The organism is Shewanella sp. KX20019, assembly GCF_016757755.1.
Taxonomy (GTDB): domain Bacteria; phylum Pseudomonadota; class Gammaproteobacteria; order Enterobacterales; family Shewanellaceae; genus Shewanella.
Map to the genome: position 1 here is coordinate 2,537,543 of NZ_CP068437.1, position 57,671 is coordinate 2,595,213.

53 protein-coding genes (2 of these 53 running past the window's edge) are annotated in these 57,671 nt (G+C 42.9%); 26 read left to right on the forward strand and 27 right to left on the reverse strand.

Annotation, left to right across the window (positions count from 1 at the left end; all coding sequences use genetic code 11):
* From JK628_RS11100 to JK628_RS11155, 12 genes are all read left to right on the forward strand, one after another.
* Positions 1–802: the 3' portion of an AAA family ATPase gene (locus JK628_RS11100; protein WP_202289521.1), read on the forward strand. The gene continues 521 nt to the left of window position 1, outside the view; 802 of the gene's 1,323 nt are visible here — the last part of the coding sequence; its start codon lies off the left edge, out of view; its stop codon occupies positions 800–802.
* A gap of 42 nt (positions 803–844) precedes the next feature.
* Positions 845–1,648, forward strand: a complete 804-nt coding sequence (cpaB, locus tag JK628_RS11105) for a Flp pilus assembly protein CpaB (RefSeq protein ID WP_202289522.1) — start codon at positions 845–847, stop codon at positions 1,646–1,648.
* Between the two features lie 47 nt (positions 1,649–1,695).
* A complete protein-coding gene (locus JK628_RS11110; protein WP_202289523.1) occupies positions 1,696–3,132 on the forward strand; it encodes a type II and III secretion system protein family protein in 1,437 nt (478 codons plus the stop codon).
* 15 nt (positions 3,133–3,147) lie between these two features.
* Positions 3,148–3,459, forward strand: a complete 312-nt coding sequence (locus JK628_RS11115; RefSeq protein WP_237524192.1) for a hypothetical protein — start codon at positions 3,148–3,150, stop codon at positions 3,457–3,459.
* Between the two features lie 41 nt (positions 3,460–3,500).
* Positions 3,501–4,820, forward strand: a complete 1,320-nt coding sequence (locus JK628_RS11120; protein ID WP_237524193.1) for a pilus assembly protein TadG-related protein — start codon at positions 3,501–3,503, stop codon at positions 4,818–4,820.
* A 10-nt stretch (positions 4,821–4,830) separates the two neighbouring features.
* Entirely contained in the window at positions 4,831–5,310 is a 480-nt protein-coding gene (locus JK628_RS11125; RefSeq protein ID WP_202289524.1) for a TadE family protein, read from the forward strand.
* On the forward strand, positions 5,307–5,756 hold the full coding sequence (locus JK628_RS11130; RefSeq protein WP_202289525.1) for a TadE/TadG family type IV pilus assembly protein: 450 nt from the start codon (positions 5,307–5,309) through the stop codon (positions 5,754–5,756). The genes JK628_RS11125 and JK628_RS11130 overlap by 4 nt, the downstream gene beginning before the upstream one ends.
* A gap of 95 nt (positions 5,757–5,851) precedes the next feature.
* Entirely contained in the window at positions 5,852–7,084 is a 1,233-nt protein-coding gene (locus JK628_RS11135; protein WP_202289526.1) for an AAA family ATPase, read from the forward strand.
* 1 nt (position 7,085) lies between these two features.
* Positions 7,086–8,414, forward strand: coding sequence for a CpaF family protein (locus tag JK628_RS11140; RefSeq protein WP_202289527.1), 1,329 nt, complete (start codon positions 7,086–7,088; stop codon positions 8,412–8,414).
* A 9-nt stretch (positions 8,415–8,423) separates the two neighbouring features.
* Complete coding sequence (locus JK628_RS11145) at positions 8,424–9,401, forward strand: type II secretion system F family protein (RefSeq protein ID WP_202289528.1); 978 nt, start codon at positions 8,424–8,426, stop codon at positions 9,399–9,401.
* 2 nt (positions 9,402–9,403) lie between these two features.
* On the forward strand, positions 9,404–10,369 hold the full coding sequence (locus JK628_RS11150) for a type II secretion system F family protein (protein ID WP_202289529.1): 966 nt from the start codon (positions 9,404–9,406) through the stop codon (positions 10,367–10,369).
* A gap of 42 nt (positions 10,370–10,411) precedes the next feature.
* Positions 10,412–11,434 carry a tetratricopeptide repeat protein gene (locus JK628_RS11155; RefSeq protein ID WP_237524194.1) on the forward strand — a complete coding sequence of 341 codons (1,023 nt, stop codon included), beginning with the start codon at positions 10,412–10,414 and terminating at the stop codon, positions 11,432–11,434.
* Positions 11,435–11,513: 79 nt separating this feature from the next.
* Here JK628_RS11155 and JK628_RS11160 read toward each other — a convergent pair whose 3' ends face one another.
* The 11 genes from JK628_RS11160 to hyaA all read right to left on the reverse strand — a co-directional run bounded on the left by JK628_RS11160 (position 11,514) and on the right by hyaA (position 23,339).
* Positions 11,514–11,861: a hydrogenase maturation nickel metallochaperone HypA/HybF gene (locus tag JK628_RS11160; RefSeq protein WP_202289530.1), complete on the reverse strand. Its 348-nt coding sequence runs from the start codon at positions 11,859–11,861 to the stop codon at positions 11,514–11,516.
* A complete protein-coding gene (hypE, locus tag JK628_RS11165; protein ID WP_202289531.1) occupies positions 11,861–12,877 on the reverse strand; it encodes a hydrogenase expression/formation protein HypE in 1,017 nt (338 codons plus the stop codon). The genes JK628_RS11160 and hypE overlap by 1 nt, the downstream gene beginning before the upstream one ends.
* A complete protein-coding gene (gene hypD, locus JK628_RS11170; protein ID WP_202289532.1) occupies positions 12,874–13,995 on the reverse strand; it encodes a hydrogenase formation protein HypD in 1,122 nt (373 codons plus the stop codon). The genes hypE and hypD overlap by 4 nt, the downstream gene beginning before the upstream one ends.
* Positions 13,995–14,243, reverse strand: a complete 249-nt coding sequence (locus tag JK628_RS11175) for a HypC/HybG/HupF family hydrogenase formation chaperone (RefSeq protein WP_202289533.1) — start codon at positions 14,241–14,243, stop codon at positions 13,995–13,997. The genes hypD and JK628_RS11175 overlap by 1 nt, the downstream gene beginning before the upstream one ends.
* Entirely contained in the window at positions 14,243–15,004 is a 762-nt protein-coding gene (hypB, locus tag JK628_RS11180) for a hydrogenase nickel incorporation protein HypB (RefSeq protein ID WP_202289534.1), read from the reverse strand. Before hypB ends, JK628_RS11175 begins: the two co-directional genes overlap by 1 nt.
* Positions 15,005–15,109: 105 nt before the next feature.
* Positions 15,110–17,488 carry a carbamoyltransferase HypF gene (gene hypF / locus JK628_RS11185; RefSeq protein ID WP_202289535.1) on the reverse strand — a complete coding sequence of 793 codons (2,379 nt, stop codon included), beginning with the start codon at positions 17,486–17,488 and terminating at the stop codon, positions 15,110–15,112.
* On the reverse strand, positions 17,488–19,260 hold the full coding sequence (locus JK628_RS11190) for a Kae1-like domain-containing protein (RefSeq protein ID WP_202289536.1): 1,773 nt from the start codon (positions 19,258–19,260) through the stop codon (positions 17,488–17,490). The genes hypF and JK628_RS11190 overlap by 1 nt, the downstream gene beginning before the upstream one ends.
* Positions 19,247–19,804: a HyaD/HybD family hydrogenase maturation endopeptidase gene (locus tag JK628_RS11195; RefSeq protein WP_202289537.1), complete on the reverse strand. Its 558-nt coding sequence runs from the start codon at positions 19,802–19,804 to the stop codon at positions 19,247–19,249. The genes JK628_RS11190 and JK628_RS11195 overlap by 14 nt, the downstream gene beginning before the upstream one ends.
* A gap of 9 nt (positions 19,805–19,813) precedes the next feature.
* Entirely contained in the window at positions 19,814–20,482 is a 669-nt protein-coding gene (cybH, locus tag JK628_RS11200) for a Ni/Fe-hydrogenase, b-type cytochrome subunit (protein ID WP_202289538.1), read from the reverse strand.
* Between the two features lie 14 nt (positions 20,483–20,496).
* Positions 20,497–22,200, reverse strand: coding sequence for a nickel-dependent hydrogenase large subunit (gene hyaB, locus JK628_RS11205; RefSeq protein WP_202289539.1), 1,704 nt, complete (start codon positions 22,198–22,200; stop codon positions 20,497–20,499).
* A 2-nt stretch (positions 22,201–22,202) separates the two neighbouring features.
* A complete protein-coding gene (gene hyaA / locus JK628_RS11210) occupies positions 22,203–23,339 on the reverse strand; it encodes a nickel-dependent hydrogenase small subunit (protein WP_202289540.1) in 1,137 nt (378 codons plus the stop codon).
* 360 nt (positions 23,340–23,699) lie between these two features.
* On the opposite strand from hyaA, the gene JK628_RS11215 reads away from it, so the two are divergent.
* Entirely contained in the window at positions 23,700–23,999 is a 300-nt protein-coding gene (locus JK628_RS11215) for a hypothetical protein (protein ID WP_202289541.1), read from the forward strand.
* Positions 24,000–24,135: 136 nt separating this feature from the next.
* Here the strand turns inward: JK628_RS11215 and asnS are convergent, their stop codons facing one another.
* On the reverse strand, positions 24,136–25,536 hold the full coding sequence (gene asnS, locus JK628_RS11220; protein ID WP_202289542.1) for an asparagine--tRNA ligase: 1,401 nt from the start codon (positions 25,534–25,536) through the stop codon (positions 24,136–24,138).
* A gap of 150 nt (positions 25,537–25,686) precedes the next feature.
* Between asnS and JK628_RS11225 the strand changes: the two genes are divergently transcribed.
* On the forward strand, positions 25,687–26,022 hold the full coding sequence (locus JK628_RS11225; RefSeq protein ID WP_202289543.1) for a hypothetical protein: 336 nt from the start codon (positions 25,687–25,689) through the stop codon (positions 26,020–26,022).
* Between the two features lie 41 nt (positions 26,023–26,063).
* Here JK628_RS11225 and JK628_RS11230 read toward each other — a convergent pair whose 3' ends face one another.
* Together JK628_RS11230 and pabB are read right to left on the reverse strand one after the other, a co-directional pair.
* Positions 26,064–26,660, reverse strand: coding sequence for a CoA pyrophosphatase (locus tag JK628_RS11230; RefSeq protein WP_202289544.1), 597 nt, complete (start codon positions 26,658–26,660; stop codon positions 26,064–26,066).
* Positions 26,661–26,664: 4 nt separating this feature from the next.
* Complete coding sequence (gene pabB, locus JK628_RS11235; RefSeq protein WP_202289545.1) at positions 26,665–28,206, reverse strand: aminodeoxychorismate synthase component I; 1,542 nt, start codon at positions 28,204–28,206, stop codon at positions 26,665–26,667.
* 176 nt (positions 28,207–28,382) lie between these two features.
* On the opposite strand from pabB, the gene JK628_RS11240 reads away from it, so the two are divergent.
* The 3 genes from JK628_RS11240 (at position 28,383) to JK628_RS11250 (ending at position 32,696) form a co-directional block, all read left to right on the forward strand.
* Positions 28,383–29,900 carry a fumarate hydratase gene (locus tag JK628_RS11240; RefSeq protein ID WP_202289546.1) on the forward strand — a complete coding sequence of 506 codons (1,518 nt, stop codon included), beginning with the start codon at positions 28,383–28,385 and terminating at the stop codon, positions 29,898–29,900.
* A 222-nt stretch (positions 29,901–30,122) separates the two neighbouring features.
* Entirely contained in the window at positions 30,123–32,174 is a 2,052-nt protein-coding gene (locus JK628_RS11245; RefSeq protein WP_202289792.1) for a S9 family peptidase, read from the forward strand.
* 204 nt (positions 32,175–32,378) lie between these two features.
* On the forward strand, positions 32,379–32,696 hold the full coding sequence (locus JK628_RS11250) for an antibiotic biosynthesis monooxygenase family protein (RefSeq protein ID WP_202289547.1): 318 nt from the start codon (positions 32,379–32,381) through the stop codon (positions 32,694–32,696).
* Positions 32,697–32,737: 41 nt separating this feature from the next.
* Here JK628_RS11250 and JK628_RS11255 read toward each other — a convergent pair whose 3' ends face one another.
* Positions 32,738–33,304, reverse strand: coding sequence for a prepilin-type N-terminal cleavage/methylation domain-containing protein (locus JK628_RS11255; protein WP_202289548.1), 567 nt, complete (start codon positions 33,302–33,304; stop codon positions 32,738–32,740).
* A 715-nt stretch (positions 33,305–34,019) separates the two neighbouring features.
* Positions 34,020–35,600 carry an isocitrate lyase gene (locus tag JK628_RS11260; RefSeq protein ID WP_202289549.1) on the reverse strand — a complete coding sequence of 527 codons (1,581 nt, stop codon included), beginning with the start codon at positions 35,598–35,600 and terminating at the stop codon, positions 34,020–34,022.
* Positions 35,601–35,709: 109 nt separating this feature from the next.
* On the opposite strand from JK628_RS11260, the gene JK628_RS11265 reads away from it, so the two are divergent.
* Entirely contained in the window at positions 35,710–36,660 is a 951-nt protein-coding gene (locus JK628_RS11265) for a LysR family transcriptional regulator (RefSeq protein ID WP_202289550.1), read from the forward strand.
* A 225-nt stretch (positions 36,661–36,885) separates the two neighbouring features.
* Complete coding sequence (locus JK628_RS11270; RefSeq protein ID WP_202289551.1) at positions 36,886–39,057, forward strand: malate synthase G; 2,172 nt, start codon at positions 36,886–36,888, stop codon at positions 39,055–39,057.
* 78 nt (positions 39,058–39,135) lie between these two features.
* Here JK628_RS11270 and adhE read toward each other — a convergent pair whose 3' ends face one another.
* Positions 39,136–41,751 carry a bifunctional acetaldehyde-CoA/alcohol dehydrogenase gene (adhE, locus tag JK628_RS11275; protein ID WP_202289552.1) on the reverse strand — a complete coding sequence of 872 codons (2,616 nt, stop codon included), beginning with the start codon at positions 41,749–41,751 and terminating at the stop codon, positions 39,136–39,138.
* Positions 41,752–42,081: 330 nt separating this feature from the next.
* On the opposite strand from adhE, the gene JK628_RS11280 reads away from it, so the two are divergent.
* Positions 42,082–42,714 (forward strand): YchE family NAAT transporter, encoded by a 633-nt coding sequence (locus JK628_RS11280; protein WP_202289553.1) that lies wholly within the window; start codon positions 42,082–42,084, stop codon positions 42,712–42,714.
* 154 nt (positions 42,715–42,868) lie between these two features.
* Entirely contained in the window at positions 42,869–43,918 is a 1,050-nt protein-coding gene (locus tag JK628_RS11285; protein ID WP_202289554.1) for an MBL fold metallo-hydrolase, read from the forward strand.
* Between the two features lie 296 nt (positions 43,919–44,214).
* Here JK628_RS11285 and JK628_RS11290 read toward each other — a convergent pair whose 3' ends face one another.
* The 9 genes from JK628_RS11290 to JK628_RS11330 form a co-directional block, all read right to left on the reverse strand.
* Positions 44,215–45,549, reverse strand: coding sequence for an anti-phage deoxyguanosine triphosphatase (locus JK628_RS11290; RefSeq protein WP_202289555.1), 1,335 nt, complete (start codon positions 45,547–45,549; stop codon positions 44,215–44,217).
* Positions 45,550–45,568: 19 nt separating this feature from the next.
* On the reverse strand, positions 45,569–46,156 hold the full coding sequence (yfbR, locus tag JK628_RS11295; protein ID WP_202289556.1) for a 5'-deoxynucleotidase: 588 nt from the start codon (positions 46,154–46,156) through the stop codon (positions 45,569–45,571).
* Between the two features lie 168 nt (positions 46,157–46,324).
* On the reverse strand, positions 46,325–47,539 hold the full coding sequence (locus tag JK628_RS11300; protein WP_202289557.1) for a pyridoxal phosphate-dependent aminotransferase: 1,215 nt from the start codon (positions 47,537–47,539) through the stop codon (positions 46,325–46,327).
* Positions 47,540–47,932: 393 nt separating this feature from the next.
* Positions 47,933–48,493, reverse strand: a complete 561-nt coding sequence (efp, locus tag JK628_RS11305; protein WP_202289558.1) for an elongation factor P — start codon at positions 48,491–48,493, stop codon at positions 47,933–47,935.
* Between the two features lie 44 nt (positions 48,494–48,537).
* A complete protein-coding gene (gene earP, locus JK628_RS11310) occupies positions 48,538–49,746 on the reverse strand; it encodes an elongation factor P maturation arginine rhamnosyltransferase EarP (RefSeq protein WP_202289559.1) in 1,209 nt (402 codons plus the stop codon).
* Between the two features lie 91 nt (positions 49,747–49,837).
* Positions 49,838–50,365 (reverse strand): flavodoxin FldA, encoded by a 528-nt coding sequence (fldA, locus tag JK628_RS11315; RefSeq protein WP_202289560.1) that lies wholly within the window; start codon positions 50,363–50,365, stop codon positions 49,838–49,840.
* A gap of 53 nt (positions 50,366–50,418) precedes the next feature.
* Positions 50,419–50,691, reverse strand: coding sequence for a LexA regulated protein (gene ybfE, locus JK628_RS11320; RefSeq protein WP_202289561.1), 273 nt, complete (start codon positions 50,689–50,691; stop codon positions 50,419–50,421).
* A 10-nt stretch (positions 50,692–50,701) separates the two neighbouring features.
* Complete coding sequence (locus JK628_RS11325; protein WP_202289562.1) at positions 50,702–50,923, reverse strand: DUF2788 domain-containing protein; 222 nt, start codon at positions 50,921–50,923, stop codon at positions 50,702–50,704.
* Positions 50,924–51,018: 95 nt separating this feature from the next.
* The gene (locus tag JK628_RS11330) at positions 51,019–51,777 is read right to left on the reverse strand and encodes an alpha/beta fold hydrolase (RefSeq protein ID WP_202289563.1); all 759 of its coding nucleotides are present in this window, start codon (positions 51,775–51,777) and stop codon (positions 51,019–51,021) included.
* Between the two features lie 246 nt (positions 51,778–52,023).
* On the opposite strand from JK628_RS11330, the gene seqA reads away from it, so the two are divergent.
* On the forward strand, positions 52,024–52,581 hold the full coding sequence (gene seqA, locus JK628_RS11335) for a replication initiation negative regulator SeqA (protein WP_202289564.1): 558 nt from the start codon (positions 52,024–52,026) through the stop codon (positions 52,579–52,581).
* A gap of 33 nt (positions 52,582–52,614) precedes the next feature.
* Positions 52,615–54,261, forward strand: a complete 1,647-nt coding sequence (gene pgm, locus JK628_RS11340; RefSeq protein WP_202289565.1) for a phosphoglucomutase (alpha-D-glucose-1,6-bisphosphate-dependent) — start codon at positions 52,615–52,617, stop codon at positions 54,259–54,261.
* 56 nt (positions 54,262–54,317) lie between these two features.
* Here the strand turns inward: pgm and msrA are convergent, their stop codons facing one another.
* Positions 54,318–54,797 carry a peptide-methionine (S)-S-oxide reductase MsrA gene (msrA, locus tag JK628_RS11345; RefSeq protein ID WP_202289566.1) on the reverse strand — a complete coding sequence of 160 codons (480 nt, stop codon included), beginning with the start codon at positions 54,795–54,797 and terminating at the stop codon, positions 54,318–54,320.
* Between the two features lie 244 nt (positions 54,798–55,041).
* On the opposite strand from msrA, the gene astE reads away from it, so the two are divergent.
* The 3 genes from astE to JK628_RS11360 all read left to right on the forward strand — a co-directional run.
* On the forward strand, positions 55,042–56,079 hold the full coding sequence (gene astE, locus JK628_RS11350) for a succinylglutamate desuccinylase (RefSeq protein ID WP_202289567.1): 1,038 nt from the start codon (positions 55,042–55,044) through the stop codon (positions 56,077–56,079).
* 182 nt (positions 56,080–56,261) lie between these two features.
* On the forward strand, positions 56,262–57,440 hold the full coding sequence (locus JK628_RS11355) for a thiamine pyrophosphate-dependent dehydrogenase E1 component subunit alpha (RefSeq protein ID WP_202289568.1): 1,179 nt from the start codon (positions 56,262–56,264) through the stop codon (positions 57,438–57,440).
* 3 nt (positions 57,441–57,443) lie between these two features.
* On the forward strand, positions 57,444–57,671 hold the beginning of the coding sequence (locus tag JK628_RS11360; RefSeq protein ID WP_202289569.1) for an alpha-ketoacid dehydrogenase subunit beta. 750 nt of this gene lie beyond the right edge of the window; 228 of the gene's 978 nt are visible here — the first part of the coding sequence; the start codon lies at positions 57,444–57,446; its stop codon lies off the right edge, out of view.

The window sequence follows — 57,671 nt, forward strand, 5'->3', positions numbered from 1 at the left end:
AGTACTTATCTACGGGCCACCGGGCACGGGCAAAAGTTATTTGTGCCGCCACTTGAATTTGACCATAGGTGATAATGTCCTTATTCCATATGCATTAGCAATTGGCAACGAAGTCATACAGGTATTCGATCCTGAACTTCATCATCGTGTGGAAACCAAAGGGAATGTAAGTAGTTTAAATCTAGTCAAGGGGCATGATCCAAGATGGTTAAGGTGTAAGCGCCCGTTGAGAATTACTGGGGGAGAGCTAACCGCTGAGATGTTAGAGGTTCAGTTTGATAGCCACAGTAGAACCTATATGGCGCCACTTCAGTTGAAAGCAAACAATGGAATTTTACTGCTAGACGATCTTGGAAGACAGAAAATAAGCGCTAAGCAGCTGTTCAACCGTTGGATCATTCCTATGGAAGAGCGCAGAGATTTCTTAAGTTTACAGTCGGGTGAACATTTTGAAATACCTTTCGAACTTATTTTACTTTTTTCAACTAACCTTAATCCTAAGGAATTGGTAGACGAAGCCTTTCTTAGACGTCTGGGGTATAAAATTCATTTTGATGCACTAGATGAAGCATTATATAAAAAAATTTGGTTTAAGGTATGTGCTGATTTAAATTTAAGTTGTACAGAAGAGGTTTTTCAATATCTTTTAGATGAGTTTCACAAACGATATAAAAAACCTCTCATCCCTTGCTATCCCAGAGATTTATTGGGAATCATGTCTGACCAAATTAGCTTTATGGAATTTGAACGAGTTGTTACGCCGTCCTTAGTTGATTCAGCATGGTCAATTTATTTTGTATAAATGTATGACATTCAGATTTAATTTATTCTTTAGGAGCGACAAATGAATAACAAAACTCTCTTATTTGTCATTTTATCACTGGTGTTTGGCGTTACTGCCGTATATCTCGCTCAAAATTGGCTTAAGAGTAACAGCCAAGTTGAGGTTAGCGGGAAAACTGGCAGTGTCATCACCATGGCAGTGCAAGTCCCTTTAGGAGCGATATTGGAGCGTAAGCACTTGGCATTGACGGCAGTACCGGAAGCGTTTATTCCAGAGGGGGCATTACGAGATATTAAAGACGCTGAAGGTAAAGTCGTAAAGCAGCGCTTATATGCTGGAGAGGTATTGAGGACTGAAAGGTTAGCTGTGAAAGGGGAAGGGAGTACGTTAGCGAGTTTAATAACCCCTTCTATGCGAGCGGTAACTATTAGGGTGAATGATGTAGTTGGTGTAGCAGGATTTTTACTTCCTGGCAACCGAGTAGATATCATTAATATCTTCACAACTGACGGCTTGAAAACAGATATTGTGCTTTCAAATGTAAAAATACTTGCTATCGATCAGAGAGCTTCAAATGATGAAAACAAACCGGTAGTTGTTCGAGCGGTAACATTGGAGCTCAGCTTAGAGCAGGCTGAAATATTGATGATTGCTAAGAGTCGGGGGGCATTACAACTGGCGCTCAGAAACCCCAATGACACAGCAGTAATTGAACTTGCGGCAATCGATGAACCTGAACAAGTTAAAGTAGATGATGTTAAGCCCGTTGAGATTAAACATGTAGCGAGTGTCTCCAATAGAAGTAAACAAAAGGTAATTTTGCTTAAAGGAATGAAAGAGCAAGAGATTAAAGTAAATAACTAGCATTTAGTGGAAGCAAGCGTTAAGTATCGTGTTTTAAGGAGAGCAACATGCCATTCTTTCGTCATTGTTCAATAGTCTGTTTGTTAGCAATGTTAATCACATCAGTTGTCCAAGCTGGTGGTCCAACTGCTGGTGTTAGAAACGAAATTAAACTAATACCGATATATAAATCACGCATTTTAGAGCTTAATGAACCCGTTCACCGAGTCTCAGTGGGTAACCCGAGCATTGCTGATATTAAGTTATTACCTAATAACGAGCTTTATATCTTAGGCAAGCAGCTCGGTAGTACAAATATAATGATTTGGGACGAAAGTGAGCAATTATCAAGCGTAATGGATATTGAAGTCACTCACGATCTTAATGGCTTAAAAACGAGATTACATCAGTTTTTACCTTCCGAGAAGCTAGGTGTCCAGACCTCTCAAGGGCAGCTTTTATTGAGTGGGCAGGCCTCAAACTTACAGAAGATGAATACTGCCGTGGAGTTGGCTCAGGGATACGCTGAAGCAGCAGCCGGAGGGACCGCTCCGAGTCGGGTGCTCAATATGATGACTATAGGCGGGGATCATCAAGTGATGCTAGAGGTGGTCGTAGCCGAAGTGCAAAGAACCGTCGCTCGCCAGTTTGATTCAAAATTCTTTATTTTTAATCAGGGCTCTAATCTCTCTGGTGGTGTAATTGGTGGAGGTGGGGGCTTCGACCCTGGAAGTATCGGTGGTGTAGATGGCAAGGGGCTTTTTGCCCAATATATTAATGGCGACTTAATGATGAATTTTGCGCTTGATGTCGCGAAGCAAAATGGATTAGCAAAGGTTTTAGCTGAGCCGAATGTGACAGCCATGAGTGGCCAATCCGCAGAATTTCTATCAGGCGGTGAATTTCCCATACCTGTGCCGGGAGAAAATGGCAACACGACTATCGAGTATCGAGACTATGGTGTTGGGGTGAAGTTTGTTCCAACGGTTTTAGACTCTGGGCAAATTAATCTGAATCTGAATGTTGTAGTCAGCGAAATAAGCAGTGCAAATGGATTTTCAATTTCAGGCAATACTTCAACATCTCTAGTGGTACCTTCATTAGTGAAGAGAAGTACGGCAACAACAGTTGAACTGGCCGATGGCCAAACAATAGCAATTAGTGGGTTGATCAGTGACACCTTAAGAGAAAATTTGGACAAACTACCGGGTCTGGGAGATATACCTGTTTTAGGACAACTGTTTACCAGTAAGAGCTTTCAAAATGGACAGAGTGAGTTGGTCATCTTAGTCACTCCAAGACTTGTAAGGCCTTTTAATCGCAAGGATATATCGCTGCCAACCGATGGTTTTGTCTTACCATCTGACGTCGAGTTCTACCTATTAGGTAAACTATCTCATAAAGAAAAAAGTGCAGCAGCGAATGAGACCCCTTATGAGCCTGCTGAATCAGATGCAAAACTTGATGATACTGGGACTCAGCAAAAATACGGCCATTCATTATAATTTGGAGAAAAGGCAATGAAGAATAAGGAAAATAGGGTTTTTAGGGCTTATTTTGTTTCGCTTTTTGTTTGCTCACTGGCTGGGGTTGGCTGTGCTCAAGTCAATGACTTCCCAATGGGGGAGAGCCACGAACATATCAAACAAGTACAAATTCTAGATCCTGAAGCTGCAGAACGAAATAACGGGATTATACTTAGTCTTGATGGCAACTATGGACGTAAGGTGATGCAGTCATACAGGGAGAGTAGTGTGGTACCACAATCATCTAAGAATATGGGCTCAACCAAAGCGAGTAGTTCAGGTAGCTCTGGTTCGGGCAGTAATTAGACCTGACGTGTGAGGCTATGATGTCTAGAAATCATTATAATGTGAATAGAGGTTCAACTACATTGCATCGTCAATCAGGTGCGATTTTAGTGATGTTTACCATTGGTATATTTGCGATTATTGCTTTCGCTGCTTTGGCTTTAGATAGTGGTCACATGCTGCTGAGTAAAGGCCGCTTACAAAATGCGGTGGATGCCGCTGCCTTGAATGCAGCAAAAGAGTTGCAACAGGGAGCGACATTGTCTGAAGCTAGGCAGGCCGCCTACAGTATTTTGCTACAGAATCTTTCATTTACCGAAAACGGCGAGCTCAATAGCTCGGTGTCTTTAAATAGTCCAGATTACAATAGCACTCAAGTAACGACTCGTTTACAAGTCGAATTTTCAGAGCTTCCAGACCCTTTTACCCCAATACTTGCTGAAGGTAGTGAGTATGTACGAGTGAAGGTTGAGAATGTGCCATTATCAAATTTTCTGGCCGATATTCTTAATTTTGAAAAGAAGATAAGAGCATCAGCTGTTGCTGGGCGTAGTCAAGATCTTGCCTGTGTAAATAAAATTTTACCGCTTCTTGTCTGTGGGAAAGAGGGCTCGTCAGCAGCGGATAACTATGGATTAGCCGATGGGTTACATCTTATGAAGGTCGGAGCTGGTCAGCCGAGTGCAAATGGGTCGGGAAATTTTCAGTTAATTAGCCTAGATGGTGATCGCGGGGGCAGTGATCTCAGGGATGCCTTCTCTGGAAGTTATTCGCCAGATCAATGTGTTAGTACAGGTACTGTGGCGACTACAAAAGCAGGTGGGACGGTGGGGCCAGCGGCTCAGGGAATGAATACTCGATTTGCCGATTGGGGTCAGGCTGGAACAAACAGTGAAGAACATCCTCGGGATTTTAATATATGTGAAGGCACACCGGTCACTGTCGAAGAGGTTCATGCAGTTGATGATGAGGGAAACCTCATGTTTGATGATAATGGCAAAGCCATTATGCAAACAGCTATCGTTTCAGGTTCAATAGCGGGTGCGTATCGCTGGGCAGATTATGATGCCGCAAACCATGCTGAAACTCCGGATGCTTGCGCAACGACAGATGACCCCGATGCGATGGCATTACGCAGGGAGCTAGAGGTTGTTGTCGGAATTTGTGATCCTGATGAAAACGGGACATACGATATAAGCATATTGGGTACAGCATGCTTTTTCTTAACGCAAAAGGTGGGGGGAACCGGGCAGGATTCATATATTGTGGGTGAATTTCTGAAGACCTGTTCGAACTCTGGTCAGGCTTCTCTAGACCCTAATTATGTCGGCGATAGTTCAACTATTGTGCTGTATTGGGATCCCGACAGTCCTGACTCTTAGGTAAAAGACAATGAATAATCAATTGTATTTAACTAAACAAAGTGGGATCGCGGCTATCGAATTTACGATTGTCCTGCCGCTATTTTTGGTTTTAATATTTTTTACCGCTGAGCTGGGGCGTGGGATCTATCAATATAGTCAACTGACGAGAATGATTCGTGATGCAGGACGTCATTTGTCTCAAACCATAATCACTACAGGTAATGGTGTACCAACAGATTTAATTGATGAATATTGTGATGGCTGTATTTCCGATACCACAAGCCTATTAGTCTATGGAGCAAACACCGGAACCGCTCCGCTGTTGTCAGGCATAGATATAACCGATATTTCGATCTCAGAGTTTCCTGTCGATAGCGGTATCATCGTTATTTCAGTCGATTATGATTGGACTCCTATTTTCTTCGACAAATTGTCTGGTTTTGGCTCGGGAGAGGGAGTTGACCTGAGCTTTAGTTTGACCTCAACTTATGCTGTGAGGGCCATATGAAGCGTATTAGAGGAGTTTATGCTATTGAGTTTTCTATCGTTGCGAGTGCATTTTTCTTAGTGTTATTCTCAGCGATAGAAGTGGGTCGACTGCTATATACCTATAATGTCTTACACGAAGCGACTCGTCGGGCTGCAAGGATAGCCGTTGTTTGCCAATTGAGTACTGATATTCGCACGCTAGCGCTTTTTAACGGAGCAAACTTAGTACCCAACTTAACAAATAGCAATCTGTCTATCAGTTACCATCAGCTTAACGGTTCTGTTATCGAGGATCTCGTTAATGACCGTGGGTTGATTCGACTCGTTAGAGCCGAAATCACAAACTATAAACACCAGTTTCTGGTTCCTGGCCTATCAAAAACCCTAAATTCACCTACTTTTTCAGCAACTCTACCAAGAGAAAGTTTAGGTGTTTTTAAAGGCGGGACGTCAGTTTGTAGTTAGTTCTTCCTAAATTAATAGGTAAATACTTAAATGGCTTAGGGATTTATGACTATAGTCAATGTAGTAGTATTTAATTTGAGGTTATCGGGAGCGAAATGGACAAGCCGCTAGAGTTATATGCTTCAAATAATAACCAAGATCCTATGTCAAGTGCACATGTGACTTTGCCGTTTCCGCTGCAAGCGATAGTTGCGAGTAATGGATCTGAGGAACTTGATTGGTTGGCCGACAACTTAAACCAGTGTGAAAATTTAAAATGGCGCGAAACCTCTTACTTTGAGGCTTTTCTAGGTAAGGAGCAGGTAGAGTTTAACTTAGTCCTATTAGTCTTGCCAAATGATGAGGCCGAAGCGGTTAAAGCCTTAACCTATGCGTCAAATTTTAATACTGACATCATAATACTGGGTGATGACACGCCGCAGAAGATCCTACGATTAGCCTTTCAACATAAAGTTAGTGATTTCATACCGCTCGGCGCTAGCAGCGAAGAGTTTTTTTGCTCGCTAGAGAAAGTATCTTTAAGGCTGATTGAAAAGGCTGAGCTGGCATCGGTTATTGCCGTTGTAAATGGAAAGGCCGGTTCTGGTGCGAGTTTTATCGCTGCAAGTTTAGCAGACGTTGTTGCGCAAAGACAAAGGGAGAATGTTGCGTTAATAGATACTGATCTGCATCACGGTACATTAGCGCATATGTTTGGATTGGAGCCGAGGTATTCACTTTGTGATGTTTTAGATTCGTTAGAAGAGCTTGATGAAGTGGCGTTAAAAAGCACCATGGTCACTAAGGGAAATTTAAATCTATTGGCATCAAAGCCGTTTGAACTATTAAATATCAGTAAAGGCATAGAGCTATGCCGCAATAAAGAGTTGATCTGGAAATGCCGTCATTACTATCAACAGGTAGTATTAGATTTTTCTCGCGGCCCTGAGTATTGGAATAGCGACATGCTTAAAGATGCTGATGTGCTGGTCGTTACCCAGCAAAATATAATGCATCTACGGCAAACAAAGGATTTGATTCATCAGTTAACTTCAAACTTGGGCGTTTCACACGACAGAATTAGCATTATAGTTAATCGATATGATAAAAATTCAAGTATTAAGTTATCAGATATAAAGGAAGCTATTGGAGTTTCATCTATTTTGACCATTATTAATGATTATAAACTATCGAGTGAATGTGTAGAGCTAGGGAAACCGATTACAGAGATAGCTAGGAAGCAGCAAATGTTTTTAGACATAAAATTTATCGCCAATAAATTTATGCCTGAAATTAATAGCAAGGAGTCTAAGAAGGCTGGTTTTTGGAAAAGACTATTAGGGAAATAATATGGAAATAAACAAAGACACTCAAGGGATTAATGGTTATCAACCATTAACTCAGGAAGAACAGGATATCAAAGTTAAGCTGTATGATAAGTTATTGAGTGTTATGGATCTGTCCCTAATTGAAACCGTCTCAAAGGAGCAGGCACGAGAGCAGATTAGCGAAATAAGTGGCCAAATCCTTAATGACCTACATTTACCAATCAATTTATCGACCAGAAAACGTTTAATCAAACTCATTATTGATGAGGTGTTAGGGTTAGGTCCTTTGGAAACTCTATTAGCGGATCCCTCTATTTCAGATATTTTGGTGAACTCTTTTGACCGAGTTTATGTTGAGCGTAGTGGTAGGCTTGAAGCGGTAAATATCAAATTTCATAGTAATGTACACTTGCTGAATATCATCGATAGAATTGTTTCAAGCGTTGGAAGACGAATCGATGAATCTTCCCCTATGGTTGATGCTCGTTTAGCCGATGGTTCTCGAGTTAATGCCATTATCCCGCCACTTGCATTAGACGGCCCATCATTATCGATTAGACGATTTGCTGTAGATAAGCTCAATGCTAAGCAGCTTATTGATATTGGTTCGGTTACTGAATCAATGATTGAACTCCTAAAAGGTGGGGTTAAAGGAAAGCTCAATATTTTAGTTTCAGGTGGTACGGGCAGTGGTAAAACGACCTTGCTGAATATGCTCTCAGGCTTTATTCCTAAAGATGAACGTATTGTCACTATTGAGGATTCCGCTGAATTGCAATTGCAACAACCCCATACAGTGCGGCTGGAAACCCGCCCGCAAAATATAGAGGGGAAGGGTGAGGTTTCACAGCGTGACCTAGTTAAAAACTGTTTAAGAATGAGACCCGATAGAATTGTTATAGGTGAGGTTCGAGGTGGTGAAGCTTTGGATATGTTGACAGCGATGAATACCGGTCATGAGGGCTCCTTGACAACATTGCATGCTAACAGCCCTCGTGATGCGCTTGGGCGATTGGAGTATATGGTTTGCATGGCAGGATTTGACATGCCAGTGAGTAATATCCGTACTCAAGTGGCCTCTGCGATTGATTTAGTTGTTCAGCTGGAGCGTCAAGAAGACGGTAGAAGAAGGATCACCAGTATTCAAGAAATTAACGGCATGGAGGGAGATATTATCACTATGTCGGAAATTTTCCGCTTTTCTAGAAAAGGGTTAAACGACGAAGGTGAGATCCAAGGAGAGTTTGAAGCTACAGGAGTGATCCCTGGCTTCCACACCAAATTGAAACAGCATGGTATTGAGCTGCCCTATCATCTATTCAATTGTGGCGATCCATTTGCCGAGTTCTAAGGGGGATAAATGTTTTCCAATCAAATCATATTTCTAGGTCTTATTTTTGTTGCCGTAATCTTTCTTTCACAGGCGCTATTTCTGCCTGTCTATAGCCCCCAGCGTGCCAATGCAGCGCTGGTTCGTAAACGTTTAAAAAAATTATCGGAAGAGTCTGGTGATATAACATATGAAACGTCATTACTGCGCAAGAGTCGACTCGGAAGGTTAGGCCCGATCGGCCGATGGCTAGAGAAAATTGGGTTTATTGAAAGTTTAAGCTATCGATTGGAGCTTGCAGATTATAAAATGATGGGCCATCAATTTTTAATCTTAGCCTCTATTACGGCTTGTGTTACAGGTACGGCTGTATGGCTTTATTTGGCCGAACCTCTCGCCGCTTTATTTGTCTTTGCACTTACTCTCTTTTTGTTTAATTTTAAACTTAATCGCGATACATCGAAGCGAATGGAGAAAATTGAAGAAAGTTTTCCTGATGCCTTGGATGTATTGCGGCGAGCTCTGCAAGCGGGATATTCGTTTTCTGATGCGATAAAGCTTGTTACAGAGGAGATGGAAGGGCCACTGGCGAAAGAGTTTAGCCTGATGTTTGCCAATATCAATTACAGTAAAGACACGAAACGGGCCATCTTGGGATTTATTGAGCGAGTACCTAGTGTGTCCGCAATGGCCTTCGCAAGTGCGGTTATGGTGCAAAAAGAAACAGGGGGTAATTTGGCCGAAAACATTAATAACTTAGCTCGAGTTATTAGGCTGAGATTTACCTTTAGACGTAGAGTAAGAACCTTATCTGCTGAAGGTCGGTTATCAGCATGGATCCTCATTTTGCTTCCTTTTGTTTTATTCGCTGTGATCTATATTCAGACCCCTGGGTATGTCGGAGAGTTAACAGGCACAGAAGAGGGCCATAAATTGCTGATTTGGGGTGCTATCGGTATGTTTGTCGGTGGCATGTGGATAAGTAAAATAATAAGGATAGATATGTAATTATGGACTTCCTAATTGGTTTCTTTGGTCAGTTTTTTGAAGACCCTCAACATGTAGAGTGGGCAATTTACGCCATCGCCGGAATTGCAGGCGTGACACTTGCTATTTCAATCTCCTATTTAATCAGTGGTGTCTATTCACCGATCAGAAAAAGACTTAAATTACTGAATGATGGAGCAGAAACTCCCATTGGCACTAATGATGTAACTGGAACGCTTGAGCATGGTATTGGGGAGATGGCGAAGAGGCCATTTCTGAATTTTTCCAACCATGAAACAAGACGTCTACTGATACATGCAGGCTTTCATTCACAAAATGCATTGGCTGTATTCAACGCCTCTCGTCTATTACTCATTCTATTGGGTGCCATCACCGCCATAGTTGTGCTCAATCTGTTCCCAAAAATTTCAGGAATTTGGACCATCTATATACTCTGCTTATGTTTAGGCGGCGCATTTATAGCACCATCTATGGTTTTGCAATCGTTAGCAAATCGTCGTATGCGCCAACTACGAGTTGGTTTTCCTGATGCGTTAGACCTTTTGGTTGTATGTTGTGAAGCTGGTCTTGGGCTGATGGCTGCGATACAAAGGGTTGCGAGAGAACTGGCATTTAGCCATCCAAGCTTAGCCAGTGAATTAGAGTTGGTCTGTAGTAAAGTCCGAGCAGGGCTAACGATTAAAGTCGCTTTGCAGGAGTTTACCGATAGAACGGGTTTGGAAGATATTAAAGGCCTTAACTCTGCAATTTCTCAGAGTATGCGCTTAGGTACGGGGATCGCTGAGACACTTAGAGTGTTCTCGGATGAATATCGTGATAAGCGTTTGCAGGCTGCTGAAGAGCAAGCTGCAAAATTGGCTGTAAAAATGATATTTCCGATGATGTGCTGTATCTGGCCTTCGTTCTTTATTGTGGCTGTAGGGCCTGCAGTATTAAAAGTGATGAAAGTATGGGGACAAGCCTTTTAATGTATTGGCAACTACAATCAAAAACAAAAAAATAAGGAATGTATGATGCTGACTGTTAAACGTACGCTGAAGCTATTTTTAACAATATTTATTTTCGCGCTCTTGAGTGCGTGTTCCTCTACAATACCGGATGAGCCGTTAGCAATCAAAGCACCAGACAGGCAAGATCTTTTGGATGCTGGCGCCTTGTCGTCAATAACATCTGATTTTGAAGCACCGAAAACTGAAGAGGAAGCACTTCAGAAAGCGAGAAATGAGGAGCAATCGGGTAATCTTGAAAAAGCACTGTATGCTTATATTCAAGCTTTGGATTTTAATGCTGAAAATGCCAATACATTTTATCACATTGGCAGGATCCATACGATGCGAGGCAATCCAGACATCGCTTTTAAAGCCTATAACGAAGCCCTTGCATTAGATCCTAATTTGGTGATGGTACATGCCGATCTTGGTGTTGTTAGCATGGATAAGCGTCAGTATAGAGAAGCTAGAGTTCATTTGGAAAAAGCGATAGAGCTTGACCAACAAAGGCTTGCGTCAATTACAGCAAGTCGTTTAATAGGAAAGCTGTACGTCCCCGATAGAGAATCTCCTGCAAGAGTATACAATGCGATCGCGATTCTAGATGATGTACAAAATAATCACCAAAAAGCGCGAGAGTATTTCCGCTTATTAATAGAGCTGCAGCCACATTCCGCCATACTTATCTCAAATCTGGGTTACTCCTATTACTTAACGGGTGATCTTACCACCGCTGAAAAATACTTAAGGCAAGCGATAAGCGAAGATCAAGCTCTGGATCGGGCTTGGACAAACTTAGGATTAGTTTACGTCAGAAAGGGCTTGTATAAACGTGCTCTTGCAACCTTTGAACAAGCGATGGAGCCTGCTGACGCGCTCAATGATCTAGGCTACTTTTTGATGCTTGAGGGGAATTATGAGAAAGCAATTGAGTTGTTTGAAAAAGCTATCGATACCTCTCCTAGCTATTTTGAACAAGCGCAGAAAAACTTAAAAAGAGCCAGGGCTGAACTCTCTGATGAGTTTAGACATGCGGCTAATTAAAAAGCCACAGATCTAAATATCTGTGGCTTTTCTTTACATTAGGGCACTTGTACTCCGACTTGTGTCCGTCAATTAGTGTCTAAACCTGCTCTAACTCCAGCTGCATTAGCAGCATATCTTCACCGTCTAATACCCTTGTATCGTTACTTTGGCAGTGGCTGCAGATAATGCTCCTTTCTTTATGTACTGTTTCTTTGTGGCATACAAAACAACTCAACACTAGTGGTTGTATGTTCATGTTCAAAGTCGCTTCAGAGCAGATACCTTCTAATTTAAATGTTTCAAATGCAGTTTCGAGTAACGCAGGTTCCACACCACTTAAGATCCCTAGTTTTATATCAACTCGAGTTACCTTATTAGCATCGTTTTGCGCCGCGAACTTTTCGCACTCCTCTATCAGTGCGGTAACGATTGAGTATTCGTGCACTAACAGATCCTCGGTAACAGTTCACCCTGAGGGATATCTAAAAATCGGCTACTGCCCCATGGAGTATTGAGGATCACTTTACCTGGCTTAATGTCATTTACATTGCCAATGATGGCAGCTTGCTCACAATGACAAAAGGTTTGCATGATCTCTAACGTTTCCTTTGCTACGGCTTTTGGCACTGCGAGAATAAAAGTACCTTCGTTTGCCAAGTCAAAGGGTTCGAATCCATATAATTCACATAAACCAGAAACTTCATTACTAACAGGGATCTGTGCCTCGTTAACTTCTATGCCAACATTTGATGCAGATGCCCACTCATTTAATACCGCTGATAAACCGCCGCGGGTGGCATCTCGCATGGCATGAACTTCGATGTTGCTTGCGATGAGTTGCTCAACTATTGGCCACAATGTAGCGCAATCACTGGTGAGTTCAGATTCAAGTGCAAGACCCTCTCGTGCCATTAAAATTGCGGCGCCGTGACGACCAATATCCCGCGATACGATAATGGCATCTCCCTCTTTAAGGTTCTTAACTGATATCCCATTATTGAGAATACGGCCCACACCTGAGGTATTGATGAATAACCCGTCAGCACAGCCTCTAGGAACAACTTTAGTATCACCGCAAACAATACGAGCACCGGAGCGCTTTAGCTCGTTTGTCATGCTAGTGACAATCTTTTTGAGATCGTCTATAGCAAAGCCTTCTTCGATAATAAAACTACTGCTTAGAAATTGCGGTTCCGCTCCCATCATCGCTAAATCATTAACGGTGCCTGCAATCGCAAGTTTGCCTATATCACCACCAGCAAAAAACAGCGGTGCGACAGTAAAGGAGTCTGTGGTAAAGGCGGTATTACCGCTGAAATGCAGGCGTGCAGCATCCTCTTCACTTCTAAGGATTGGGTTATCAAACGCCTTAAAAAATATATCTTTAATAAGGCGGTTCATCTCTTTACCACCCCCGCCGTGACTCAGCTGAACAGTTTTGTTAACGTTTGAATGACTCATTCAGTAACTCCGTTATAACGGTAATATGCGTTACAAGCACCTTCAGAGCTGACCATACAGCTACCTAATGGCGTTTCGGGTGTGCAACCTCGGCCAAAAACCTTACAATCTTTAGGTTTAGATAAACCACGTAAGATATCGCCACATTGGCAAGCTTTATGGTCATCTATTTCGATATCTGGCAACTGTTCACAATAGACTCTCTCAGCATCCCGATGGCTATATTCATCGCGGAGCATTAAAGCTGAATCAGGAATGGGTCCAAGGCCGCGCCAGCGAAAACTAGGCCTAATAGTCATGTATTTATTAATGAGAGCTTGAGCGGTCAAGTTACCTTGCTCAGATACAGCGCGGCTGTATTGATTTTCAAGTACGGCGATAGATTGTGCTTTTTGCTTGGCGATCATCAAGATCGATTCCATTACATCAACGGGTTCAAATCCCGATACCACCAGAGGGGTGTTATAGGAGTCGACTGCAGAACGGTATACTTTAGCACCGCTGATCACGCTTACGTGCGCTGGGCCAATAAAGGCGTTAACCTTTGCGCTTGGGTCGGCCATCACGGCATCGATTGCTGGTGGAACAAGTACATGATTGATATGAAATAGTAAATTCGAAATGTTTCGCTTTTCTGCTTGATCTAACAACACTGCAGTCATCGGGGTTGATGTCTCAAATCCGATGGCAAAAAAGATCACTGTTTTATCCGGATTGTCGGTGGCGATGGTTAGGCTGTCTAGGGGATCGTAAATTGGCCGAATGTCACAGCCGTTTGCTCTAAACTGCGCAAGATTACCGTTGGAGCCGGGCACACGGATCATATCGCCCAGAGTGATCAAGATGGTATTAGGTAGACTTGCTAGTGCTGCGGCGTGGTCAATGCGCTCTTTAGGCATGATACATACAGGACAACCTGGTCCGTGAATGAATTCAATGTTGTCTGGCAAAAGCTGATTGAGGCCGTATTTCATAATGGTATGGGTGTGGCCACCGCATACTTCCATAATATTAATTTTTCCCGAATATTTTGCCGCTTCTATCGCTATCTCTTTTGCTAACGATTTAATGACTTCGGGATCTCTAAATCCTCGGTAGAGATCGTTTAAAGAAAGCATCAGGCTCTGTTCTCCTCTTGTTCCAGTTTTTCGACGATCTCTTGATACAACGCCAGGCTTTCGAGCGCGTCTGCTTTATCTATTTTATTCATGACAAAGCCAATGTGGATAAGCACATAGTCGCCTAGAACCAGCGGATCCGTCATTAAATGGCTACTGACTTTACGCTTTACACCCATAGTGTTTACGGTGACAGAACCTTCATCTTCATGCACTTCTACGATCTGCGATGGAATTGATAAACACATTAGGCTTTACCTCCAACGTGCTTGGCTAACCAGTCGGCAACGTTGCGCAGTGATTGGGTGTCTTGAATTGAAACTTCTAGCAATTCAATATTTGGGTTTAGTTTTCTAAGCTGGGCTTTTGATTCCTCAATACTGAAATCGAAATGGGGGAGTAAGTCAGCTTTGGTGATCAACACGACGTCTGCGCGGCGGAACATCACCGGGTATTTTTCAATCTTGTCATCGCCTTCAGGAACGGATAGCAATACGATATTTTTGTGTGTGCCCACATCATAACTGGCGGGGCAGACTAGGTTGCCGACATTTTCGACAAAACAGATATCGAGTGGTTCCAGATCGATGTGATGCAAAGCACTATGAACCATAAATGCGTCTAAATGACAGGCAGCACCAGTTTGGATCTGAAATGCTTCGATCCCTTTTGCTTTCAATCTATCGGCATCTCTTGATGTCTCTAGATCGCCTTCAATAACGGCATACTTAAGATCCGTGTGTAGGTGTAAATGTTCGAGCAGTGTTGTTTTGCCGCTGCCGGGGCTGCTCATTAAATTAAAACCGGTAACAGATTTTGTTTCTAAGTGATCGCGGTTATGTTGTGCTTCAATGTCATTTTTATCGAGAATTTTATGGATCACAGACAAGGTTTTTTTGTCGTTCAACTGAGGGTTAGTTGCTATGTTTTGATCTGTTTTTGAATGCGAATGGCTCGGGCTTAAAGAGTGATCATGACGGGTAATTGAACAGCCACAGTCTTGGCACATAGGTAACTCCGTATTATTAGTTATATCTTATTGTCTGCCACCTTTAATAGCGCAGCATTGATGTAAATCAGCTTTAGGTTTGACGAATGGTGATGCGGCTCACGTTTACTTTGGCTTTTTGCCGGCGCTATAAGCACTGTTGTCTATTGTGTTGTGAATTACATGCCAAGTTTGACCCAAAGCGATACCGGCATCATTAATGGGTACCAGAGCACTTGGCATGAGTTTATTCCCTTGTCTTTGCAGTTGATTTTCGCAGCGTTCTGATAGGTAACGATTTTGAAATACTCCGCCTGTCAATACGATTGGCAGCTGTGGATACTGTTTAGCGATTTCGCATACCATGTTTGCAATGGCGTCCATAAACGCTTTTGCAATAGATGCGATTCTGACTTGAGTTAACGGTTGGCTAGAGACAGCATTGAGGATCTGTTCGACGAGCTCTGTTGGATCCCATTGATTGTCTGTTGATAATGACATTTTGAAGTTGATGTTTTTAGCTTCAGTAATCTTATTCGAATCGTCAGTATTTTCAAACGCTGTCGGCAGTTCAGCGCTATTTGCAGCTGATTCAAGTAATATTCCGGCTTGCCCTTCATATTGAACCTTATCAATAAGGTTAAGCAGTACCGCTACGACGTCAAATAGACGGCCGATAGAGCTGGTCGCGTTTGCAGAGGAGCTTTTCTGCCATACTTTATCTAAATTAGTTAATGCTATGGTGGACAAATTTTGTATTGCAGGGACGTCTAATTGCACTATTTGTTGTAGTGAATATTTTTCAAGCAGTATTGATAGCAGTAATCTCACCGGTTGTTTTATGGCTTGTTCACCGCCAATTAGTTTGAAAGGCTTTAAGTGAGCAATACGCTGATAGTTATGCACGTCTGCGAGGAGTACTTCACCACCCCATAGAGTTTTGTCAGCGCCGAGTCCCGTTCCATCAAACGCAAACGCTAATACCTGTGCAGTCGTTTTATTTTCAGCAAGCACACTTAACACATGGGCGTAATGGTGCTGAACAGACCTTTTTTCAACGTTAACTAGAGGCTCCGCCCAACGGCTGGTGAAATAGTCGGGGTGCAAGTCATGCACTAACTGTTTCGCTTCAAAATGATATAAACGAGAGAAAGTATGCAGAGTGTTATGAAAATAGCTTTCAGCCTCGATAGAGACAAGATCGCCAATATGCGGACTGACAAACAAGTTATGCCCAAAGCCAAAGCAGACGCTATTTTTTTGCTGTGCACCTAACCCCAAAGTCGTTGAGGTGATCTGTTTTGGGCTGTAAATAGACAGCGGCGCATAACCACGTGCAAGCCTCAGGACTTGTAGTCTTTCGCCTATATGCTGCACTACACTGTCATCGCAACCATTCAAAATAGGGCGGTCGTGATCCAGAATATAGTCTACAACATGGCCCAGCTTTAGGGCGATGTTAGCGCTGTCAGTAATGATGGGTTCGCCAGCTAGGTTGGCGCTGGTCATTACCAGTGGTGAGTCGATGTGTTGTAGTAATAGGTGATGTAAAGGCGTATAGGGTAAAAATACGCCGAGCCTGTCGATATCGGGGGCCACCAGCGAGCTTATATTCAGCTCTGGCTGCGATTTTTTCCTCATCACCACAATAGGGCGTTCATTGCCACTCAAGGTCAGCCATTCAGCGTCATTTCCTTGGACCAGTTGTTTAGCAACTTGAATATTTTTTACCATTATTGCTAAAGGCTTTGCGGGGCGGTGTTTTCGCGCTCGCAATGTCTCGACGCTATGATGATTGCTTGCATCACAAACGAGATGAAACCCGCCGAGTCCTTTTATCGCAACAATCATTCCCATTTTTAGCGCATTAACAGTCTGCTCTAGCGGATCGAGCCGACTGTTGTTAAGGGTTAAGTCAGGATTTTTAAAGCTAAGGCTTGGGCCACAATCTGGGCAGCTAACTGGTTGAGCATGATAACGTCTGTTTAATGGATCGAGGTACTCTTGTTTGCAGCTCTCGCACATTGCAAAGTTTGCCATAGAGGTGTTTTTACGATCGTAAGGCAATGCATTGATAATTGAGTATCGCGGGCCGCAATTAGTACAGTTGGTGAACGGGTATCGAAAATATCGACTTGATTGATTGTCTATATCCGCAATACAATCATTACAAGTACACTTATCTGCGGACACAGCCACGACGGCGTCAGTGTTGCTTTCGCTATGGATAATACTAAAATGCAGCTCATCTTCAATTGTTTGTTTATCAACGATTATGATGTTATCTATCCGCGCGAGTGGCGGCTGCTCTTGGGCTAACCTTCGTTTAAATTCATTAATGACATTGGTGCTCGCTTGAGCCTCAATCGTTACTCCTTCGCTATTATTGAGCACACTGCCACTGAGTTTTAGTTCATGTGCTAATCGGTAGACAAAGGGGCGAAAACCGACACCCTGAACGATGCCGGAGATCTTGATACAAACACGTTGAGTAGATTGTGCCATTAATGTCTACGCTGCTTTAGAAACAACGAACCTACTGCGATATTTAGACCTTCTAAATCCATCTGTAGATTTGGATTAAGGGCAAAATTCTTGCCTAATCGCAATGAGATCCTTTTACCCAAAAGCTCATTGCTAAATGTACTCCCTGCCAATACGACAGATTTAATACTGATGTTTTGATCTAAATGCTCAATCCAATTGCAGATAAAGTCAGCAAGCGAATCGTGCATGCCGAAGGCGAGCTTTTCAATATTGCCATCTTCAGCCAATCTAAAGCTGATAATACTGCCAAGGGTTTTGCACCAGTTTAAACTTCTAAAAGCTTCCCCCCGAGTTAGGGGGAAGTCGACTCTCGGTGCATTACTGCCTTTGTGGCGCATCGCACTGGCGATAACAAAGTCATTAAGCTGTACCTTGTTGCTGCTAATATTTCTATCTGCTGTGGTGGCGCCAAGTATAATTGCCGCAATTGCCCATAGAGACTGAATATTATTTGTCGGCCCGCTAAGCTTCAACTCTAGTAACGCTAGATAATCTTCCGGGTATTTGAGTTTGAACTTATCAAAAAGATTCTTTTGTGGAGAAGAGTCGATCTGATGAACAATGTCATAACCATTATCAGGTAGTGTTGGAAACTCAAAAAACAGTTCTAGTTTTTGCTTAGAATCCATGGTCACTATACGACTTTTATTGCTATTACTTAGATAGAGTACCGCACAATTTTTTGCTTTCTTTACGCCGAGATTTGCAGCATGCAGGGCACAAGTTGCGGCCTCATGCTGTTCCTGAACTGGTGCTACCTCAGTATTTTTAGAATTTGCTAATGATAGCGCACTGACTTCAATGTGGTCTTTCACCCAGTGCACATCGTATTGTCCAAGGTGCGCATCGTCGTGCAACGGCGCCTTATCTGACTGGTAGCTTAATGTCGTATTGTTATGCCCTGTTTCTTTTAGCGGAATCCATTGTGCGTTAACTAGAGCGAGTTGCGGGTTGTCGGTGTGATTTATATAGATCCAATCGACACCACGCTGACGCAGGAGCTCACAAATTACCATCAGTAAGCGAGAATTAGCGAAACACAGTGAATATAGAGGTTCAGTTAGCCTAGGGTGGTTATCAATTGCTCGGCTACAAATTAGTGGCTTTTCGATACTCGATAATGCAAGGATTTGCTGATCAGACACCACAAAGTGGGCATTAAGGTTATTAGGGTTACAGATCACCAATTTCTGTCGTTCACTGGCACCCATTGCATTATTAGGTTTATAGCTCAGTTGTATTGCTTGTTTACCATCGAGAGTTGGTAGATCGACGTAACCTTTGCTTTCAAGATCATCGACCAGCAGTTTGAGCTCTAGTAAGCCTAGCGCCTGATGTTGTTTATTAAGGCGCTTTTCTGCTTGGCAGCAGGGGCAGACATAGTCTAATTGGCCAAAATACTTGGCTTGATTATCACCAAAGTGAGGTTGGCAGTGCTGACAATACTCTTGTAATAGTGGCGTATGCTGTAAAAGTTTGTTGTTGCCAATAGGGCTTTCAATAAGTGAGATATTGGGCTTTATTAACCATGATGAAATCAAAAAATCTTCAGCTATGGCATCGGCAAGTTGCTCTAGTGCGGGTTGTTCACCTTTTGCTTCAATAAAGTAATTATTGCCGGTTTGTCCGATAGTGACATCGTATTGGTCGTTTAATAGGTATTGGTTGCAGAGGTGGCCGTAGAAGGGCACCTCACGCTGACAGTCAAATTCAAATCTAATATTCTTCATCTGATATTAAGCCACGTTTGTAAGAGTCAGGAATGAGTGCATTGATATCGATGTTTGCTAAACGAGAGTGAGAGAAACCTAATTGTTCAAAGTGGTTGAATAAAGTGCGCTCCATTAATGGTACAGCGGCTTGGATTTGTGGAGTAAGGCCAAGAGTCATAGGTTCAAGCACCGTCGGAGTAACACCGAGAACAAAGGTTTTTGGTCTATCACCGACCATCTCCATCATGATTAATGTTTGCAGCATTTCTACTTCGTGTGCACTACCTTGCCAATCAATCTCTGGCGGTGCATCATCGAAATCAAAGAAGTAAACCTCGCCAGGTTCTACTCCGTTGGCATTAACCGTATCAACAACAATTAAATAGTCATACTGACATAAAGTAGGGATTAGGCCTTGGGCCAAAGTGCCACCATCGAGTAGATCGAGCTGATGCTCAGGATGGTGGAAATCGAAGTTTTCTTGGATGTAATTGACGAAATGTACGCCGATACCTTCATCGGCGTACAGGACATTGCCAATACCAAGTAGCAATATCTTCATGTTTTCCTTTTATTTTTTCTTATGATAATCATAACCAGAGACAATAGAGTCCACTGAGTTGTGCTTAAAGCGGATCCCACTCCAAACTGCCATATAGACATGGATGACAACAAAGATGATAAATACCCATGTAAAGTAGTGATGCCATATTCTGACCGGTGCAAGACCGCCCATCATCATAGTGACCCAGTTTGCGACGCCGCTAAGTGCTCCACCTAATCCTTGATGATACACATTGGCATATAACACTAAGCCAGTAACGCAGATCAGGAAGGCAACTAACGAAATTGCAAAGTAAGTCACAAATTGTAGTGGCCCGTAGACCCCAGCTTTATCTAAATGTCCCATCCAAAGATAAGACTTAAGTTGGGTTATCCAACTCTTGGGACTTAACACATCTTTAAATGAGCGTCTCTCGATATCACTTTTACCAAAAAAGAACAGATAAGCTCGGACCAAAGTAATGGCTACCAGAAGAAAACCAAATACTTGATGACCTCCTCGAATATAACCTTGTACCAGTACATCTGAGTTATCAGGTGCCACTAAAAATGGCCAGGAGATGTAAAACCCGGTAATGACAAGGACCAGAATGGCTAATGCTCTTAGCCAGTGAAATATCCTTGTCGCGGCACCAAAAACAAGTTCTCTTTGGTGGGTTGCAGATTGATTTGCCATGCTAACCCCCTTAACTAAAATCCGTTGGGATCGATTTTAAACTCACCCAGATTGGTTCCTTTGAAATCCATGACGTGAACAGCACATGCCATGCAAGGGTCAAAAGAGTGAATGATACGAATGACTTCTAATGGTTTGGTTGGATCTTCAAGTTTTAAGCCAATCAAAGATGCCTCATAAGGCCCCATGTTGCCTTCAACATCGACAGGTCCAGCATTCCAGGTTGTCGGTACCACTGCCTGATAGTTCTCTACCTTGCCACCCTTAATACGGATCCAATGGCTTAGCATGCCTCGTGGCGCTTCAATCATTGAATGGCCGACATACTCTCTATTTGGATCAATTTCAGGTTTGGTATAAGTAGACTCATCAGACTGCATATTAGTGAGTAGAGCATCAAAGGTTTTAAGGCCCTCTTCAGCAACAATCACAGTCTGCAGCATACGAGCAGCTGTACGACCTAACGTGGTAAATAGCGCTTCAACAGGTAGCCCCGTTGCACTAAGCAGTCCATTTACGGCGTCTACTACGACTTGATTACCGCGAGCATAGCTTACTAACAAGCAGGCTAGTGGGCCTACTTCAACAGGCTCACCTTGATAACGAGGTGACTTAACCCAGCTGTATTTGCCGTCGCCATCAACTGTAGGTAGTTTGCCGTAGACCGTGTCTCTTTCTACGAAGCCAGTGTAATCCGGTACGGTAGTGCCATCGTAAGGGTGTTGTGGACCATCCGCTTTGTACCAAGCATGAGTCACATCTTCTTTGATCAAATCTGGATTTAAATCGCTCACTCCAGCTAGATCGCCATTCATGATCACGCCTTGATTGAACATGTACTGTCCATCACCGAGCAAGAAATCATCTGTGGCTAAGAAGTTTTTCACGTTAACACCGCCGAGTACGCTTGGCTCACCGCCAAATGCTTCGGCTGCCATCACGATATCTGCCTTATAAGCGCGGATGATAAAGTCATTAACAATCGCGTGCTTCTGTTTCCACTCTTGTAATCGAGCAGGGCTCAACATGTCACGTACTGAGGTTACACCACCTACAACAATTGACTGTGGGTGCGGTGATTTACCACCGAAAATAGCCAGCATTTCAGCCGCAACGCGTTGTACTTCAAGTGCTTTAAGATAATGAGATAGCGCAATAAGATTTTGCTCAGGAGTGAACTTGTAAGTGCCATTGCCCCAATATGCATTAGCAAATGGTCCTAGCTTACCTGTCTCAACTAAACCTTTAACACGCTCTTGTACTGCTCTTAAGTCACCTTCACCAGCACTAATAGGATTATCAGTGTATTTAAGAGCAACTTGAGCTGCTAGTGCGGGATCAGCACTTAGTGCTGATACTACATCAACCCAGTCTAAACCGTGGAGATGGTAGAAGTGCACAATATGATCATGCATATAGAGCGAGGTTTGCATCAAGCTACGTAGATACTTAGCATTTAGCGGAATTTTGACGCCCAGTGCATTCTCTACCGCTTCTGTACCACAGCGATAATGAGAATAGGTACAAACGCCACAAATACGTTGTACGATTAAGCCGACATCCATAGGTGTACGACCCTTAAGAATGACTTCAATGCCGCGCCAAAGGGTAGAAGATGACCATGCTTTTTGAATAACATTATTCTCGTCAACTTCGACCTCTACTCGTAGATGGCCTTCAATACGAGTGATAGGATCGATTACTACACGTTTACTCATGATTATTCCTCTTCAGATTTGGCAAAGACACTGGCCACAGCATGTGCACCAATACCGACAGCGGTTGCACCTAAAATTACCGCACCTATGGTATCGGTGGTGGCATCCAATCCGTGTAGTAGCTGTCTACCTAATGGTTTTTCAAAATCAGCCATATCGTCCCAGAAGTTTGGCTCAGAGCAACCCATACAGCCGTGGCCTGCGAGCACTGGCCAACTGGTATGGTGATTAAATCGTTCGGTTGGGCAGTTGTTATAGGTGTAAGGACCTTTGCAACCAACTTTATATAAGCAGTACCCATCTTTAGCGCCTTGGTCACCAAACTCTTCTACAAATTCGCCAGCATCAAAACGTCCACGTCTTTCACAGTTGTCATGTACGCGCGCACCATAGGCCCACTTTGGACGGTTAAACATATCAAGTGCAGGAAGTTTGCCGAACATGATGAAATACATCAGTGTGCCAACAATGTTTTTCTCACTTGGTGGACAACCACCTAAGTTGATTACTGGTTTGTCGACAACTTCATATACGCCTTTGGCACCCGTAGGATTTGGCGAGGCGGCTTGTATGCCACCAAATGCTGCACAGGTTCCTACCGAGATAATTGCAGCAGCTCCAGCGGCGGCTTCCTTGACGATATGTAAACCAGTATGGCCTTTACAGCCGACGGTAAGGTAGGCACCGTTGTTGGCTGTCGGTACAGCACCTTCTACCGCCAGTAAATAGTTCCCCTTATAGGTTTCCAATGCATGCTCTAGGTTCTCTTCAGCTTGCCAGCCTGAAGCTGCCATCAATGTTTCATGGTACTCAAGAGAAACGTGGTCAAATATCAGCGAATCTAGGTTAGGGGTATCGGTACGAATAAGTGATTCAGAACACCCGGTACACTCCGCCATATGCAACCAAATAAGCGGCACGCGATTGGCAAGCTCGGCAGCTTCTGCCACTAACGTGCTGAACGGTAGGGGAAGGGCCAGCATTGCAGTAACAGATGCAGTCCATTTCATAAAATCACGACGGCTAATGCCATTCTGTAACATTTTATCTTGTAGCGTTTCACCGTGACGAGGTTTCAAGTGACGCAATTGTTCCATTCGCGCCACACCTTGCTGATAAAGGGCTTCGTGTGTTTCCATGGTTAAACCTTATTATTATTGGTAAGGAATTTGCTCTACGAAGTCAGTCTAGGCGTCAAAAAGCATCCTAATATTGATATGTGTCAAGGTTTATAGGGGTTTGGGAGGTAGGTTAAGAGGAAGATTATACTGGCTTGAGCTAGATCATTTATTTATTGTGGCAAAGGACAATATGTCTACGCTGCGGTGATGACGTGATCTCTGTCACTATTTTTGCTAGTTTTAATGTTAAGGTATCGTTAATGCAGCTGTCGGTGATAAATGGATGATTTACACCGTGTTCTACTAATTATGCGCTGATAGCGCAAGTTTGTTGTAACATCATTAAAGTTGTAAATAGTCATATTAAAGGGAATTATTATGGGTGAAAGAATATTTTTAGCGGTTATCTCAGGATTGGTACTGTCATTTAAGTGGCTTGCACTCGTGTTGGCGCCTATGTTAGCGATGGGAATGGTAGCTTTCATCATAAGTGATATCAGAGATGAGATAGTTGTGTCTGTTATTGTGGGTTGCTTGAGTTTAGGTTTAGTGATGGGCATTGTGCTAGCTGAGTACATTAGACGTCGCTTTGGTCTCATTAAGTTTGACGGCAAACTCTATGGCCATAAAGAGATTGATGGTCAGCAAGCAATGGCACGCAAAGCAGGTGAATACTGATAACAACTTAACAGCTAACTGTTGCTATTTGAAGGGTTATTCAGATGGTTGCAGATACAAAAAAGCCCCTAACTTACGTTAGAGGCTTTTTTAGTTACTCTGTCTTAAATTGACGAAACCTATCTAAAGCGGATCTTTAGAAGCTAGCCGACTTAGGTGCTCTAGGGAATGGAATGACGTCACGAATGTTAGATACGCCAGTCACATAAGAGACTAAACGCTCAAAACCTAATCCAAAACCTGCGTGTGGTACTGTGCCATAACGACGCAAATCACGATACCACCAGTAATCTTCTTGGCTTAGTTCCATCTCGGCAAGGCGCGCGTCAAGAACGTCTAAACGCTCTTCACGCTGAGCTCCACCGATGATTTCACCAATACCTGGTGCTAATACATCCATTGCTGCAACTGTTTTACCATCGTCATTCAAACGCATATAGAATGCTTTGATATCTTTTGGATAGTTTTTAACGACAACTGGCGCCTTGAAATGTTCTTCAGCTAGGTAGCGTTCATGCTCTGAATGTAGATCGATTCCCCACTCAACATCATACTCAAACTTTTTATCACAAGCTTTAAGAATTTCGATTGCATCAGTGTAATCAATTTGAGCAAAATCGCTGGTCACGAAGGCTTCTAAACGCTCGATAGCGGTTTTTTCTACACGCTGTGCAAAGAATTCAAGATCATCTCTTCGCTCAGCCAATACTGCTTTAAAGCAGTATTTCAGCATATCTTCAGCCAGTTTTGCAGCATCATCTAGATCGGCAAACGCAATCTCAGGTTCAACCATCCAAAATTCAGCAAGGTGACGACTCGTATTTGAGTTTTCAGCGCGGAAGGTTGGACCAAAGGTATAAACCTTAGAAAGGGCGCAGGCATATGTTTCTGCGTTCAACTGACCAGATACGGTTAAGAATGACTCTTTACCGAAAAAGTCTTCGTTGTAATCAACAGCGCCTTTATCATCACGTGGCAGGTTTTCGAGATCCAGCGTTGATACGCGGAACATCTCACCAGCACCTTCGGTGTCTGAAGCGGTAATGAGGGGTGTCGAAACCCAAATATAACCTTGCTCGTTATAAAAGCGGTGAATCGCTTGTGATAAACAGTTACGCACACGAGCGACCGCGCCAATGATATTGGTACGTGGGCGTAAATGTGCTAATTCACGTAGATGCTCAATAGAGTGACGTTTAGCTGCCATAGGGTAAGTGTCTGGATCTTCTACCCAGCCAGCAACCTCAATGTTGGTCACTTGCATTTCGTAGGCCTGGCCCTTACCCGGAGATTCAACAACCTCACCAGTCATAATGACAGAACAACCCGCAGTAAGCTTTAACACTTCGTTGTCGTAATTCTCTAAATTATTCGGTACTACGCCTTGAATAGGGTCAAAACATGAACCGTCATAAATAGCGAGGAATGAGATCCCAGCTTTAGAATCGCGGCGGGATCTAACCCAGCCACGTACTGTGATTTGCGAACCAATCGCAAATTCACCTTTAAACACAGAAGCGACAGATGTAATGCTCATTGTTGCTTAGTTCTCCAACGAAACGTTTGAATAAAAAATTTGGAGGTTTATATTACCTTGATACAAGCATTTCTCAAGTGGAAAGTAAGGTAAGTTGGTCTGGATCTTGGTATTGTTTGAAAAAGAACGCTAAAACTATGGATGGCATCGATGAAAAGGCTCAGAGCATTCCAATATTTGCTAACAACTTTATCTGTTTTGGGTTGGTCATTAGCGGTTTATGCATTGATGCTGTTCGATCAAGCGAGACCCGATACCGCTGTGGGTTACCTTAAAAGTAAAGGGGCAGAAATACGGCTTGAGTGGGATCCAGTGCAAACAGTATTGCTTGCAGATATCGTTTGGTGGTGTGCATTAGTGAGCTTTATAAATTTGGGCTTTAATTACTATATTGCCAAAAACAGTCGCCTTGGCTGGTGGATTAATATTCCTTTGCTATTTTTGTGCTCTTTATCAGCGGGGCTATATATACGTTATGTAGTCTAAGGTTACATTGTATCGCTATGATAAGACGACTGAGCTAAAAGTTAAGCATCATGGTGAGCAATAAGCTGGCACAATTGATCAATCATAGCCGCGGTGGCACCCCAAATAAAGTAGGACTTGTACGGGATAAAGTGAATGGGGTATTCAATTCCCTTACGACTAAAATATTGCGTATGCCTATTATCTTTATCCAATAGAAATGATAGTGGGATGGTAAAAAGTTCATCTACCTCGCCAGGATCGATAATCGGCGTAAACGGTTGTTTTACAATACTGACCACCGGCGTGATGTCGAAACCGGTAAACGTTTTATGATCGTGCAATAAACCAAGCACATCAACATTGTTAGCCAATAAACCAATCTCTTCCTGAGCTTCACGCAGGGCTGTTGCTTCTAAGTTGGTATCAAACTCCTCAACCTTTCCCCCCGGAAAACTGATTTGCCCTGGATGCGAACGTAAATGAGTAGGCCGACGGGTAAGTAAAAGCTCGAGTTCGCCGTTATTAAGACTTAGGGCAATTAGCACGGCAGCTTTTCGCAAAGGTTTAGATAGATCAAACTGATGAGATGCGGGTAAATGATGAGATTTATGCAAAGAGTGGAGATTAAATTTGAGCCTAAACTCCACTAAATTCATATTATTATACCTCTTGGTTAACGCGGGATAGCACAGGTAATATTTTACTGACCTTATCAAAAGTTTCTTGATACTCAGCATCAACCTTAGAGTCAGCGACTATGCCACCCCCGGCCCAACAATAAATCACATTACTCTGTTTGAGATCTTGTGGTTCATTATGTTGTTGTGCAACTAAGGTACGAATAGTGATACTGGAATCCATATTTCCATTTTGGCTAATATAACCAATAGATCCACAGTAAAGACTTCTTCGTGATGGTTCAAGCTCTTCAATGATGGCCATTGCACGGATTTTGGGTGCGCCAGTAATAGAGCCTCCAGGAAAGCAGGCTTTCAGTAGGTCGGTAGCATCTAGCGTTGGTTTTAATGTAGCGGTAATGGTACTGACCAAATGATGCACTGCAGGAAAGCTTTCTATATCAAAAAGCTTAGGCACATTAACCGAGCCAGCGGTGGCGACTTTACCAATATCATTCCTGAGCAGATCAACAATCATTAGGTTCTCGGCGCGATCTTTTTCTGATGTGGCTAACAGCGATGCCATTTGCTTATCTACTCGGGGATCACTATCTCTTGGCATGGTGCCTTTTATCGGTTTTGTCTGTATTTGGTCTACTAACAAAGAGACAAATCGTTCAGGTGATATCGATAACACAGCGTGTTGAGGTAACCTGATAAAGGCTGAGAAGGGCGCTGCATTACTTTCCCTTAACGCTAAATAGGCTTGCCATTCATCCCCTTCATACTGGCTACTAAATCGTTGCGTTAGGTTAATTTGGTAACAGTCGCCATCATTGAGGAACTGCTGTATTTGGCCAAATTTATCACTGTATGCGGCGGCATTGGTTTGGTTGTGCCACTGGCTGGTTAGTCTAAAGGGCTTTTTGCTGGCACATGATACTTTGATATCGCGGGTTTCTTGAGCCTCAGGCACTAGGAGCGTCGAATGAATAGGCGCTAAGGTTGCGAGCAATGCATCAAGTGAGACTTTTGTAGTCTCTAACTCTTGTTGGCTTTGATAATGCACTAGCGTCCATGCCTGCAGCTGATAATCAAATACCAGCGCCCAGTCATATACGCCAACGTTCATGATTGGCAGTGAAATATCATCTTTTGCGATAACCGGCAGCTTTTCGATGTTACGACCTAAATCATAGCTGAAACAGCCCATGGCTCCCCCCGAAAAGGGTAACGGGCTGCCTTTGATAATGGGGAAAAATTCAGCCAAGGTTTGTTTCAGTAGACTAAAAGGGTCCTCCGTGTATTGCTCAATGTAATGGCTGGGAGATAGTTGATCACTTGTAAGACTGTATAAAGGTTCTCTATTGGGGGTTTTAGTTATTTGGGTTGAATTTTCAGTGCTAACCAATGTTGCAATTGGGCTGGCACAGATCACATCGAACTTTGCATCAATGTGATCGGCATTGGCGGAATCGAGTAAAATGGCCCAAGGAGAATCAGAAAACAGGCCAAAAATTGTTTCAGTGTCTAAATTCCAATCAAGACGCATCGAAAATACGGATTTAGGCGCCAATTTGTTCATCTATTAACCCTATCTAAAATGTGATGTTTAACTCAAAGTCGCGAAAGAGTATCATATTGCTCACACAAGTTATAAAAACAAAACACACAAGCCGCTACGGCTGCTGGAGCGTACATCTCAGTATATTTATGGGATGTATCAGTCAAAAATAAGTGTCTGTTAAAAAGGAAGTGTCTGTGAGCAAAGTAATCCCTGTAATCAAGCAAGCCGATTTAATCGAAAGCGTTGCTGATGCCCTGCAATATATCTCCTATTATCACCCAAAAGATTTCGTTGACTCAATGGCTGATGCCTATGAGCGTGAAGAAAGTGCAGCTGCGAAAGATGCTATTGCACAGATCTTGATCAATTCACGCATGTCAGCTGAAGGAAAACGTCCTCTTTGCCAAGATACAGGTATCGTGACCTGTTTCGTCAAAATTGGTATGGCTGTTCAGTGGGATAAAACGGATTTAACGGTACAAGAGATGGTTGATGAAGGTGTACGCCGTGCTTACACCAATCCTGATAACCCGCTTAGAGCATCCATAGTTGCAGATCCTGCTGGTGGGCGTAAGAACACCAAAGACAATACGCCGTCAGTGGTACATGTTGAAATGGTCCCTGGAAACCATGTTGATGTTGCTATCGCTGCTAAAGGCGGTGGTTCTGAGAATAAATCTAAAATGGTGATGCTCAATCCATCAGATGATATAGCAGCGTGGGTAGAAAAAACACTGCCTACTATGGGCGCTGGTTGGTGTCCTCCTGGAATGCTAGGTATCGGCATTGGTGGTACTGCTGAAAAAGCCGCAGTGATGGCAAAAGAATCACTTATGGATCCAGTCGATATCCATGAGTTACAAGCTCGCGGTGCTGAAACAACGGATGAAAAATTACGCTTAGAAATTTTTGATCGTGCTAATAAGTTAGGTATTGGTGCTCAAGGGCTTGGTGGTGTTACCACTGTATTAGATATTAAGATTAAATCTGCTCCTACACATGCAGCATCTAAGCCTGTGGTGATGATCCCCAACTGCGCGGCAACACGTCACGTGCATTTTCACCTAGACGGTAGCGGACCGGCTGAACTAACACCACCATCGCTTGAAGATTGGCCAAAAATCACTTGGGAAGTTGGCGAAAGCGTGCGCCGGGTAAATCTTGACACCGTTACTCAAGAAGAGATGGAGCAGTGGAAGAGTGGTGATACCGTTTTGCTTAGTGGCAAGATGTTAACTGGACGAGATGCAGCCCATAAACGCATTCAAAGCTTAATTGAAAGTGGTGAAGGCTTACCTGAAGGTGTCGATTTTAAGGGTAAGTTTATCTATTACGTTGGTCCTGTTGATCCAGTCGGTGATGAAGTCGTTGGCCCTGCGGGCCCGACGACTGCAACTCGCATGGATAAGTTTACCGATCTGATGTTAGACAAAACCGGTCTTATGGGCATGATTGGTAAAGCGGAGCGCGGTCCTGCAACCGTTGCATCAATTAAGCAGCATAAGTCTTGCTATCTAATGGCGGTTGGCGGTGCCGCGTATCTAGTGTCTAAAGCGATTAAAAAGTCACGTGTCGTTGCATTTGAAGATCTGGGTATGGAAGCCATCTATGAGTTTGATGTAAAAGATATGCCAGTAACCGTTGCGGTTGATTCAGACGGCGTTAATGCTCACGATACTGGACCCGCTATCTGGAAAGTAAAGTTAAACTGATCGTTCTCAATCGGTAGTAATTAACAGTCATTAACGGGTTAGCTTTTGCTTAACCCAACTATTGATAATATCCTTTGCTAAGTCACATTTAGTCACCCTTTGAATGGCTTAAACGTATTGCTTAAGCCATTCAATTTGGATAATGTGCTGTATTCGCTTCAGGGATTATTTTGTCGCCCATCGTGGTAACACACCTTTAAACATAACAATAAGACTAAAATGATGAAAAAAACTGCAATCATTATGGCGTTAGCATCTGTTGGCGCTGCTTTTAGCGTACAAGCTGCATCTCCAACGCCTTTTACGGTTCAACAATTAGTTAAAATTAATAAACTTCATTCGGCTGTATTATCCAATGACGGCACTAAAGTTGTCTATGCTATCAAAAATGTTGATACCAATGGGAAGGCCAGCTCAGACCTTTATATTCAAGATTTAAACTCAAATACAGCCGATGCAAAACAGCTCACGCAGTTTGCAGGTACAGAGCACAGCGTGGCTTTTGGACCAAACGACAAGAGTGTCTATTTTCTTGCTGCGCGCGATGGTTCAAGCCAACTTTACCAACTGCCTTTAGATGGTGGTGAAGCGAAGCAAGTATCAGATTTCCCACTCGACGTTGAAGGTTTTAAGCTTTCAAATGACGGTACTCAAGTCGTGGTCAACATGCGTGTTTTCCCTGAGTGTAAAGACTTAGCATGCTCAAAAGAGAAATTTGATGTAGAAGCTGCGCGTACATCTACAGGCCGTGAATATAAGCAGTTGATGGTCAGGCACTGGGATACCTGGAATGACCATTCTAGAAGCCACCTATTTGTCGCGAAGCTTAATGGAAAGACAGTCACAAGCGCCGTTGATGTTACAGTTGGCCTTGATACGGAAACACCCCCTAAACCGTTCTCAGGAATGGAGGAGGTGACGTTCACTCCAGACGGTAAGTATGTTGTTTATAGCGCTAAAGCACCAAGTAAAGATCAAGCTTGGACGACAAACTATGATTTATGGCAGGTGAGTGTGGATGGTGGCGATGCCAAAAACTTAACTGAGTCGAATAAAGCATGGGATGCTCATCCTACTTTTTCTGCTGATGGACGCTACCTTGCTTATCTTGCAATGACAAAGCCTGGCTTTGAAGCAGACCGTTATCGCATCATGCTGCGCGATACCGTGACCGGCCAAGAGAAAGAGGTTGCGCCGCTTTGGGATCGTAGCCCGCATTCGTTAGCATTTGGTAAAGACAACAAAACACTTTATGTAACAGCGCAAGATATTGGCCAAGTGTCTATCTTCGAAGTCAACACCCAGTTTGGCGATGTGAAAACCATCTATAACGAAGGCAGCAACAGTGTTGTCGGTATAAATGCAGACAAGATAGTCTTTAGTAATAAATCACTTGTAGAACCAGGCGACCTATACTCTATTAATTTGGATGGTCAAAACCTAAACCGTTTAACAGAGATAAACAAAGATAAACTAGCTGAGATAAAGTTTGGGGAGTATCAACAGTTTAGTTTCAAAGGTTGGAATAACGAAGAGGTTTATGGTTATTGGATAAAACCTTCAAACTATAAAGCCGGCGAACAATATCCAATCGCGTTCTTGGTCCATGGTGGTCCACAAGGATCATTTGGTAACTCGTTTAGTAGCCGTTGGAATGCACAATTATGGGCTGGCGCGGGTTATGGCGTGGTAATGATCGACTTCCACGGTTCTACTGGTTACGGCCAAGCATTTACTGATTCAATTACCCAGGACTGGGGCGGAAAGCCACTAGAAGATCTGCAAAAAGGCCTGGCGGCAGTTACTCAGCAACAGAAATGGCTCGATGGTGACCGTGCATGTGCACTTGGCGGTTCGTACGGCGGCTATATGATGAACTGGATCCAGGGTAACTGGAACGATGGTTTCAAGTGTCTTGTTAACCATGCAGGTCTATTCGACATGCGCTCTATGTATTATGTTACTGAAGAACTTTGGTTCCCAGAGTATGAATTTGGTGGCACTTATGATGCTAACAAAGAGCTTTACGAGAAGTTTAACCCAGTCAACTACGTTGAGAACTGGCAGACACCTATGCTGGTTATCCATGGCGAGAAAGACTTCCGTGTTCCTTATGGTCAAGGACTTGCAGCCTACACCTTTATGCAGCGTAAAGGGATCCCATCTGAACTACTCGTATATCCAGATGAAAACCACTGGATCTTAAACCCTGATAATTTAGAGCAATGGTACGACAATGTTTTAGGTTGGATGGACCGTTGGACTGAGAAGTAAAATCAATTTTAAAAAGCCAGAACATACGTTCTGGCTTTTTTTTATCGATCTGTTGCCGCGTCGAGTAAAACGGTTAACGGCTTACTTTTACGCTATTTGGCGGAGCTCAATACAGCAGTACCGATTCAAGTTGGCTTGGTAACATGCACGATTAAAGATTCGGCCTATAACACTTATCTGGACTGCTTTTAATTAAGGATCAATATGACAGCATTAGCCGATACTCCCAAACCACCTTATTACTGCGTGGTGTTCACCTCGGTTTTATCTAACGATACAGATGGTTACTCAGCAATGGGAATGCGAATGGTAGAGCTGGCGCAAAGCCAACCTGGATTTCTCGGCATTGAATCGGCTCGAGAAACGCTAGGTATTACCGTTTCATACTGGCAAACACTGGATGCCATTAAGGCGTGGAAACAACATGCAGAACATCAAGTAGCACAGTCAATGGGCAGGAAGAAATGGTACAGCCATTTTGCGCTAAGGATTGCTAAAGTCGAGCGCGACTATATGATCTAGAGCGGAAGATGTTGACCGAAGAGGTTGTTGATACAGACAGGCTAACAATCATCGCTATAGGCTCGCACAAAATAGTCTCTAGTTTGGGTAGGAGCACCGTAAACCACGTGGCACTTGTAGGTACCATTTGCTATCTCTGTTAGCTTATCAGCGGATGCTACAGGTACTATTGCGGTAGCTGACTGCTCTGTGCGTGCAACCGTAATGTAAAACTCCTGCTCATTTAGCCCAAACACCTGACGGTAGTTATCGTTAACCTGAGTTGATGACGACAAAGGCGCAATTGGGTAGCCAAAGCTGACATATAACCTGGTACCACTGGCATCGATAAAGTACTCTCCTACGCGTGCATCCCAATTCGGGTGGTTACCACATTGAAATGTACACCCTTCAAGAGTTTCTATATTGGCAAGGTTGCTTTTAGCAAACGTTAACTGATTTTGTGATGAGATCAATGCTGCTAAAGAGCGTACTTTTGCAGCCTTTGCGTCCGAACTAAGGTCTAATAATTTAGGTACTGCAATGACTGATAGAACAGCCAATATGATAATTACAATAATGAGTTCAATCAGGGTGAAGCCAGATATGGGGGAGCGCTTAAGCAGCATAAATACTTTGTCTAATTGGATTTGGGCGCAGACTAACGATTTTGCTCATCGGCAACAAGTATCGACCGATACAAACTGATACATAGCAGCGCTAAATGTTAGGTCGGTCACAGTTATTACATCTTTAGAAAGTGCAGATTTAAAGCATGTTTTCACATTTACTTTTATATTGGGTATTTTGAATACTGTAAGCTAGCGATACAAAGATACAAAGATACAAAGATACAAAGATACAAAGATACAAAGATACAAAGCGAACATTTCCCAAAAGCTATAGAGCAAGCAACATTGTACATAGGGCGAATAGCGACTATTGAATTTACGTTTAAATACCGAGTAAATTAGAGGAGCGTGTTTATTTAATACTAAGCATATATCAGCCTATTTTTAGCCCGTTCTTACACTACGTTAGCCATGAAAAATAATGATTGCTAATTAAATAAATGCTGGGCTAGCTGTTCGCTTGGTGACTGAAGCCCAGCTTAATATAGGAAGTGTTTAAAGTGAATACATTTGAAGCGTTTGCGTTAGAAGTTAAGAGTTGAATTTCTGCTAGCCCCTTTGCTTGAGATAACTAATTTTAACTTTGGAGGATAAATGAACTTGCTTGAGTAGGGATGTAAAAAGGCCTGCTATAGAGCAGGCCTTTTAGGATTAGCTTACTTTGGGGCTAAGTCCACTTCAAAAAACTTAGCAAATCCAAAGACTACATTAGCTAAAATTGGTTCATGGTGTTGTCTTTACCTGATGCTTTTAGCGCTTGGTCACCAGAGAAGTACTCTTTGTGGGCATCTCCCATATCAGAGCCTGCCATATTCTGATGCTTAACACATGCGATGCCTTGACGGATCTCTTTACGTTGAACGTTAGCAACATAACCGAGCATGCCTTGGTCACCGAAGTACTCTTTTGCAAGGTTATCGGTAGATAAAGCAGCAGTATGGTAAGTCGGTAATGTAATAAGGTGATGGAAAATACCGGCTTCACGCGCTGCGTCAGCTTGGAAGGTACGGATTTTTTCATCTGCTTGAACCGCAAGTTCTGTGGTGTCGTAGTCGACACTCATTAACTGCTCACGGTTATAAGCGCTAACATCTTCACCAGCATCTTTCTTAGCGTCAAACACCTGCTGACGGAAGTTCAATGTCCAGTTAAACGACGGTGAGTTGTTATATACCAGCTTTGCATTTGGTATTACTTTACGGATCTCATTTACCATTGCGCCAATTTGCGATACGTGAGGTTTCTCAGTCTCAATCCAAAGTAGATCTGCCCCATTTTGTAGAGAGGTAATACAATCTAGTACGCAGCGCTCTTCACCCGTACCAGCACGGAACTTAAACAGTCCATTTGGTAAACGTGATGGTTTAACTAGTTGTCCACCCTGTTGGAATACTACGTCGCCGTTGGCAAGATTGGCAGCATCAATAGCCTCAACTTCAAGGAATGAGTTGTACTGATCACCCAAATCACCGGCTTCGCTTGTTACGGCAATCTTTTGAGTCAAGCCAGCACCCAAAGAGTCAGTACGCGCTACAATCACACCATCATCGATTCCAAGTTCTAAGAATGCATAGCGTACCGCGTTAATTTTGGCTAAAAACTCAACATGTGGCACGGTGACTTTACCGTCTTGATGGCCACACTGCTTAACATCTGATACTTGGTTTTCTAATTGAATACAGCATGCGCCAGCTTCAATCATCTGCTTAGCCATCAAATAAGTAGCTTCTTCATTACCAAAACCAGCATCGATATCGGCGATAATAGGGACTACATGAGTTTCAAAATTATCGATCTTGTCTTGAATAGCACTTTTTTCAGTTTCGCTAGCACCATCTAGCTGGCGGAATAAGCCGCCTAATTCACGAGCGTCGGCTTGGCGAAGGAAGGTGTACAACTCCTTAATGAGCGCCGCTACAGACGTTTTTTCGTGCATTGATTGGTCTGGAAGGGGACCAAACTCACTGCGAAGGGCTGCGACCATCCAACCTGAAAGGTATAAGTAACGACGCTTAGTGGTTAGAAGGTGTTTTTTAATTGAAATCATTTTTTGCTGGCCAATAAAGCCATGCCAACAACCGAGAGACTGGGTGTACTGCGAAGAGTCCTTATCGTAGTTGTCCATATCTTCACGCATAATCTTGGCAGTATACTTAGCGATGTCTAACCCTGTTTGAAAACGGTTCTGTAAACGCATACGCGCTACCGACTCAGGATTGATTGCATTCCATGCACTACCTTCTGCATTAATCAAGGTAGCGGCTTCATCGATGTTAGTTCTGTAGTTTGTCATGTGTATATTCCTTTAACAATTGATCAGCGGCGATTGATTACGTTGAAAATATTAGTTAGATTTGGTTAAATAAGTCTAATTTATAGTTTTTATTCTCGGTATTTATCTTATGAATATATCTCGTGTTGACCTGAATTTGTTAGTTTATTTAGACGTTCTACTACGTGAACGAAATGTTACCAAAGCGGCAGATCAGCTTGGAATTAGCCAACCAGCGATGAGTAACGGTCTAAAAAGGTTGCGGACATTATTTGATGATCCCTTGCTGATCAGGACGAGCCAAGGGATGACGCCCACTGAAAGAGCGCAAGAGTTGCAGCCAACAATAAGCGAGTTAATTATTGGGTTGGAGAAAGCCGTGCAGCCACGCGCCAATTTTAATGCAGCAGAAAGTGACAAAGTCTTCCGTGTGATGGCAAGTGATTATGCTGAAGCGACATTGATCCCACCGCTTATTGCAAAGCTCCGTACTGAAGCGCCAAATGTTATTCTCGATATCATGACCCCAAGCGATGTAAATTTCCCTGATGTAGAACAAGGAAGGGTCGATATGGTGATTAATCGATTCGATAGTATTCCGCAATCTTTTCATCAGAAGGTATTGTGGAGTGATGACTTTAGCTGCTTGATAAGTAATACAAATCCTGTGTTAGAGAAGTTTTCACTAGAAAATTACCTCGAAGCAAAACACGTTTGGGTGAGTAAAACTGGCATGGGTGTAGGTGTAGGAATGGACCCAGATGATGTACAACGCTTAGGCTGGGTCGATGAAGCTTTAACGCGAATAGGTGTAAAACGACGTATTACCGTCTTTACCCGCCATTACCAAGCAGCTTGTTTATTGGCAGAACAACAAGATTTGATCGCTACCATACCAAGTAAGATGGCAAGGCAGTATGAGCACAACGATCGGGTTAGCATAGTTGCACCACCCTTCGTCATACAACCCATTGCGCTTACTATGGCTTGGAGCCCTTTACTACAGCATAATCCAGCGCATAAATGGATGAGGCAACTGATCACCCAGACTGCTGATAGCTTTAGTCGCGGAAAATTGTAAAAGTGATATTAATCCAAAAATGACGTTTAATTACACCAAAATCACAGTTTGCATAAGTACGATGAATAATGAAAATCATAACTATAAATTGGCTAAATATGCATTGCTTGATATAGGGTAAAGAAAATTACCCTTCATTGGTGTAAATAATAGTCGGTGTAATTAGTAGATGGATGAGTGCTCGAGCAATATAAGAGCTGTGCAAAGGATGAACAGGGGCAAAATATGACAACATATATTCAAATCGGTGAACTACAAGTCGCCAGCGAGTTATCAGATCTCGTCGCAAATGAAATTTGTCCAGGAACAGGGCTCAATGCAGAACAGGTTTGGTCTAAATTTGAAGAGATTGTCACTGACCTTGCGCCGATCAATCGCCAGCTATTACAGAAGCGCCAGCAATTGCAGCAACAGATAGATGAATGGCATATCGGCAACAAGGGCCAAGGGTTTGAACTACAGGCTTATAAAACATTTCTTTATGACATCGGCTACCTTATTCCTGAAGGCGAAGCATTCACCATTACGACTGAAAATGTCGATACCGAAATTACCCAGCAAGCTGGACCACAGCTGGTTGTGCCAGTTAAGAATGCCCGATTCGCGCTAAACGCAGCAAATGCACGCTGGGGCAGTTTATATGATGCTCTCTATGGCACCGATGCGATTTCAGAGCAAGATGGAGCCGAATTAAGCAAAAGTTACAATCCCGTGCGTGGATCAAAGGTGATAGCGTTCGCCAAACAACACCTTGATATAGTGGCTTCATTATTAAGTGGTAGTCATGCTGATGTAACGTCCTACACGATTAAATCTGGTGTTTTAGTAGCGACGCTAAAAAGTGGCGATGTCACAGGACTCGCAGACGCAAAGCGCTTTGTAGGTTACCAAGGTTCAGAACAGCAGCCTAGTGCCATATTACTTAAAAACAATGGTTTGCATGTCGAGATCCAAATTGATGCCAAGAGCCTGATTGGTCAGAGTGACCCGGCTGGTGTCAGCGATTTGTTAGTCGAAGCTGCAGTCACCACTATTATGGATTGTGAAGACTCGGTTGCTGCAGTCGATGCGGAAGATAAAGTAGAGATCTATCGTAATTGGTTAGGCTTAATGCAAGGTAACTTATCAGCATCGTTGTTTAAAGATGGTAAAGAGATAACGCGTGAGCTAAATGATGATCGCATATACCTCAACCCTAACGGCCAGAAACTAACACTTGCTGGTCGAAGCTTACTGTTTGTACGAAATGTCGGCCATCTAATGACCATTAATGCGGTACTGGATAAAGAGGGACGTGAGATTCCAGAGGGGATCTTAGATGGGATGATGACGGTACTTGCTGCGATGCACGACCTGCAGGGAAATAATAACAACCGTAGTAATAGTCGCAGAGGCTCAATTAATATTGTTAAACCAAAGATGCACGGCCCTGAAGAGGTGCAATTCACTTGTGATCTGTTTACTAAAATTGAAGACGCATTAAAGCTTGCTCGTAACACGATTAAAGTCGGTATTATGGATGAGGAGCGTCGTACCACGGTTAATCTCAAAGAGTGTATACGGGTCGCATCAGAGCGTGTGGTGTTTATCAACACAGGCTTTTTAGATAGGACTGGTGATGAGATCCATACCTCAATGAAAGCGGGTCCATTTGTAGCAAAGTCTCTGATGAAACAACAGCAATGGATAGCTGCTTATGAAGATTGGAATGTTGATACCGGTTTAGCATGTGGACTACAGGGCCGTTCTCAAATAGGTAAGGGCATGTGGCCAATGCCAGATGAAATGGCTGCCATGCTTGAGCAAAAGATAAGCCACCCCAAAGCGGGCGCAAATACCGCTTGGGTGCCGTCGCCTAACGGTGCCGTTCTGCATTCGACCCATTATCATAAGGTGAACGTTACCGAAGTTCAAAATCGGCTAAAACTGCGCTGCCGTGCAAGCCTAGATGATTTGTTGACGATACCGCTAATGCAGTCCCCTAATGAGCTGACTGCTGAACTAAAAACCTTTGAGCTAGAGAATAATGCTCAAGGCATATTGGGTTATGTGGTGCGTTGGATTGATCAAGGTGTCGGATGCTCGAAAGTACCCGATATTAACAACGTGGGTCTAATGGAAGATAGGGCAACATTAAGGATCTCTTCACAGCATCTGGCTAACTGGTTAGCACACGGCATATGCACAAGAGATGAAGTGATGACAGCGCTTAAAAAAATGGCTGCTGTGGTCGACGCTCAGAACAAAGCGGATAGCAGTTATATCAATATGGCACCTAATTTCGATGGCATTGCGTTTAAAGCCGCATGTGATCTAGTGTTTAAAGGTGAAGAGCAACCGTCGGGTTATACTGAGCCGCTGCTACATGCTTATCGCATTCAAGCTAAAGCCAGTTGAGTCTATTAGTTAACTAAAAAAAGCCTTAACAGCGCACTGTTAAGGCTTTTTCATATCGGCAATTTAAAATGTTACAGGCTATTGATCGCTGTAATCATTACCGTAATAGCTGGCCAATAAAATCTGTTTTAGCTCAGCAATGAGCGGGTAACGTGGATTAGCACCTGTACATTGGTCGTCAAAGGCATCCTCTGCGAGTTCATCTAGTTTTGCGATGAAGTCGGCTTCATTGACTCCTGCTGCTTGGATTGAGCTTGGAATGCCAATCTTCTCCTTGAGAGCATCAATTTCTTTAAGTAGAGCCTCGACTTTTTCTTCATCTGTAATGCCTTCACCTACGGTGCCATCTAGTTTTAAGTATTCTGCAATTTTTGCGTAACGACATAATGCCTTCGGTCTATCATACTGGCTAAAGGCTGCCTGTTTGGTCGGCATATCAGTCGCGTTAAAACGAATGACGTTACTTATTAATAATGCATTTGCGAGTCCGTGAGCAAGATGAAATTCAGCGCCGAGTTTATGTGCCATTGAGTGGCAGATCCCGAGGAACGCGTTAGCAAATGCGATCCCCGCGATTGTAGCGCCATTATGTACTTTTTCACGCGCTAATGGCGCTTGGGCACCATGTTCGTAGGAATCTGGCAAATGAGTAAACAATAGATCGAGTGCTTGCAAGGCCTGGCCATCACTGTATTCATTAGCCATAACACTGACATATGCCTCAAGTGCATGAGTTATTGCGTCAATACCACCAAAAGCCGTTAAAGACTTTGGCATATCCATAACAAGGTTTGGATCAACAATTGCCATATTAGGCGTTAGCTCGTAGTCGGCAATCGGGTATTTCATACCGGTCTTTTCATCGGTGACTACCGCAAATGGAGTGACTTCAGAACCCGTACCAGAGGTTGTTGGAATTGCTACCATCATGGCTTTTTTACCGAGCTTAGGAAATTTGTAGATACGTTTACGGATATCCATAAAGCGCAGTGCTAGGTCGGCAAAATCAACATCGGGATGTTCATACATCACCCAGATGATTTTGGCTGCATCCATAGGAGAGCCGCCGCCAAGTGCAATGATCACATCAGGTTGGAAACTTTTAGCAACTTTCGCACCTTGGTTGACAATTTCCATTGTAGGATCGGCTTCGACATCGTAGAACACTTCAGTTTCAACACCTTGGCTCTTCAATATTTTTATCGTCTCATTGCAATAGCCATTATTAAACAGGTATTTATCAGTAACAATGAGAGCACGTTTTTTGTCTGATAACTCTTCTAATGCAATGGGCAGACTGCCGCGACGGAAATAGATAGACGAAGGTAGTTTGTGCCACAGCATATTCTCTGCTCTCTTTGCGACCATTTTTTTATTAATAAGATGGCTTGGACCGACATTCTCAGAAATCGAGTTACCACCCCATGAACCGCAGCCTAAGGTTAACGATGGCGCTAGTTTGAAATTATAAAGATCGCCAATGCCACCTTGTGAAGCGGGGGTATTGATGAGAATACGTGCCGTTTTCATTCTAAAACCAAACGCTTTAACGCGGTCGGTTTGGGTATCTTGGTCTGTATAGAGGCCTGATGTGTGTCCAATACCGCCAAGTGTTACCAACGCTTCTGCTTTGTCCATTGCATCGTTAAAATCATCTGCACGATACATCGCTAACAGCGGTGATAGTTTTTCATGGGCAAAAGCTTCAGCCTGGTCGATATTGGAGACTTCACCAATAAGGACCTTTGTACTGTAGTGCACATCAATACCTGCCATTTTGGCAATAGTCGCAGCGCTTTGGCCGACGATATCCGCATTTAAGCCACCGTTTTTAAGAATGACATTTTGCATTAATGCTGTTTCTTCAATGCTTAGCATGTAACCGCCGTGACTGGCAAAGCGCTCTTTTACCGTATCGTAGATCTCGTCCACAATAATGACGGCTTGCTCAGATGCGCATACAACACCGTTATCAAAGGTTTTTGACATTAAAATTGAGCTAACGGCGCGTTTAATATCGGCAGTTTCGTCAATAACGATCGGCGTGTTACCCGCGCCAACACCGATAGCAGGCTTACCAGACGAGTAGGCGGCTTTAACCATTCCAGGACCGCCAGTGGCCAAAATGAGGTTAATATCTGCATGGGTCATTAATTGATTTGATAAAGCCACGGATGGCTCATCTATCCAACCGATAATATCTTTAGGGGCACCAGCAGCTACAGCGGCTTCCAGTACAATTCGAGCTGCAGTCGTCGTCGAGTTCTTAGCTCTTGGGTGCGGAGAGAAGATAATACCATTGCGAGTTTTTAAGCTAATGAGTGCTTTAAATATTGCAGTTGAAGTGGGGTTTGTTGTGGGGACGATACCGCAGATGAGACCGACGGGTTCAGCGATAGTAATAGTTCCGAAAGTAGGGTCTTCAGAAAGGATCCCACAGGTTTTCTCATCCTTATATTTGTTATAGATATACTCAGAGGCAAAGTGGTTTTTAATCACTTTATCTTCAAGCACCCCCATCCGTGTTTCGGTTGCTGCCATTTTGGCCAAAGATATTCGAGCATCTGCCGCTGCAAGGGCTGCAGCTCGGAAGATAACATCGACCTGCTCCTGTGAGTATTCTGCAAATTGTCGTTGCGCTTCAACGACCTTGCCCACCAGAAGATTGAGTTCTGTTTCATTGGTAACTGTCATAATGTGCGTCCTAAAAAAATTTAGCAAAAATCATGTTTTGCTAACCTTTCTTTGACTATATTTAGTCTCCATGAAGAAAAATTACACTCAAATGGACTTGTTGACCGTGATCGGTACCGCAAAAATGGGGCTTTCTGTAATAAAATAACTACCTTAACAACAGAGTGTGACGTTACTGTGGAAACGAGTGGATAAATTGATTACTAAAATTTGTTCAAAGTTGTGATTTTGGTTAGAAAATCTCATTTTTCGATTTGGGATACATAAGGTAGAGTAGCGCCACTTTTATAATTGCTAGAATAAATGCATGAAAGTGCAGAGGATAAGACGTTGGATTTAACTCTTTATGTAAAGTTTTTTTTAGGGTTAATAGCGATCATCAATCCAGTCGGGTTGTTGCCAGTATTTGTAGGTTTAACCAGTCATCAAACTGAATCTGAGCGCAACCAAACAGGTAAAATCGCTAACTTTGCAGTGGTGATTATTTTGCTAGTCACCATTTTTGCAGGGCAACATATTTTGAACCTGTTTAGTATCTCACTATCTGCATTTAGAATCGCCGGCGGGTCGCTTATTTGCATTATTGCAATGTCGATGCTGCAAGGTAAGCTTGGTGAAGTTAAGCGAAACAAAGAGGAAGATCGAGAAGCGTCAGGCATGGAGTCGGTCGCTGTTGTGCCGCTGGCGTTACCTTTGATGGCAGGACCCGGTGCAATTAGTTCTGTTATTGTCTCTGCGGCGGAGCATAATAGCTTTGAGAACCTTATTGGCATGTCTATAACGGTTATCCTTTTCGGCTTGCTAAGCTTTATGCTGTTCAGAATGGCGCCAGTGATCTTTAAAGTACTGGGTAATACTGGTATTAACGTAATTACCCGCCTTATGGGACTATTGATGCTTTCCATCGGTATTGAAGTTATCGCGGCTGGCGTTAAAGGTTTGTTTCCTGGCTTTATGAATTAATGATGGTTACCGTATACACAAAGGCACCTATTAAGGTGCCTTTTTTGTTGCGCTGGTAGATGACAAAGTCTAAGGGTGACGTACTGGTACTTATTAATATTAAAGACACTAACTATACTTTCAAGAACGAATACATGAATACGGGTAAATCACAATGCTAATCACAAGCTGCCAGCGTCCTTTATATGTAAAGCAACTGTTTGATAGAGATAGCTGTACCTACACCTACCTGCTGGCAGACCCAAAAACCCATGAAGGGGCAATTATTGATGCGGTTAAAGAACATCTGCAACGAGACCTGCAATATATTGAAGAGCTTGGTATCGAGCTTCTTTATATCATTGAAACGCATATTCATGCCGACCATATCACCTCGGCAGGTTTAATCAGGCAAAAAACGGGTGCGCAGATTGTTTACAGTCAAACGGCAGCCGTCAAATCAATAGATATAGAACTGAAAGAGGGCGATGAACTTCCTATCGGGGGCCATCACATCAGGGCAATAAATACACCGGGCCATACCCATGGCTGTATGAGTTTTTATGTGGATGGTATGGTTTTTACCGGTGACTGCTTGTTAATCCGGGGCTGTGGCCGTACAGACTTTCAAGAGGGTGACTCAGGGGATTTGTACAATAGCATCACCAAAAAGTTGTTTAGTTTGGCGGATGAAACGGTTATTTATCCTGGGCATGATTATAATGGTAAAACCAGCTCAACGATTGCTGAAGAGAAACAATGGAATCCCCGGTTGGGTCAAAATAAATCACTCGATGAATTTTTGCAGATCATGAGTAACCTGAACCTAGACCTTCCTAAAAAAATCAATGAAGCCGTACCCGCCAATACTAACTGCGGTATTAACTTTAATCCGGATGCTTATATTCATAACGACTTTTCGATGAGTGCGCTTTATAACGTTTGGCTAAAAGAAAACAGCAACACATTAATCATCGATAATCGCACAAAAGAAGAATATTCAGAAGGGCATATCCCTCGCAGTCAAAACATACCATTTGGGACTGAGTCACAACATCTGGAAGAATTGAAAGGCTTTAATCATATCTACCTCTACTGCCACTCTGGACGTAGAGCCCAAACTGCATTAACCAATCTGTCTATTATGGGGCTGGATAATATTACCTGCGTTAGCCATTCTGGTTTACCTGCATGGATCGCAATGAACTACCCAATAGAGCGCTAAGTCTATAGATAATTTAAACACTCGTTTTAGCATTCTGAATACGGCTAACTTAACGGTATATCGCTTTGCTTCGGTTGATGCTTAAATTGGGCTATGAAAAGGTAAGGCCCATTGAAGGGAATTTTGTAACAGGTAAATGTGTAAACAAGGTATTAAAATTCATCGTTATAAAACAGGAACATAGTTTAGCTCATTGCCTAACTCACTTTTTAGAAAGATAAAAAGTGATAGGCAGTATTGAAAATGAGTCGATTTCATTGCCAATCGATATCTATCACCGTAGTGCAGCTTAGGTATTAAAGCTCTCGGTTTAATTCAATCATCGAACCTGACTTAGGGCTAAACAGATGTTGGTGCAGCCTTGCGGCAAACTCGTCTGTCATGCCTGATATATAATCCGCAATCACACGATGGCAGTTAAGCCCTTGCTCTTTTGCTTCAGTCCAACGCGCTTGGGTATTTGTGGGCAATAGCCGTTCTGGATCTGAAATGAATGCTTCAAATAGCTCCATCACAATTTGCTGACCTTTATATTCGAGCATCTGGATCTCTGGCTTTCTAATCACATACTGATATACAAACTGCTTTAATATCTCTAAGGCTTCGTTAAAAGCACCTTCAAGTGCGGCGTTAAATTTTAGTAGTGGCTCACTAAACCCTTCAACATCGATAATCGATATCGCAGTGACAAAGCCATTGACTAAAGTACCGATGGCATCTTTTCTTAGATGATGTTTACTGGAAAACAATCGTTCACCTATGGTAGAAAATTCATTACGGATCCAATCATCATTACTTTGTTTGAGTTTAGTTTCGACGGCGAGCGTCCATTGTTCACGGCTAACTATCCCCATTACGATTGCATCTTCTAAATCATGAACTGCATAGGCTATATCATCAGCGAGTTCCATTATTGAGCAGTCAAATGACTTGTATTGGGTTCGTCTATGCTTTGATTTATCCACTAATTGATGTGACAGAAACAGCGCTTTATCTGATGTAGATAATGGTTCCAGTACCCAGTTAAGCACCTCTAAGTCATCATCAAAAAGACCTTTAACCGGCGGCCACTCAGAGGGTTTTAATTGACGAAAGTGGCTCACGTCACTGAAAGGTAGTTGACGGTGAAGCAGGCTATAGGGAGCAGGGTATTTAAGGACCCCTAATAGCGTTCGACGACACAGGTTCATACCATAATACTCAGTATAGGGTTCCAGGCGAGCTAGTATCCTAAAGGTTTGTCCATTACCTTCGAAACCGCCATGTTTGCGCATCATATAGTTAAGTGCAACTTCACCACCATGGCCAAAGGGCGGATGACCTATGTCATGGGCAAGAGATATAGATTCGATCAGGCTCATAGAATCAAGCAATTGGTCTTGCTCAGGGTGCTTTTGCTTAAGCTGAGCACGGATCCCTGTGCCTATTTGACTGACTTCAAGCGAATGGGTCAAACGAGTTCGATAAAAATCATTGAGTCCAATCCCCAAGACTTGAGTCTTGGCTTGTAGCCTTCTAAAGGCTGCCGAATGTAATATACGTGCTCGGTCTCTTTGGTAAGGACTACGATGATCGTTACGTCGTTGCTTGTCTTCTGTTAATCGCCGCTCATGCCAAGGTGTACTATCCATGCGGGTTCCTCACTCGTTACTAAAGCAATTTATTAATATCATCGAGATCAAGCGTAAAGCTTGGAATAAAACACTCTATAAAATAGTTTACGGCTGGATTAGGATTATCTTTAAGACTTTGCTCTAAACGTTTTTGTGCAGTATTAAACTCAGTGTTACCAGCACGACGCTCTTCTAAGCACTTTAAATAAGCACAAAGTGTGTCTGCAGCCTTTACCAGCGCCTTGTATTGTGGGTCGGCGTACTCACTTGTAAGCAAAGCCCGATAATCCTCTTTGAACTCTTCAGGTACCATTTCAAGCAACCGATGCTCAGCAATGGCCTCAATTTTTTTATACTCAGCTTCAATCTCTTTATTGAAATACTTTACTGGAGTGGGGAGATCGCCGGTGAGGATCTCGCTGGCATCATGGTATATAGCTATTGTCGCTGCTCGGTTAGGGTCGAAGTTGCCATCAAATTTTTTGTTGCTAATTATGGCGAGGGAGTGCGCAACCATAGCGACTTGTAGAGAGTGCTCTTGAACATTCTCTGTTCTAACATTATACATTAGCGGCCAGCGTTGAATTAATTTCATTCTAGCTAAATGGGCGAATAAGTGACTCATTACATTCCTTACACCAAGAGAGGGCTCATTGAGATTACCATAATCTAAACATTAAAAAACGACCCGTAGGTCGTTTTACATTTGTTTAGTGCGATCTGCTTTCAAGGTGAATTTCGAATCCATCTCCCATCTACATCGCTTAAAACATTATTATCAAATGTAGTGAAGTTATTGCTTGTATCCGTCTAAGAATTCGCCGACTTCAGCCAGTGCTTTGGTTAGCTCATCTTTATAAGGTAAAAAGACGACCCTAAAATGATCAGGCTCTGGCCAGTTAAACGCAGTCCCTTGCACTAAAAGTATCTTCTTCTCTTTTAACAGATCCAGCACTAGGCGTTCGTCGTCGCGTAAATTAAACTTTTTCTGATCTAGCTTTGCAAAAGCATATAACGCACCTTTGGGCTTAACCACACTGATACCAGGGATCTGATTTAGCATCTCAACACAGGTATCTCTTTGAATGCACAGTCGGCCGCCAGGTTGTACCAGTTCCTGTATGCTTTGATAACCGCCTAACGCGGTTTGAATTGCATGTTGATTGGGAACATTAGCGCACAGCCGCATAGATGCCAGCATATCTAAGCCCTCTATATAACTTTTGGCAGACTTTAAGTTGCCAGTAAGCATCATCCAGCCAACACGGAATCCCGCCGCTCTATAAACCTTTGACAGTCCATTAAAGGTGACGGTTAAAATATCATTCGACAGGCTTGCTGATGGAATATGCTTAGCGTCGTCATACAGGATTTTGTCATAGATCTCATCGCTAAATAGGATCATATCGTGCTGTCGACACAACTCGATGACTTCAAGAATGAGTTCTTTGGAATATACCGCGCCAGTCGGGTTATTGGGGTTAATAAGCACAATCCCGCGTGTACGTGGGGTGATTTTGCTTTTTATGTCATCAATATCAGGAAACCACTCAGACTGTTCATCACAGCGATAATGCTGAGCTTTGCCTCCCGACAGATGTACAGCTGCTGTCCATAGCGGATAATCGGGTGAGGGGATAAGCACCTCATCATCACTGTTGAGTAACCCCTGCATTGCCATTACGATGAGTTCTGACACACCATTACCAATGTAGATATCTTCTATATCTACCCCAAAGATCCCTTGTGATTGGTAGTGTTGAACAATGGCTTTTCGGGCCGAAAATAGTCCTTTAGACTCACAGTAACCCTGAGCACTTGGTAGGTTTAAAATAACATCGCGTACGATCTCTTCTGGCGCTTCAAACCCAAAAGGAGCGGGATTACCGATGTTGAGTTTTAAGATCCTATGACCTTCATCCTCTAGTCTTCGCGCTTCTTTATGAACAGGACCACGAATATCGTAGCAAACAGAGTCCAATTTGGTGGATTTAATAATTGGCCGCATCTAAACCTCGAAAATGCTTTAAAAATGAGTCTATTGTAGTTAAGACGTTAGTTGAGTGAACAATAGCTAAAAATAAATGACAAAGATAGCCCTTAATTTTCAATTTATTGGTCAGATCTATCGTTCCGGCATAGGCTAATAAGTATTGGTGACGTTATATGCTACATAAGCTGTCGCAGTTGGCGTATGTGACTGCTGCGGCTTGTAGTTCACTAGGTTATTCGCTAGTTGATCAAAATCAATAAAAGGCTAATTGATTCACTCGTTGCTCAGTAAGTCATATAAAACGTATTTAATAAGGGATTAAAGCTGAATTATGTAGTGATTCATTGCGGTTTAAGGCAATAAAAAAGCCAACCTTATTAGGTTGGCTTTTTTAGAAACGATGAAAGGTTAAACGCGCTTCTTAAATTCGTTAGTGCGAGTATCAATTTCGATCATATCGCCAGTCTTAACGAAATCAGCAACGCTCAATGTGCTACCACCAGCGATGGTAGCAGGTTTCATCACTTTACCTGAAGTATCGCCACGAGCTGAAGGCTCGGTATAGGTCACTTCACGAGTTACTGTAATAGGTAGCTCTACCGAGATGGCTTTCTCTTCATAGAAAGTGACTTGGCAGATATCTTCTATACCGTCAACAATGTACGCCGCAGCGTCACCTAGGTTTTCTGCTTCTACGTCATACTGGTTGTATTCAGCATCCATGAATACATACATAGGATCGGCATAGTATGAGTAAGTACAGTCAAGACGCTCAAGAATGATGTCATCTAACTTATCATCGCCTTTAAACGTTGTTTCAGTTGTAGAATCAAGTAAAACGTTTTTAAGCTTTAACTTTACGATAGCAGCATTACGGCCAGATCGAGTTGTTTCAGTCTTTAGTACAACCCACGGGCTGCCATCTAACATGATCACGTTACCAGGACGGATTTCATGAGCAGTTTTCATTACACTATTTCCTATTTTTGGTTTTTCTATTTCAACGCAGTATCTTAGCTATTTTTGACGAATTGAACTAGTCGAGAAGCAAGATCTGCATCATTTAATATGCTAATTGGCCATTGTTGTGCGTGAAGTGACATCTCTGGCTTGATAAAATCGAGTTTTCCCCACTCTTCAGCCGTAGCTCCTGCTTGCTCTGTATTAAAAGCAATATTGAGTGCACGATAGCTTTTACTCGCTTGTGGGCTGAGATTATCACAATAGCATTGCAGAAATGCGGCTAATTTTTCAAGATGATAATCTTCGTCTTGAGGATAAATATGCCAAATAAACGGTTTAGCGGCCCATTGGGCACGTAAAAATGAGTCTTCACCGCGAACAATATTAACGTCACAACTCCACAGCAGCTGATCGTAACCTTGCTGATCGGTCATCGGTAGAATATGAAGCGTAAGATTGCCGTGCACAATCTGCTGACCAGCACTCAGTTCAGGTATAGAACAAGGCAATATGGTTTTCAGGCTGTTTAAACTGCGGCCTTTGGGGATAAGCGCATGGATCCGCTTATTTGACTGCATCCATAATTGGCATAAACCAAGTAAGGAAGCTGTCTCGTAACTGAAAACACTGACCACTGTATCGTTATCATCAATATTGCTAAGGCCAAGCTTACTGAACAACTCACGACGATTTTTACGATTAGACTGCCACACAGTTCGCCTGTCTAGTGTGTCTTTTTCGCAAATTAAGCCACCTGTTTGAGACGTAAAACCAGGGAAGTAAAAGTGTTTTTTAAGACCATTATTTTGCATTGAGGGGAGGCCATGACAACCTTCAACCCAAGATTCTGCGCTTAAGTACTCTAAATTTAACCACACAGGGGCAGCTGGAGCGCTTTCATCTTGCTTATGGACCTGATGCTGCGCATGCATTGCTTCCACAACGCTGTTAGGCAGATCACAGGCGAATGCTTCGATGACGACGTCTGCTGCGCGGTAGCGTACTGGTAATGGCTCTGCCCAGAGGTTTATCTGGACACCGTTATGTTGCTGACTATTTAGACTTGGGTCCAATTGCGGCAAAATATGACGGAAGCTTTCTAGGTCATCTACCCATAAGGTGATATTAAATTGGTATTCATCTGTCAGTTGCTTCGCAAGTCTCCAAGTGACTCCGATGTCACCATAGTTATCGACCACACAGCAAAATATATCCCAGTGATTTGTCGTTTGTAGTGGCTTTACAGCGCAATGAGTCAATGCTTTACACCATTTGTAATTTTGTCTTTAAATACAAAAAACGGCATAAATGCCGTTTTTTGTATTAGAGATGAACAAACAAGCGCGTTTGTTAATCTTCTAGTTCAGCTAAACACATCTCTTCATAGATCTGCTTAACCCATGCGTCAACACGTTCTTCGGTGAGTTCTGGTTGACGGTCTTCGTCAATACCCAGTCCTACAAAGTGCTTGTCATCAACTAAGCCTTTTGATGCTTCAAAATCGTAGCCTGCAGTTGGCCAGTGGCCAATAACAATGCCGCCACGACCTTCAACGATTTCGTTAACCATGCCCATGGCATCAAGGAAATACTCAGCGTAATCCTCTTGGTCACCACAACCAAAAATGGCGACTAACTTATCTTCAAAGTTTACTTGCTCTAGATCAGGGAAAAAATCATCCCAATCACACTGCGCTTCACCGTAATACCAAGTTGGGATCCCGAAAAGAAGCAGATCATACTCTGCAATCTGTTCTTTGGTACTTTTGGCGATATCTTTCACCTCAACCATTTTTTTACCCAGCTTTTTCTGGATCATTTTGGCGACGGCTTCGGTGTTGCCTGTATCAGACCCGAAAAAAAGACCTACTGTAGCCATTGTTGTTCCTTTAATATCTAGTTCACTTTAAGGTATGCGTGCTGCAAAAACGTCTAATCATTCACTTGCTTTTGCAGTATTAATTCAATTAACTGACTGCGGCTGATATTACTGGCCATTGCCTGTTCATTCAAGGCGTCATACAAATCTTGTGACACCTTTAACTCTATTCGCTTTAATCCGTTCGCTCGGTCGCGTTGGATCTGATTTCTTTTATTAATTTTTAGCTGCTGGTCCCGTGGCAATGGATTGCTACGAGGACGACCACGTCGTTTTTCTGTTGCGAACAGATCAATGGTGGTTCTATCTGATGTTTCTTTTGCCATTGATTCTAATTTAACCGATGCCTGAACCTTCCCAGGTCATCTGTATAATCCCTTTTGCGATAAACCCGGCACAGCCGAGAAATAAAACTAACCACACAATATATCGACCAAACTTAGGCACTTGGCCCTGCTTTAGTACATCGTGAATGGCCATACCAATAAAAAAGAAAATGGCTGCAAAAAACAGGTTTAAGCCTAAGGCTTCAATCTGCTCCATATGCTGCATCAACATCTACCATTCCTTCTGGCCAAAAAAAGTGGCGCGAATATACCATATAAGTTTTAAAGCGGCTATACGCTTTACATCATATTAGTCGTAAATCTAAGTCAATTACTGATAAGGAAATCTTTTACTACACGGTTAAAAACGTTTGCTTTTTGAGCATGAAGCCAATGGCCAGTACCCTCGATAGTCTTCCCTTTTATTGCTGGGAATAGCTCAATTATAGCGCTTCGATGGGCTGATGTGACGTAGTCTGAGTCGCCGCCACGGATCAATAAACATGGCCCAGTATATTTAGTGGTAAATTTTGGCCAACTGATGATGTCATCATAGCTTTGCTTTAGCCCTGTTAGATTCATCTTCCATTCAAAGCCAATATCAGTTCGTTTAAGTGACTTAATCAAGAACATCGCTGTACCGTCATCAATATCTAGACTCTGCATATGCGTAAGTGCATCACGTCTACCGTCAATTGATCTTAATGGCATTGTTTCGAGCGCATTAAAGACTTTGTCATGACGACTACTGTATGCAACAGGGGCAATATCGGCAATAACCAGTTTACTGACACATTCTGGATAGATGAGGGCGGTTGCCATGGCAATTTTGCCGCCCATCGAATGTCCGACGATTATGGCATCGGTTATGTTGAGTGTGTTGAGTAACTGTTTTACGTCATCTGCTAATGAAGGGTAGGTCATCGAAGAGACATGTTTGCTACTGCCATGGTTGGCGACATCGACTCGTACCACAGTAAAACAATCTTCTAAGGCTTTCCCAAGAGACTTTAGGTTATCGAGATCGCCAAATAGCCCGTGGATTAGAATGACAACAGGTCCGCTGCCATGGGTCGTATAGTGCATTTTATGCTCGCCTAAAAGATCAATTGGTGCAAGATTGTGCCTGTATCCTGTTTATAATCCAAGTAAGGTCATAAAAATGTCACCTCTTTGGCGCATTATTAACCGCTTAGTTAGTTAACTAGCCTTACTTTCTTATTTGGATCGCAGTTTTCAATTATTGGCGCTTTATCAAGGCTCTAAACCTCGCTACACTGGGAGCAATATATAACACCAATCCACGTTTTCTACGTAAGGAAGATAACCGTTATGAAATATATCGAGGTTGATGAAGAACTTTATCGTCACATAGCCAGCAAAACAGAACAGATTGGTGAAAGTGCTTCAGATATTTTACGTCGAATATTAGGCCTACGTGTTGATGCCGTTGCTCAAGCTCAACCTGAAACGATCAGTCACCCAAGTTTAGAAAGTGACGATAACGCCGTAGAAGTCGTTAATGAAGCAAGCGTGGTTGAAAATAATACTCTTGCTAATTTTATCGAGTTAATTGATGCAGAGCAGTTAGCTGCACAAAAAGGTGCCGTCGGTCGATTTCTGTTTATTCTGGACACTGTATATCAGTCATCCAATAGTCAATTTGAACAAGTACTGCAGATCCAAGGGCGTGATAGATTGTATTTTGCGACGTCAAAGGAAGCGTTACTTAAAGCAAGTAAGTCTGCTAATCCAAAAGAGATTGGCAATAGTGGCTTTTGGGTGACTACCAACAATAACACCGCTAAGAAACGCACTATTTTGTCTGAAGTATTAACCCAATTTGGTACCGACGATGAGCAAGTTGTCGCCATCACTGACAAAGTATAATAGCGGTTATACGTTAACTAAAGGAGCTAGTTTTTGGCTATTCATGAAAGAGCGGGACTGATTGCTGAACAAAGGGATTTGGTCAATATATCTAAATTGGTAAGTTTGTACTATCGGTTAAGCCCTAATGTCAAAGAGGTGACACAACAGGTCACCTTTGGCACATCGGGTCATCGTGGTAGTGCTATTAAGCGCAGTTTTAACGAAGCCCACATTTTAGCGATTTCTCAAGCGGTAGCAGATTATCGTATCGAAGCTGCAATAACAGGCAAGCTTATATTAGGTATTGATACCCATGCGCTATCACAACCCGCTGCCATATCAGTTATTGAGGTTTTAGTCGCAAACAAAGTGACTGTGGCAGTTCATAAAAATGACGGTTTTACTCCTACACCAGTTGTCTCCCACGCTATCGTCTGTGCTAATAAACAGCTGGGTGATAAAGGTTTGGTCGATGGTCTCATCGTAACGCCTTCACATAATCCCCCTCAAGATGGTGGAATTAAATACAATCCTCCTCATGGCGGACCTGCTGAAGGGGATATCACCAACTGGATCCAAAATAGAGCAAATCACTATTTAGAACAAGACTTAGTGGGCGTTAAACGGATTGATTACAATAAAGCGTTGCAAACAGATTACGTCATTGCTGAAGATTTGATCACGCCCTATGTAAACGATCTTGCAAGCGTTATTAATATGTCGGCCATTGCCGATGCGAAACTGCATTTAGGCATAGATCCTCTTGGTGGCTCCGGTATTCATTACTGGCAGCCAATTGCGGACAGATATGGTTTTGACATTACAATAGTCAACAACAAGGTCGACCCGAGCTTTAGTTTCATGCCATTGGATAAAGATGGCAAGATCAGAATGGATTGCTCCTCTCCTTATGCTATGGCGGGTCTACTGGCGCATAAAGAGCAGTATGATCTATGTTTTGCTAATGATCCTGATTTTGATCGACACGGTATAGTATGTCCTGGCAGTGGTTTGATGAATCCAAACCATTTTCTCGCCGTTGCAATCGATTACCTTGTGACTCATCGCCCCAATTGGACCAATAGCATGGTCATCGGTAAAACATTAGTCTCAAGTGCGATGATAGATAAAGTCTGTGCTATGCATGATAAACGCATGTCTGAAGTACCTGTCGGCTTTAAATGGTTTGTCGATGGTCTGGCCAATAGTACGTTTGCCTTTGGCGGAGAGGAAAGCGCAGGAGCGGCCTTTCTAAGGCTCGATGGTAGTACTTGGTGTACTGATAAAGATGGCTTTATCTTGTGTTTGTTAGCCGCAGAGATCTTAGCTGTTACCGGAAAAACACCGCAACAGCGCTATCTGGAGCTAGAACAGGAATTTGGTCAGAGTTATTACCAGCGCATTGACAGCCCCATTAGCTTAGAAAACAAAGCTAAGTTTGCTGAAATAACAGTGGATTCAATATCAGCGAAGACACTGGCGAACGATGTGATAATTCAGAAGCTCACACATGCTCCGGGTAATGGAGCTGCAATAGGGGGCATAAAAGTCGCAACCGACAATGGTTGGTTTGCGGCGCGTCCATCAGGGACTGAAGCACTGTTTAAGCTTTATGGTGAGAGTTTCATCAGCCAAGAACACTTACAACAATTGCTCAAAGATGCTGAAGTCATTGTCGAGCAAGCATTAGCGAACTAAAGTTTCACCGTTAACACCCATAAAGGCGCGCAACAGCGCCTTTTTTATAGCAATATTTAGAAGCTGATGTGACAGCTAGGTAAGTTATTCTTAGCCAAGTAATCTTGATGATAAGCTTCGGCCTCATGAAACTTTTGCGTTGGGACTATTTCAGTCACTATCTGCTTATCTCCCCACTTGCTACTTTCTATTAGCGCACGCTTTGCGCTTATCGCTTGGGTTTGTTGGCTGGCATCATGGAAAAATACACTGCTTCTATATTGGCTGCCTGTATCTTCCCCTTGGCGATTGAGCGTCGTAGGATTATGATTCGACCAAAAAATATCGAGCAACAATTCATAAGATACTTTGTTTGGGTCAAACTCAACGAGGACGACTTCTGCATGGCCAGTCGTGCCAGCTTTGACTTCAGAATAAGAAGAGTATTGGTCATCGCCACCCATGTAGCCACACGTACAGTCGGTTACGCCGTCAACTTGTTTGAAAAAATACTCAACACCCCAAAAACAACCAGCACCGAATGTAGCGTAAGCCATGTTGACTCCTTTATATTTGTTAGCCGTTTGGATGGCTAGATGGCCTCATTGTGTTTTATCTTTTTAATCATTGCAAGTACAATTTTGGCTAGCTGATTATTTGTTGAACTAAGCGGTTAAATTCGTTGGCTTAAGAGACTGTGTTTTATGCTAGTATTCAGTGCAATATCGCCAATGGGGATAGATTCTGTAAGGCATACAGGCTACCACTGAGCGAACTGACAAGGATAATAAGGAGTTGTTTGTGTTTCACGAATTGAAGCAGTCCAAGGATTTTCTAGCGCTAACTTTGGCGCATCCACAGTATCTTCCAGAGAGTTTTGAATTTGATTTAGGTTCGCACACTCATGTTGAAGTCTGGGATACTGGCGTTATTGTCTTTGAGCCTATGCAATCTAAGCACAGTAAAGATATTGTGTTGTCTTGTGCTGTACACGGCAATGAAACCGCACCTATAGAGCTGTGTAATTCACTCATAACGCAAATTCTATCAGAAGAGTTAAAATTGCAGCATCGGGTGATGTTCTTAATCGGTAACCCCGCCGCGATTCATAATGGCACTCGATTTATTGATGAGAATCTGAATCGGCTATTTAATGGTGCGCATTCTCGTGGTGATGGTCTGTGTAATCCTGAGCGCGTTAGAGCACATAAACTAGAACAATACGTCGATAGGTTTTATGCCTCTCAGTCAGGGCAAAGACAACGCATTCATTATGATTTACATACGGCTATTCGCGGATCCAAACACGAAAAATTTGCGATTTATCCCTATCGTCCGGGTCGTAAATACAGCCGAGAGCAGATCATGTTCCTCGAGTCTTGCGGTGTAAACACCATTTTATTCCATCATGAACCGACGACAACTTTTAGCTATTTTTCGTCAGAGAACTATCGCGCGGATGCCTTCACCATAGAATTGGGCAAAGTATTCCCTATGGGGCAAAATGACATGACACGTTTTATCGCCTTGAAGGAGATGTTGACGCTATTGATGTCAGGTCGCAATTTACAACTGCCGAAATTTGATCTTAAACGTCTTAATCTTTATCAAGTATGCCGCTCCGTGAATAAACACTTTGACGATTTTGAATTTAATTTTACTAACGATGTTGAAAACTTCACTGCATTTCCAAAAGGTTACACTCTGGCGCAAGAGGGCGGTAAAGCCGTTAAAATTGAACATGAGTTTGAATCGATTGTTTTTCCAAATGCCAAAGTGCCTATCGGTCAACGAACAGTGCTGATGTTAAAGACGGCAGATGATAGTAATTTGGACTAAATTCAAACTGAATAATTTTGCATGTAAACCAATATATACATGCATAGAGGCGCTTAGTTGTCTTTTGAATGATGGGAAGTATTGAGAGTTAGTTTACGTTAACGTAATGTTCTTCCCGCGTATTAGAATAGATAGATGCTTCTTTTGACATTTGGAAGCATCATAAATAACAAGAGCACATTATGAGCAACGCAAAAACAAATGCTGAGACTGTCCATCGTGTGAGTTTTTTAGATAAAAACTCTATCGCGATCCCCATCCTTAAAGTATTACAAGCTGATGGCACTACTTACGAAAGTGCGGTATTACCCGTTATAGATGAAGCGCTGGCTAAGAAAATCCACGATACTTGTGTGTTTACCCGAGTATTAGACGAGCGTATGTTGGGAGCGCAGCGTCAAGGTCGTATCAGTTTTTATATGACCTGTACCGGTGAAGAGGCGTCTATCGTCGGCAGCACGGCTGCACTTGATGACGGCGATGTTATTTTAGCCCAGTACCGTGAGCATGCCGCTATTCGTTACCGAGGCTTTACCACTGAACAGTTTATGAACCAAATGTTCAGTAATGAAAAAGATTTAGGCAAAGGCCGTCAAATGCCAATCCATTACGGTAGCCAAGCATTAAACTATCAGACCATATCATCACCGCTAGCAACCCAAATTCCTCAAGCGACTGGCGTTGCGTATAGCTTGAAGATGCAAAAAAAGCGTAACATCGCTATTTGTTACTTTGGCGAAGGTGCTGCATCAGAAGGTGACTTCCATGCCGGCCTCAATATGGCTGCGGTATTAAATTCTCCTGTAATATTCTTCTGCCGTAATAATGGTTACGCTATTTCCACGCCAACTGAAGAGCAGTTTTCTGGTAACGGTATTGCAAGTCGCGGCCCGGGTTACGGTATGCATACTATTCGTGTTGATGGTAATGACATGCTGGCGGTATTGGCCGCAACGCAGCAGGCTCGTGCCTATGCACTAGATAATAATAAGCCTGTACTGATTGAAGCGATGACCTATCGTCTTGGTGCTCACTCATCATCAGATGATCCATCCGGTTATCGCTCAAAAGATGAAGAAGCAAAATGGCAACAGCACGATCCAGTAAAACGATTCAAATTGTGGATGATTAACAAAGGCTGGCTGAATGAGAAAGAAGATGCCGAACTTTATGTTAAATACCGTGAAGAGGTCCTAGCTGAACTTAAAGTTGCAGAGAAGATCCCGTTACCGCATTTAGATGAACTCATCCAAGACGTGTATGACAAGCCAACCCCCATATTAGAAAAACAGCTGGCCGATTTAAAAACACATATCAAGAAGTATCCAGAAGCCTATCCAAAAAGCGCAGGGAGAATATAAGCTGTGGCAGAGATGAATATGTTGCAAGCCATTAACGAAGCCCTGAGCTCGGAAATGGAAGCTGATAAAAAAATGATGGTTTTTGGTGAAGATGTTGGCCATTTTGGCGGCGTTTTTCGAGCAACATCAGGGCTACAAGAAAAATTTGGCCGTGATCGTTGCTTCAATACTCCGCTAACAGAGCAGGGCATTGCAGGTTTTGCCAACGGACTTGCCTCAAATGGCATGACA

Bases quoted from the DNA above. Each gene is read 5' to 3' on its own strand.
- efp (WP_202289558.1), bottom strand. From the start codon at position 48,493: ATGAAAACTGCTCATGAAATCCGTCCTGGTAACGTGATCATGTTAGAT.
- hypE (WP_202289531.1), bottom strand. From the start codon at position 12,877: ATGAGTCATTCAAACGTTAACAAAACTGTTCAGCTGAGTCACGGCGGG.
- JK628_RS11260 (WP_202289549.1), bottom strand. From the start codon at position 35,600: ATGACAAACTACAGAACTAACATCGATGAAGCCGCTACCTTGATTAAT.
- ybfE (WP_202289561.1), bottom strand. From the start codon at position 50,691: ATGGCAAAAGAAACATCAGATAGAACCACCATTGATCTGTTCGCAACA.
- JK628_RS11270 (WP_202289551.1), top strand. From the start codon at position 36,886: ATGACAACATATATTCAAATCGGTGAACTACAAGTCGCCAGCGAGTTA.
- asnS (WP_202289542.1), bottom strand. From the start codon at position 25,536: ATGAGCATTACATCTGTCGCTTCTGTGTTTAAAGGTGAATTTGCGATT.
- JK628_RS11135 (WP_202289526.1), top strand. From the start codon at position 5,852: ATGGACAAGCCGCTAGAGTTATATGCTTCAAATAATAACCAAGATCCT.
- hyaB (WP_202289539.1), bottom strand. From the start codon at position 22,200: ATGAGTAAACGTGTAGTAATCGATCCTATCACTCGTATTGAAGGCCAT.
- JK628_RS11215 (WP_202289541.1), top strand. From the start codon at position 23,700: ATGGGTGAAAGAATATTTTTAGCGGTTATCTCAGGATTGGTACTGTCA.
- pabB (WP_202289545.1), bottom strand. From the start codon at position 28,206: ATGAACAAATTGGCGCCTAAATCCGTATTTTCGATGCGTCTTGATTGG.
- JK628_RS11355 (WP_202289568.1), top strand. From the start codon at position 56,262: ATGAGCAACGCAAAAACAAATGCTGAGACTGTCCATCGTGTGAGTTTT.
- JK628_RS11115 (WP_237524192.1), top strand. From the start codon at position 3,148: ATGAAGAATAAGGAAAATAGGGTTTTTAGGGCTTATTTTGTTTCGCTT.
- cpaB (WP_202289522.1), top strand. From the start codon at position 845: ATGAATAACAAAACTCTCTTATTTGTCATTTTATCACTGGTGTTTGGC.
- JK628_RS11250 (WP_202289547.1), top strand. From the start codon at position 32,379: ATGACAGCATTAGCCGATACTCCCAAACCACCTTATTACTGCGTGGTG.
- JK628_RS11125 (WP_202289524.1), top strand. From the start codon at position 4,831: ATGAATAATCAATTGTATTTAACTAAACAAAGTGGGATCGCGGCTATC.
- JK628_RS11290 (WP_202289555.1), bottom strand. From the start codon at position 45,549: ATGGATAGTACACCTTGGCATGAGCGGCGATTAACAGAAGACAAGCAA.
- JK628_RS11330 (WP_202289563.1), bottom strand. From the start codon at position 51,777: ATGCACTATACGACCCATGGCAGCGGACCTGTTGTCATTCTAATCCAC.
- JK628_RS11245 (WP_202289792.1), top strand. From the start codon at position 30,123: ATGAAAAAAACTGCAATCATTATGGCGTTAGCATCTGTTGGCGCTGCT.
- JK628_RS11145 (WP_202289528.1), top strand. From the start codon at position 8,424: ATGTTTTCCAATCAAATCATATTTCTAGGTCTTATTTTTGTTGCCGTA.
- JK628_RS11255 (WP_202289548.1), bottom strand. From the start codon at position 33,304: ATGCTGCTTAAGCGCTCCCCCATATCTGGCTTCACCCTGATTGAACTC.
- JK628_RS11190 (WP_202289536.1), bottom strand. From the start codon at position 19,260: ATGAAGAATATTAGATTTGAATTTGACTGTCAGCGTGAGGTGCCCTTC.
- cybH (WP_202289538.1), bottom strand. From the start codon at position 20,482: ATGGCAAATCAATCTGCAACCCACCAAAGAGAACTTGTTTTTGGTGCC.
- JK628_RS11285 (WP_202289554.1), top strand. From the start codon at position 42,869: ATGCTAATCACAAGCTGCCAGCGTCCTTTATATGTAAAGCAACTGTTT.
- JK628_RS11155 (WP_237524194.1), top strand. From the start codon at position 10,412: ATGATGCTGACTGTTAAACGTACGCTGAAGCTATTTTTAACAATATTT.
- JK628_RS11110 (WP_202289523.1), top strand. From the start codon at position 1,696: ATGCCATTCTTTCGTCATTGTTCAATAGTCTGTTTGTTAGCAATGTTA.
- JK628_RS11300 (WP_202289557.1), bottom strand. From the start codon at position 47,539: ATGCGGCCAATTATTAAATCCACCAAATTGGACTCTGTTTGCTACGAT.
- JK628_RS11175 (WP_202289533.1), bottom strand. From the start codon at position 14,243: ATGTGTTTATCAATTCCATCGCAGATCGTAGAAGTGCATGAAGATGAA.
- msrA (WP_202289566.1), bottom strand. From the start codon at position 54,797: ATGGCTTACGCTACATTCGGTGCTGGTTGTTTTTGGGGTGTTGAGTAT.
- hyaA (WP_202289540.1), bottom strand. From the start codon at position 23,339: ATGGAAACACACGAAGCCCTTTATCAGCAAGGTGTGGCGCGAATGGAA.
- hypF (WP_202289535.1), bottom strand. From the start codon at position 17,488: ATGGCACAATCTACTCAACGTGTTTGTATCAAGATCTCCGGCATCGTT.
- hypD (WP_202289532.1), bottom strand. From the start codon at position 13,995: ATGCTTTCTTTAAACGATCTCTACCGAGGATTTAGAGATCCCGAAGTC.
- JK628_RS11225 (WP_202289543.1), top strand. From the start codon at position 25,687: ATGAAAAGGCTCAGAGCATTCCAATATTTGCTAACAACTTTATCTGTT.
- hypB (WP_202289534.1), bottom strand. From the start codon at position 15,004: ATGTGCCAAGACTGTGGCTGTTCAATTACCCGTCATGATCACTCTTTA.
- seqA (WP_202289564.1), top strand. From the start codon at position 52,024: ATGAAATATATCGAGGTTGATGAAGAACTTTATCGTCACATAGCCAGC.
- JK628_RS11230 (WP_202289544.1), bottom strand. From the start codon at position 26,660: ATGAATTTAGTGGAGTTTAGGCTCAAATTTAATCTCCACTCTTTGCAT.
- JK628_RS11325 (WP_202289562.1), bottom strand. From the start codon at position 50,923: ATGTTGATGCAGCATATGGAGCAGATTGAAGCCTTAGGCTTAAACCTG.
- adhE (WP_202289552.1), bottom strand. From the start codon at position 41,751: ATGACAGTTACCAATGAAACAGAACTCAATCTTCTGGTGGGCAAGGTC.
- JK628_RS11130 (WP_202289525.1), top strand. From the start codon at position 5,307: ATGAAGCGTATTAGAGGAGTTTATGCTATTGAGTTTTCTATCGTTGCG.
- yfbR (WP_202289556.1), bottom strand. From the start codon at position 46,156: ATGAGTCACTTATTCGCCCATTTAGCTAGAATGAAATTAATTCAACGC.
- JK628_RS11265 (WP_202289550.1), top strand. From the start codon at position 35,710: ATGAATATATCTCGTGTTGACCTGAATTTGTTAGTTTATTTAGACGTT.
- JK628_RS11150 (WP_202289529.1), top strand. From the start codon at position 9,404: ATGGACTTCCTAATTGGTTTCTTTGGTCAGTTTTTTGAAGACCCTCAA.
- fldA (WP_202289560.1), bottom strand. From the start codon at position 50,365: ATGGCTACAGTAGGTCTTTTTTTCGGGTCTGATACAGGCAACACCGAA.
- JK628_RS11195 (WP_202289537.1), bottom strand. From the start codon at position 19,804: ATGAAGATATTGCTACTTGGTATTGGCAATGTCCTGTACGCCGATGAA.
- JK628_RS11140 (WP_202289527.1), top strand. From the start codon at position 7,086: ATGGAAATAAACAAAGACACTCAAGGGATTAATGGTTATCAACCATTA.